Source organism: Isoptericola halotolerans, assembly GCF_003003075.1.
In the GTDB taxonomy this organism is placed as follows: domain Bacteria; phylum Actinomycetota; class Actinomycetes; order Actinomycetales; family Cellulomonadaceae; genus Isoptericola; species Isoptericola halotolerans_A.
Map to the genome: position 1 here is coordinate 57,466 of NZ_PVTX01000003.1, position 56,512 is coordinate 113,977.

The window sequence follows — 56,512 nt, forward strand, 5'->3', positions numbered from 1 at the left end:
GGGTACCGTCGTCGGGCCCGGCACCAGCGAGCCGGGCGACGCCCTGGCGCTGCTGCACGACGCGCTGCGCGACGGACGCACCGTCCTGGTCGAGATGGTGGGCGGCTCCGGCACCCTCGTGCGGCGGGAGCTCAAGCCGATGCGGCTCGAGGGCGGGCGCCTGCGCGCGCTGGACCCGGTCCGCGAGGCCGAGCTCACCGTCGCCGTCCACCGTATCGCCTCCGTGGAGCCGCTCGACTGACGCGGCGGCCGCCCGCGGAACAGGCGCGGACCCCGCGGCGTTGCCACCCTGGACACTCTTACCGGAAGGACCCGCATGCCCGACGGCCCCCTCATCGTCCAGAGCGACAAGTCGATCCTGCTGGAGGTCGACCACCCGCAGTCCGGCGACGCACGCCGCGCCATCGCGCCGTTCGCGGAGCTGGAGCGCGCCCCGGAGCACGTGCACACCTACCGGCTGACCAACCTCGGACTGTGGAACGCGCGCGCCGCCGGCCACGACGCCGAGCAGGTCGTCGACACCCTCATGGCGTACTCGCGCTACCCCGTGCCCCACGCGCTGCTGGTGGACGTCGCCGAGACGATGGGCCGCTACGGGCGCCTCACCCTGGCCTCCCACCCCGTGCACGGGCTCGTGCTGGAGTCCACCGACGCCGCCGTGCTCGCCGAGGTGCTCAAGTCCAAGCGCAGCGCCGGGCTCGTGGGCGAACGCATCGACGACACCACCGTGGCGGTGCACCCCTCCCAGCGCGGCAACCTCAAGCAGGCGCTGGTCAAGCTCGGCTGGCCGGCCGAGGACCTCGCCGGGTACGTCGACGGCGAGAAGCACGCCATCACGCTGTCCCCCACGACCAAGCCCGTCTACCCGGGCGAGGACGCCGCCGCGTGGGAGCCGCGGCCGTACCAGGCGCAGGCCGTCGACGGGTTCTGGCACGGCGGCTCCGGCGTCGTGGTGCTGCCGTGCGGCGCCGGCAAGACCATCGTCGGCGCGGGCGCCATGGCGAAGTCCGGGACCACCACCCTGATCCTGGTGACCAACACCGTCAGCGCGCGGCAGTGGCGCGACGAGCTGATCCGCCGTACCTCGCTCACCGAGGACGAGATCGGCGAGTACTCGGGCTCCCGCAAGGAGATCCGCCCCGTCACCATCGCGACCTACCAGGTGCTCACCACCAAGCGGAAGGGCGTGTACACCCACCTCGAGCTGCTCGACGCCCGCGACTGGGGGCTCGTCGTGTACGACGAGGTGCACCTGCTGCCCGCACCGATCTTCCGCATGACGGCGGAGCTGCAGGCCCGCCGCCGGCTGGGCCTCACCGCCACGCTCGTGCGCGAGGACGGCCGCGAGGACGAGGTGTTCTCCCTCATCGGGCCCAAGCGGTACGACGCCCCGTGGAAGGACATCGAGGCGCAGGGCTACATCGCGCCGGCCGACTGCGTCGAGGTCCGCCTGACCCTGCCCCAGCACGAGCGGATGGTCTACGCGACCGCCGAGCCGGAGGACAAGTACCGGCTCGCGGCATGCGCCCCGGGCAAGAACCGCGTGGTCGAGCAGCTCGTCGCGCAGCACCCGGACGACCAGGTGCTCGTCATCGGGCAGTACATCGACCAGCTCGAGGAGCTCGCTGCGCACCTCGACGCACCCCTCATCACCGGTGCGACGACGGTCCGCGAGCGCCAGAAGCTGTTCGGCGCGTTCCGGTCGGGCGAGATCTCCCGGCTGGTGGTCTCCAAGGTCGCCAACTTCTCCATCGACCTGCCCGAGGCGTCCGTGGCGATCCAGGTCTCGGGGTCGTTCGGGTCCCGTCAGGAGGAGGCGCAGCGGCTCGGACGGGTGATGCGGCCGAAGCAGGACGGCCGCACGGCACACTTCTACGCCGTCGTCGCCCGCGACACCGTGGACCAGGACTTCGCGGCGCACCGCCAGCGGTTCCTGGCGGAGCAGGGGTACGCCTACCGCATCGTCGACGCCGAGGACCTGGACGTCGTGCAGTAGAGGGTGGGGGCCGAGGCACGAGGCACCCGCCCGGCACGGAACGACGGCCAGGCCCGACCATCGGACCCGAGGACCTGGACGTCGTGCAGTAGAGGGTGGGGGCCGAGGCACGAGGCACCCGCCCGGCACGTGCGGCAGCGGGTGAAGACCATCGCCCCTCGCGCCACGCTCCGTGCGGGCGCGTAGCGTGGCACGTGCGTCGTCGCGCCGGTGGCGCGCGGTGCGTCCAGGGTTGCCGCTGCACGGAGGCCGTCGATGTCGATCCAGGAGCAGCGCCCCGCTGAGGGCAGCGGTCACGTCGAGGTCGGCGCCGTCGTGCTGCGCCCCGCGACGTCGGGCGGCGGATCATGACGGTCTGGTCGACGGCGGCGATCCTGCTTGCGACGGCGGCCGTCGCGTTCGGGCTGTGCCTCCTGACCCGGCGCCTGGTGCGTGGGGTCGCGTTCGACACCGGCCCGTGGACCGCGACGCTCTCGTACGTGGCGACGGCCTACGGCATCGTCCTCGGTTTCTCGATCGTCTTCCTCTTCGGTGAGTTCTCCGCCGCACGCAACGCGATCGGGGACGAGGCGACGTCCATCGGGACCGCCTTCGACGAGGCGCAGCTGTTCCCGGACAGCCAGGCCGCCATCCAGCACTCCTTGATCTGCTACGCGCGGGCCGTCCCCGAGTACGACTGGCCCGCGCTGCAGGACGGCGGGTCGTCGCCCGTGGTGGACGCCGCCTACAGCGACCTGTTCGTGACGCTGGGCGAGTCGACCGAACCCACCGGCGGGACGTTCCAGCCGGCGACAGCGACGAACCTCCTGGCCCAGCTCGGCAACATCTCCACGGCCCGCGAGACCCGTCTCGTCGCGGCCGAGATCCAGACGCCTCCGTTGCTGTGGGTGCTGCTCATCTTCGGCGGAGCGCTCATCCTCGTGCTGCTGTTCATCGTGACCCTCCCGGCGCGCTCGGTCCCACAGGCTGTCCTGGTCGCGGTGTCGGCGGTGTTCACGCTGGTGATGCTGCTGATCGTCATCGCGCTGAGCACGCCGTTCAGCCCCGGAGCGGGACGGCTGTCCCCCACCTTGATCGAGCAGACGACGGACTCCATGGAAGCCACGGCCCCCGACCTGGCGGCACTGCCCTGCGGTACCGAGACCGACAGCTGACCGAACCAAGGAGACTCCGATGAGCGACGACCCCCACGGCCCGATCCACGGCACGGCTGCGTTCCGCGAGCATCTCGACCCGTTCGAGTTCCCGGCGTCGGGGATGGCGGCGGGGACGGCCTACGAGCTGCTGCACACCGGCCTGATGCTCGACGGCCGCGAGACGCTGAACCTGGCCTCGTTCGTGACGACGTGGATGGAACCCGAGGCGGAGCGCCTCATCCTGGGCTCCCTGCGCAAGAACCACATCGACCACGAGGAGTACCCGGCGTCGTCGCTGATGGAGGAGGCCTGCGTGCACATGCTCGGCGACCTGTTCAACGCGCCGGACCCGGCCGAGGTCGTGGGCGTCGGCACCATCGGCTCCTCCGAGGCGATCATGCTGGGGCTGCTGGCGCACAAGCGCAGCTGGCGCGACCGTCGTCGTGCCGAGGGTCTGCCGACGGACCGGCCGAACGTGGTCTACGGGGCCGAGACCCACGTGGTGTGGGACAAGTTCGCCAACTACTTCGACGTCGAGATGCGCAAGATCCCGATGAAGCCGGACCGGTACGTCATCAGCGCCGACGAGGTGGCCGAGCAGGTCGACGAGAACACGATCGCCGTCGGGGTCGTCCTCGGCACCACCCACATCGGCGAGTCGGACCCGATCGAGGAGATCAACGACCGGCTGGTGCAGATCAAGGAGCAGCAGGGGTGGGACGTCCCGATCCACGTCGACGGCGCCAGCGGCGCGTTCGTCGCGCCGTTCGCTGAGCCCGACCTGAAGTTCGACTTCCGGCTCGAGCAGGTGGCGTCGATCAACGCCTCGGGGCACAAGTACGGACTGGTCTACCCGGGCGTGGGCTGGCTGGTGTTCCGCGACCGGACCAAGCTTCCCCAGGACCTCGTGTTCAGCGTGAACTACCTCGGCGGCGCGCAGCCCACGTTCACGTTCAACTTCTCGCGAGGATCGGCGATGATCCAGGCGCAGCTGTACAACTTCCTGCGGCTCGGGCGCTCCGGGTACCAGGAGATCGTGGCGACGATGCTCGCCAACGCACGGCACCTCAACGACGAGCTGGCCGCGGGGCCCTGGTTCGAGATCCTCAACCCGGGGCTGAGCGAGCCGGTGGTGACGTTCCGGCTCCGGGACGACCCCGGGTTCGACGTCTACCACCTGTCCGCGCGGCTGCGGGAGCACGGGTGGATCGTCCCGGCGTACAGCCTCCCGCCCGACGCCGAGGACGTGCACCTGCTGCGCATCGTGGTGCGGATCGACCTGAGCCGGCAGATGGTCGACATGCTGCTGCGCGACCTGGAGGACGCCTGCACCCACCTGGCGCAGGAGAAGCCCGGGGCACGCAAGCGACCGGCGCCCGACGTGTGGACGGCGCCCGCCCTCATGGCGGCGCACCAGAAGGAGCGCACCGGGCAGCGGCGCCGGTCCTGACGTCCACGGGGTCGTGCGGCACCACCGCGAGGGGCCCCGCGTGCGGGCACCGCACATCCGCCGCACGGTGGTCGGGTGACCAGATTCGGATACACCCTGATGACCGAGCAGTCCGGTCCGCGGAGCCTCGTCGACTACGCGGTCCGGGCTGAGGACGCCGGCTTCGAGTTCGAGGTGATGAGCGACCACTACTTCCCCTGGCTCGACACCCAGGGCCACTCCCCGTACGCGTGGAGCGTGCTGGGGGCCGTCTCCCAGGCGACGCAGCGGGTCGGGCTCATGTCGTACGTGACATGCCCGACGCTGCGCTACCACCCCGCCGTCGTCGCCCAGAAGGCCGCCACCGTGGGTCTGCTGTCCGAGGGACGCTTCACGCTGGGCCTCGGCGCGGGCGAGAACCTCAACGAGCACGTCGTGGGCGCCGGCTGGCCGGCCGTCGACGAACGCCACGAGATGCTCTCCGAGGCGGTCCAGATCATCGCGGCGCTGTTCGAGGGCAACCTGCTCAGCTTCCGCGGCGACCACTTCCAGGTGGACTCGGCGCGGCTGTGGGACCTGCCGGACGACCCCGTGGAGATCGGTGTCGCCGTCTCCGGCGAGCAGTCGGTGGGGACCTTCGCCACTCTCGCGGACCACCTGATCTCGACCGAGCCGAAGCAGGGCCTGCTGCACCAGTGGGACTCCGCGCGCGCGGACGCGGACCTGCCGGCCTCGCGGAAGGTCGCGCAGATGCCGATCTCCTGGGACCCGGACCCCGATGCGGCCGTGCAGCGGGCCCACGAGCAGTTCCGCTGGTTCGGCCTGGGCTGGCCCGTGAACGCCAACCTGCCCACCACGGAGGCGTTCGACCACGCCAGCGCGTTCGTGCGGCCGGAGGACGTCGCGGAGTCGATCCCCTGCGGGCCGGACCTCGACGCGATCGTCGAGGCGGCGTCGGCCTTCTGGGAGGCCGGGTACACCGACCTGGCGCTGCACCAGATCGGCGATGCCAAGCAGGAGGAGTTCCTCGGCACGGCCGCCGGGCCGCTGCTCGAGAAGCTCCGTGCGGCCGCGCCCGAGGCCACGGACTGACCGACCGCGTCAGGGCGGAGCGACCGCTCCGCCCTGACGCACCGAGTTGATCTCGACCATCCGTTCCTCGCCCCAGTCCCCGAGCGGGCGCAGCGCCCGGTCCAGCGCGACGCCGTCGTCCGTGAGGCTGTAGACGACCTTGGGCGGCACCTGATCGTGCACCTCGCGGCGTACCACGCCGTCACGCTCCAGCTCACGGAGCTGCTGGACCAAGACCTTCTCGGAGACCCCGGTCAGCTCGCGACGCAGCTCACCGGTACGCCGCGGCCGCACCGACAGCGCCCACAGGATCAACGGCTTCCACTTGCCGCCGACGACGGCGACCGCCGCGTCGAGCCCGCACAGGAACTCTGCCATGCCGCTTCCTCTCGCCGGTGGACACGCACCTCGAGGTGGGTACGTACTTCAAAGTAGGTACTTCACCCCTGGGGCGGTTGCGCTCAGACTCACTGTATGACCACCGAGCGGGCAACACCCGCGAGCACCACCGCCGTCGTCGGCCTCGGCCCCATGGGGAGCGCGCTCGCGCGAGCCCTGCTGGCCGCCGGGCCGCCGCCCGTCGTCTGGAACCGGACGCGCTCGCGGGCGACGGACCTCGCCGCCGAGGGCGCCGTGTCCGCCTCCGACCTGTCTGACGCCGTGGCCTCGGCCGACCTGGTGATCAGCTGCCTGCGCGACCACGCGACGACGCGCTCCGTCCTGGCCACGGTGCCGCACGAGACGCTGCGCGGACGGACCGTCGTGATCCTCGCCTCGGCGACACCCGACGAGGCGCGCGCCACGCACGCCTGGGCGGTCGCCCGCGGCCTGACGGTGCTGGTCGGATCGATCATGGTGCCCGTCCCGCTGGTCGGCACGCCCGAGGCCCAGATCCTCTACGCGGGCGACCCTGCGCTCGTCGAGCGGCACCGCGACGTCCTCGAACGGTTGGCCGGCCGCACCGACCACGTCGGCGAGGACCCCGGGCACGCGTCCCTGCTGGACACCGCCATGCTCGAGGTCTACTTCGCCGGCATGACGGCGTTCCTGCACGGGGCCGCGATGGCCGCCCGCGAGGGGATCGACGCCACGACGTTCGCCGCCTACGCCCGCGACGTGCTGGCGTTGCTGCCGGACACGGTGGACGGGCTCGCGGCGGACGTCGACGCCGGGCGGCACCCGGGCCACGAGGACACCATCGCCATGGAGCTGGCCGCGCTGGAGCACATGGTCGCCACCAGCGAGGCGACCGGCGTCGACCCCTCGCTGCCGGTGCTCATGCGCCGGCTCGCCCACGACGCGGTGGCGGCCGGGCACGGCGGCGACTCCTGGTCCCGCGTGGTGGACGTGCTGCGCGGGACGGTCCGCACGCCGGCGGCGTAGCCAGGGCAGAACTCTCGGCGACGCCCTACGGTGCACTCATGCCCGATGACGGCGGTACGCCACCGCACGTGCCCGACGACGACGCCCCGGACGGCGGCACCCGCCCCGTGCTGCACGACTCCGCCCGCCCGCCGCGGTGGGTGCCCCGCGTCCTCGTGATGGGTGCGGTGGCCGTGTTCGTCGCGGCCTGGACGTGGACGGCCCTCGGCCAGCTCACCACCCTGTTCGTCTACCTGCTGATCGCGTTCTTTCTCACGCTGGCGCTGGAGCCGGTCGTCACCTGGCTGGTGCGGCACGGGTGGCGGCGCGGGCTCGCCGCGGGCACGGCGTTCTTCGGCTCGGTGATCGTGGCCCTCGTGGTGCTGGCCCTGTTCGGCAACCTGTTCATCCAGCAGCTCGTGCAGCTCGTCGGCGTCCTGCCGGAGCTGTACGTGGCGGCGAGCGGGAGGATCCAGGAGACCTTCGACGTCGAGCTGCCCGCGTCCGACGACCTGCTGGCCCAGCTCGTCACCGAGTACGGCACCGACGTCGCCACCGGGACGATCGCCGTGGGGACCACGGTGGTCGGGCTCGTCTTCGCGGCGCTGACGATCGGCCTGGTCACCTACTACCTCATGGCCGCCGGGCCCCAGTTCCGGGCCGCGGTGTGCCGGTGGCTCAGCCCCGGCCGCCAGACCGAGGTGCTGCGCCTGTGGGAGATCACCCAGGTCAAGGTGTCCGACTTCATCAGCTCGCGCATCGTGCTCGCCGCGCTCTCGGCCGCCTTCACCGCGGTGTTCCTGGTGATCGTGGGCACGCCGTACGCGCTGCCCCTGGCGCTGTTCACCGGCATCGTCTCGCAGTTCATCCCGACGATCGGCACCTACATCGGCGGTGCGCTGCCCGTGGCGGTCGCCCTGACGTCCCAGGGGGTGCCGCAGGCCGTCGCGGTGCTGGCGTTCATCATCGCCTACCAGCAGCTCGAGAACCTCTACTTCTCGCCGAAGGTCTCGGCCCGCGCGCTGGAGATGAACCCGGCGATGAGCTTCGTCGCGGTGCTCGCGTTCGGTGCCGTGTTCGGGGCGCTCGGAGCGTTCCTGGCCCTGCCGATCGCCGCCACGATCCAGGCGGTGGCGAACACCTACCTGCAGCGGCACGAGCTGATCGACTCCGAGCTGCTCCGCGACCCGGAACGTGCGCCGTCGCGCAAGGGCTCGCGCCGGGCGCGCAACGCGCGGGCCGCCCGGGAGGCGGCGAGGACCGTGGACCAGCGCCGCGCCGACGGTCTCGAGTGAACCCGCCGGACTGACCGACGCGGTCAACGTCACCCGGCGCGGGATTGCGCGGTGCCCGCACGCGCGGAACGATGCAGACCGTGATCCCGTCTACCCAGGCCACGCGGCGACGCGTGGCCCTCCTCGCCCCTCGGACGCTGCTGCTCACGGTCGCGCTGCCGGTGCTGCTCGCCCTCACGGCCACCACCGCGCACGCCGAGCCCCCGCTGCGCGAGCTGGACGGCGACGTGACGGACGTCGCCGGGGTGCTCAGCGAGGACGAGGTCGCCGAGGTGCAGGACGCCCTCGACACCCTCGCGGAGGACAGCTCGTACCAGCTCTTCGTCGTCTACGCGGAGAGCTTCGACGGCACCGACGGGCGCAGCTGGGCGGACGCCACCGCGACCAACGCCCAGCTCGGCCCCGACGACTTGCTGCTCGCCGTCGCCACCGAGGACCGCCTCTACGGGCTGAGCTGGGACAACAACATCGACCTGTCGGACGAGCAGCTCGACGCCGTCCGCGACGCCACGGTCGACGAGCTGCGCGACGACGACTGGGCCGGCGCCACGGTCGCCGCCGTCGACGCCACGCTGGCGGTCACCGGCTCCGGCGACGCCTCCACCACCGGTGTCGCGGACGACGGCGACTCCTCCGGCGGGCTCCCGGTGCCCGGGCCGCTGCTGGTCGGCGGGATCGCCGTCGTCGCCGCCGGCGGCGTCTTCCTGTGGTCCCGCTCGCGGCGGGACAAGGACCTGACCCGTCGCGGCGCCGCCGCGGCCGCCGCCCGCACGGGGGCCGGCGGCCCGGACCCCGACCCGCTCGCCAACATCACCACCACCGAGCTCGCCCAGCGTGCCGGCAGCGCCCTGGTCGCCGTCGACGACGCGATCAAGACGTCCGAGCAGGAGCTCGGCTTCGCGCAGGCGGAGTTCGGGCTCGAGGCGACCCGGGAGTTCACCGCGGCGCTGGAGGAGGCCCGCGCGGACGTCGCCGAGGCCTTCCGGCTGCGCCAGGGGCTCGAGGACAGCGTCCCGCCGGGTGGTTCCCTCGGCGACGCGCCGCCGTCGGACGCCGCCCGGCAGCGCGCCGTGCTGGCCGACGTCATCCGGCGCTGCGAGGCCGCGGCGGCCACCCTCGACGCCCAGGCCGACTCCTTCGACGACCTGCGCCGCCTGCAGTCCCGCGCGCCGCAGGTGCTCGACGAGACCGAGCAGCGCGCCGGTGAGATCGAGGCGCGGATCGAGGTCGCCCGCAGCACCCTCGCCGGGCTGACCGCCACCTACCCCGCGTCGGCGCTGGCGTCCGTGCGCGACAACCCGGACCAGGTGGCAGCGCTCGTCACCAACGCCCGCGAGGCGGTCGCGGCCGGGCGGACCGCCGTCCAGAAGCGCAAGAAGGCGGTCGCAGTCGCCGAGGCCCGGGCGGCGCAGAACGCGCTCGGGCAAGCTGTCACCCTGCTCGACGAGGTCGCGAGCGCCGGCGACGACCTCGCGTCCGCCGCGACCAACCTCGACAAGGGCATCGCGTCGATCACGCAGGACATCGTCGACGCCGAGCGCCTCGCGTCCGGCGACCTGGCCGCGCAGGGCGCCGCCGCCGAGGCGCGGTCCGCTGCCGAGCAGGCCCGCAGCGCCCGCGACGGCGGCGACCCGCTGGCCGCGCTCGCCCGCCTGACCTCCGCGGAGGCCGCCCTCGACGCCGCCCTCGCACCCGCCCGGCAGCAGGCCGAGTCCGACGCCCGCGCCAAGGCGCTGCTGCGCGACGTCCTCGGTCGTGTCGAGTCCCAGCTCCGCGCGACGCAGAGCTTCGTCACCACCCGTCGCGGCGCCGTCGGCCCCGACGCCCGCACCCGGCTGGCCGAGGCCGAGCGCCTCGCCGCCGAGGCCCGGTCGCTGCAGGCCACCGACCCGCACGCGGCGCTCGCGACGGCGCAGCAGGCCGAGCGCTACGTCCAGCAGGCGACCCAGATGGCGCAGACCGACACCTCCGGCTGGGACATGCGGCAGGGAGGGTTCGCCGGTCCCGGTCGCCGCTCCTCCGACGTGGGCGGCATGATCCTCGGAGGGATCGTCCTCGACTCGGTCCTGCGCGGCTCCGGGCGCGGCCGACGGCGGGGCCGCGGCTACGGCGGCGGGTTCGGCGGGGGCTTCGGTGGCGGGTTCGGCGGCGGTTCCCGCGGCGGTTTCGGGGGTGGTTTCGGCGGGGGAGGCGGCCGGGGCGGCGCCGGTGGCCGCTTCTGACGTCGACGCGCCGGGAACCACGGAGCCTCCGCCGTCGTCCTAGTCATCAACACCAACCAGCGGGAATCACGGACCAGGAAGGCACGTCATGACGCAGAAGCAGAGCATCCTCGGGCGCATCAGCCAGCTCGCGAAGGCCAACATCAACGCGATGCTGGACCGTGCCGAGGACCCGGCCAAGATGATCGACCAGCTGATCCGTGACTACACGAACAACATCGCGGAGGCCGAGCAGGCGATCGCCCAGACGATCGGCAACCTGCGGCTGGCCGAGCAGGACTACCACGAGGACGTGCAGTCCGTGCAGGAGTGGGGCGCCAAGGCGCTGGCCGCCTCCCGCAAGGCCGACGAGCGACGCAGCGCGGGCGACACCGTCAACGCCGACAAGTTCGACCAGCTCGCCAAGGTGGCGCTGCGCAAGCAGCTCGACGCCGAGAACGAGGTCACGACGTCCCGGCCGATGATCGAGCAGCAGCAGGTCACGGTCGAGAAGCTGAAGACCGGTCTGGCCCAGATGAAGGACCGGCTCGTCGAGCTGAAGTCGAAGCGCGACCAGCTCGTCGCCCGGCAGAAGGCCGCCGAGGCGCAGCAGACCGTGCAGGGCGCGATCAGCTCCATCAACATCATGGACCCGACCAGCGAGCTCTCGCGGTTCGAAGAGGCGGTGCGCCGCGAGGAGGCGCAGGCCATGGGTCAGGCGGAGATCGCGGCGTCCTCCCTGGAGTCGCAGTTCTCCGAGCTCGAGGGGTCGATGGAGGACCTCGAGCTGGAGGCCCGCCTCGCCGCGCTCAAGGCGGGCACCCCGCAGAACCAGATCGAGTCCTGACGAGGTAGGGGCGCCGAGGCCGAGGTAGTAGCGGCGTCGCCGAGGTAGTAGCGCTGGCGCGCTACCTCGGCCGGCGCGCTACTACCTCGGCGAGGCCCGCACTACCTCGGGGTGCTAGCCGGCTGCGGCGAGCGCGACCTCGTCCGGGCCGTCGACGGCGCCGCGCACCTGCTCGAGGAACGCCTGGGCGAGCAGGTCGCCCGTCCGCGCCAGACCGTCGTCGTGCGCGGTCACCTGGGCATGGACGGCGGCCGTGTCGACGTCGACCTCCCCGAGCGCCCAGCGCACCGCCAGGGACGGGCTCGCCTCCGGGTGGAACTGCACACCCAGCGCGGAGCCCCAGCGGAACGCCTGGTACGGGTACATGTCGGACCAGCCGAGCCACTGGGCGCCCGCGGGCAGCTCGATGATCGCGTCGGAGTGCATCGAGACCACCGGGGTCACGCAGCCAGGCGTCTCGACGTCGTCGGAACACGTCGCGCCGGCGGACCGGACGAGCGGTGCGAGGACCGGGTCCTCCAGCGCCTCGGCACGCCAGTGCACGTCGACGACGCCGGCCTCCCGCCCGGGCGGGGCGGCCACCTGCACCGCTCCCCCGCCGGCGACGGCGAGCAGCTGGGCACCGAGACAGATGCCGAGCGTGGGCAGCCCGTCGACGGCGGCGCGCGCCAGGAGCGAGCGCACCGCGGGGAGCCAGGGGGCGTCGTCGTCCGCGTAGGCGTGCATCTGCCCGCCGAGGACGATCAGGCCGTCACCGCACTCCTCGAGCGACGGCACCGGGTCCCCGGCGAAGGGTCGGACGACGCGGGCTCCCGGGAACGTCCGGGCGTACCGGTCGAGCGGCACGTCGGAGCCGTGCTGCAGGACGGTCACCTGCGGGTGGTCGGAGCGTGTGAAGTCGGGCACGGCCGCTGAGATTACTCCGACCTGTCGCCGCGGTCCATGCTCGACCGCCGGAGCGACGACGGCCCGCGTACCCTGGGCGCATGGTCTCCCCCTTCTCCGCGCCGATCACCTCGCCTGCGCCGTCGCCGAGCCCGGCGTCGCCGAACGAGCCGACCCGCACCACGTACCTCCTGGTCGACGGCGAGAACATCGACGCCACGCTCGGCATGAACGTGCTGAACCGCCGCCCCAACCCCGAGGAGCGGCCGCGCTGGGACCGGATCACCAAGTTCGCGAGCAAGGTGTGGGGCTCCGACGTCGTCCCGCTGTTCTTCCTCAACGCGACCAGCGGCCAGATGCCGATGTCGTTCGTGCAGGCGCTGCTCGCGATGGGCTACCGGCCCATCCCGCTGGCGGCGAACGGTGACGAGAAGGTCGTCGACCTCGGTATCCAGCGCACCCTGGAGGCCATCGCCGGGCGCGAGGGCGACGTCCTGCTCGCGAGCCACGACGGCGACTTCCTGCCCCAGATCGAGCGCCTCCTGGCCGACGACGGCCGGCGGGTCGGGCTGCTGGCCTTCCGCGAGTTCGTCAACGGCCAGCTCACCTCGCTGACCGAGGAGGGGCTGGAGATCTTCGACCTGGAGGGCGACGTCGACGCCTTCACCAGCCCGCTGCCGCGCGTGCGGATCATCCCGATCGACGAGTTCGACCCGCTGCGCTACCTCTGACGCTCAGGGGGTGGGGGTGGGCGTCGAGCGACGCCCACCCGGCACGTCGGCGATGCGCTGCGCCACCGAGATGCCCACCAGGCTGCCCACGAGCGCCAGCGACACGAGCACCAGGGCGACCCAGCTGAACCCGGTGACCACGACGACCAGCACGGACAGGCCGACCGCCACGAACCGCAGGGCGTCGGCGTGCTCGGCGACCCGCCGTGGCAACCTGCCGTCCTGGCCGCTCACCGTGCCGACCCAGGGCCACCGGTCCGCGGCGCGTCCGAGCCAGGCCGGACGTCCCAGCAGCAGCGCGACGACGGCGGCCACGACGGCGATGATCCCGATCAGCCACAGGATCTCGTGCAGCCCTCCGGACACCGCGTCGAACAGCACGCCGGCGACCCGCTCGCCGTCCGGGGTGCGGGCGGCCTCCACGACGAGGCCTCGCAGCTGCGCGACGAGGGCGGCCGCGATCACCAGGCCGGCAGCCACGCCGATCGCGAGCTGGATCGCACCACGCCGGCGGTCGGGCGCCACGAGGACGGTCGCGACGATGAGCAGCACGGTGACCACCACCAGCGCCCACACGACGCGGTCCACGGTCCTGACGGTCCCCTGCACCATGTCGAACGTCTCGCGGTCGAGGAGGGCCACCTGGCCGAAGTCGTCCGGCAGCCGCGCACCGAGCGCCTCGCCGAGCTGGGCGCGCGCCTGCGGCGCGTTCTCCGTGACGGCGTCGGGCAGCGTCACACCGGGCAGCATGTCACCGACGCTCCCGAGCGCCTCGCGGAGCGCCTCGGCGATCAGCGGCGTCGTGTCGAGCATGACGGCGTCGTCGGTCAGGTAGACGTTCGGGTGGTCCTCGACGTCGGCGCGCGCGAGCGCGATCGCCCCGGTGTGCGCTCGTTCGACCAGCCGGGGCAGCCGCTCCCGGAACGCCTCGGACGTCACGAGGCGGTCCACGACCTTCTCCACCCGCTCCTCGAGGCGGTCGACCACCACGGGCGTCAGCGCGGCGAGCGTCGGCCGGTCGACGCGGGTGCCGAGCGCCTCCAGCAACGGCCCCGGCTCGACCTCGAGCCGCTCGACGAGGGCGAGCGCCAGCACCTCGTCGAGCTCGGTGAGCCGGGCGGAGACGCGGGTGTCGAGGTCCAGGGCCAGCAGCGTCTGCTCGGTCACGTTGTCCGCGAGGGCGTCGTAGAACGCCGGGTCGTCCAGCACCGGCCCGACGGTGTCCATGAAGTCGTCGGTGTCGAACACCGTGCGGTGCGCCCACACCGCCACCGACGACGCGACGACGAGCAGGGTGGTCACGACCACCAGGACGGCGGCGACCCACCGGCGCACGGCGTCACCACGAGAGCGGAGGGGGACGGTCTCGGCGGAGGTCACACACCGCATCCTGGGTGCTGGGAGGAGTCCGCGCGACTCGTACGCCGCACGTTCAGGAAACCTTCAGGGATGCGGCGCACACTGGACCCATGGCCGCATCCACCGACGCCCCCGAAGCACGGCTCGTCGTCGTCGACGACGAGCCGAACATCCGCGAGCTGCTCTCCACGTCCCTGCGCTTCGCCGGCTTCGAGGTGCACGCCGCGGCCGACGGCACGAGCGCGCTGCAGCTCGTGCGCGACACGGAGCCGGACCTCGTGGTGCTCGACGTGATGCTGCCCGACATGGACGGCTTCACCGTCACCCGCCGGATGCGTGCCACCGGCCGGCACACGCCGGTGCTCTTCCTGACCGCTCGTGACGACACCCAGGACAAGATCCAGGGCCTCACGGTGGGCGGCGACGACTACGTCACCAAGCCGTTCAGCCTCGAGGAGGTCGTGGCCCGGATCCGTGCCGTGCTGCGGCGCACCGCCGGCGGCGAGCCCGAGGACGACGCCGTGGTGCGCGTCGGCGACCTCGCCCTGGACGAGGACAGCCACGAGGTGCACCGCGCCGGCGTCGAGATCGAGCTCTCCCCCACCGAGTTCAAGCTGCTGCGCTACCTCATGCTCAACGCAGGCCGCGTCCTGTCCAAGGCGCAGATCCTCGACCACGTGTGGCAGTACGACTGGGGCGGCGACGCGAACATCGTGGAGTCCTACATCTCCTACCTGCGCCGCAAGATCGACCACGTGACGGTCCCCGGGCCGGACGGCGCGGACGTCGAGCTCCCGCCGCTCATCCACACCAAGCGCGGTGTCGGCTACCTCCTGCGGGCACCGCAGCGATGACCCCCCGCGACCGCCCCGACGGCATCGAGCCGACCTTCGCCGCACCGGAGGCTCCCGGAGCGGCGAGCGCGGCCGAGGCACCGCCGTCGGGCACGGACGCACCCGGGCCGACGGCGGAACCCGCCCCGAGCACGCCGGGCGAGCGGCGCTGGAGCTGGCTCAGCCGGGTGCCGCTGCGCGTGCGCCTGGTCGCGATCATCGTGCTGCTGCTGGGGGCGGGCATGGTCTTCGCGGGGATCGCGACCCGCACCGTGGTCTCGAACTACCTCGTGGACCAGCTCGACTCGCAGCTCAAGCAGTCGGCGCAGAACGTCGCGGAGATGACGGTCCGGGGCCCGGACGAGACCGGGCCCCGCATCCCCAGCGACTACTCCGTCGCGCTGGTCAGCTGCAACGGCTACGACGAAGCGCCGATCGGCTGGCCCCAGACGCTCGACACGTTCGGCGAACCGGCGATCCCCGACGAGTCCCTGACGAGCGTGGTCGAGCGGGGCCTCGAGCCCTTCACCGTGGACTCCACGGGCGGCTCGGCCCCGTCCCAGTGGCGCGTCGTGTCCATCCCCTGCAGCCCCGACCACGGGAACACCCTCGACGGCGCCGCCTACGTCGCGCTGCCCCTGGCCGCCGTCGACAAGACGACCGCCTACCTGTCGAGCTCCCTGCTGTGGTCGGGCATCGGGATCGTCCTGCTCGGCGGCGCGCTCGCGTTCTGGCTGGTGCAGCACTCCCTGCGGCCGCTGCGCCGCATCGAGGCCACCGCTGCCGCCATCGCGGAGGGCGACCTGTCCCAGCGCGTGCCCGAGCAGCCCTCCTCGACGGAGGTCGGCTCGCTGTCGCGCTCGCTCAACGTGATGCTCACGCAGATCGAGTCGGCGTTCGCCGTCCAGGAGGCCTCCGAGCAGCGCATGCGCCGGTTCGTCTCCGACGCGAGCCACGAGCTGCGCACGCCGCTCGCCACGGTGCGCGGGTACGGCGAGCTGTACCGGATGGGCGCGCTGGACACGGACGAGAAGGTCGACGACACGATGGTCCGCATCGAGGACTCGGCCCGCCGGATGGGCACGCTCGTCAACGACCTGCTCGTCCTCGCCCGCCTCGACGAGGGCCGCCCCATGCGGCACGAGGTCGTCGACCTCGCGGCGCTCGCCCACGACACCGCTCAGGACCTGCACGCCCTCGACCCGACGCGCGCCGTCGCGGTCACAGGGCTGCGGCCCGGCGAGGCGCCGCCGGCCGCCCTGCACACCGTCGGTGACGCCGACCGGCTGCGGCAGGTCCTGACCAACCTCGTGGGGAACGTCGCCCGGCACACGCCGGCGGGGTCGCCCGCCGAGCTCGCCCTCGGGACGGTGGCCGAGGGCGTCGTCGTCGAGGTGCGCGACCACGGACCCGGCGTCTCGGACGAGCAGGCCGGGCGGATCTTCGAGCGTTTCTACCGCGCCGACTCCTCGCGCAACCGGGAGTCCGGCGGATCCGGCCTGGGTCTGGCGATCGTCGCGGCGATCCTGGGGGCGCACGGCGGCTCCGCAGCTGTGGCGCAGACGCCCGGCGGTGGACTGACCGTGCGGGTTCTCCTCCCGCCCGCGGGCCGCTACGCTGCGTGACGGCCCCGTCGGCGCAGACGGCCGCACCGATCACGATTGTCGGTCGGCGGTCGTAGGCTGGCAGGGAGACAGAGAACGATCTCCGAGCGAAGGTCTTGATAGCGATGGGCGTCCTGAGCGCCAGCGCGCCGCAGTGGTTCCTCTCGGCGTTCGTCCGCACCTGTCGAGGGGCGGGCGCCACGAAGCCCGAGGACTCGATCCGCTCGGTGGGTGAAGAGCTCATCGAGCGCTGGTCCGGGCCGGGCCGCCACTTCCACAACCTGCGTCACCTGGCCGCCGTCCTGCACCGGGTCGACGAGCTCGCTCACGAGACCCACGAGCCCGATCTCGTCCGGCTCGCCGCCTGGTACCACGGAGCGGTCTTCGACGCGGACCGCAAGGTCGCCTACGCGACCCGCGGCGGGGAGCAGACCACGCTCAGCGCGGAGCTCGCGCGCACGCAGCTTGTCGAGCTCGGCGTGCCCGTCGATTCGGCGGACCGGGTCGGCGAGCTCGTCGACACGCTCGCCCGGCACAAGGCGGCGGCCGGCGACTTCGACTCGGCGGTGCTCAACGACGCGGACCTGGGCATGCTCGCCGCGGAGCCGCAGCGCTACAAGGAGTACGTCGCGGAGATCCGGGCCGAGTACGCCCACATCCCGCTGTCCGACTACCTCGACGCGCGGATCAAGGTCCTGACCAAGCTGCTGGGCCGCTCGAGGCTCTACGTGAGCCCGCTCGGCGCCACGTGGGAGGAGCCCGCCCGGCAGAACCTCGACGCCGAGCTCCACCGGCTCGTCAAGGAGCGCCGCAAGCTCGGCCTGGAGGCGACGGCGGGCCCGGCCCGCCAGTAGCCCACCCCCCCGCCGAGGTAGTGGCCCACCCGCCGAGGTAGCGCCCCGCCCGCCGAGGTAGCGCCCCGCCCGGCGAGGTAGGGCCTCGCCCGCCGAGGTAGTGGCCCACCCGGCGAGGTAGGGCCTCGCCCGCCGAGGTAGTGGCCCACCCGGCGAGGTAGACGGTCGTCCACAGGTTGTGGACGACGGCGGCGCGCGCCTCTCGCTGAGCCCTACCGTCGTGCTCAGCCCGGTCCACCGGGACGACGACGGAGGAGACAGCATGCGGTACGAGGTCGACAGCGAGCGGGTGGCGCAGGCGAGCGCCGCCGTGAACGGTTCCGTGGGAGCCATCCGGGCCGAGGTCGGCGCGATGATGCGCCACCTGCACGATCTGCAGTCGAGCTGGCACGGCAGCGCCGCGACGTCGTTCGCGGGGGTCATGACGCAGTGGCAGTCGGCGCAGACGCAGGTCGAGGCTGCCCTCGACTCCGTGACGGCGGCGCTGCAGTCCGCCTCGACCACCTATGCGGACGCGGAGAGCCAGGCCGCCCGCCTCTTCGCCCGCTGACCCGGTAGGCGTTGTGGGCGCGATTTCTGGGCTCGATTGATGCCCATACCGGGCAATACGGGCCAGAAATCGCGCCCACAACCACGAATGCAGTGCAAGACGGCGGCCGGTCGCCCCGGGGACTTCCCAGGACGACCGGCCGCCGTCGTGCGTGGCGCGGGCTACCGCGCCGAGCGGACGTGGATCAGAAGCCCATGCCGCCCATGTCACCCATGCCGCCACCGTCGCCGGCCGAGGCCCCGGCGGGCTCCGGCTTGTCCGCGACGACAGCCTCGGTGGTGAGGAACAGCGCGGCGATCGACGCAGCGTTCTGCAGCGCGGAGCGCGTGACCTTGACCGGGTCGTTGACGCCCGCGGCCAGCAGGTCCTCGTACACGCCGGTCGCGGCGTTGAGGCCGTGACCCGGGGTGAGACCGCGGACCTTCTCCGCCACGACGCCGCCCTCGAGGCCGGCGTTGATGGCGATCTGCTTCAGCGGGGCCGAGATCGCCGCGTTGACGATCTGCGCACCGGTCGCCTCGTCGCCCTCGAGCTCGAGCTTGGCGAACGCAGCGGCACCGGCCTGGATGAGCGCGACGCCACCACCGGCGACGATGCCCTCCTCGACGGCAGCCTTGGCGTTGCGCACGGCGTCCTCGATGCGGTGCTTGCGCTCCTTGAGCTCCACCTCGGTGGCCGCGCCGGCCTTGATGACGGCGACGCCGCCGGCCAGCTTGGCGAGGCGCTCCTGCAGCTTCTCGCGGTCGTAGTCCGAGTCGGACTTCTCGATCTCGGAGCGGATCTGCTGCACGCGACCGGCGATGAGGTCGGCGTCGCCGGTGCCCTCGACGATCGTGGTCTCGTCCTTGGTGACGACGACCTTGCGGGCCTGGCCGAGCTCCTCGAGCGTGGCGTTCTCCAGCTTGAGGCCCACCGTCTCGGTGATGACCTGGCCGCCGGTGAGCACCGCGATGTCCTGCAGCATGGCCTTGCGGCGGTCGCCGAAGCCCGGAGCCTTGACGGCGACGGACTTGAAGGTGCCGCGGATCTTGTTCAGCACCAGGGTCGCCAGGGCCTCGCCCTCGACGTCCTCGGCGATGATCAGCAGCGAACGACCCGACTTCATGACCTGGTCGAGCAGCGGCAGCATGTCCTTGACGTTCGAGATCTTCGACTCGACGATCAGGACGTACGGGTCCTCGAGGACGGCCTCCTGGCGCTCCGGGTCCGTCTCGAAGTAGCGGGCGAGGAAGCCCTTGTCGAAGCGCATACCCTCGGTGAGCTCGAGCTCGAGGCCGAACGTGTTCGACTCCTCGACGGTGATGACGCCTTCCTTGCCCACCTTGTCGAGGGCCTCGGCGATGAGCTCGCCGATGGCGAGGTCGCCGGCGGAGATCGCGGCCGTGGCAGCGATCTGCTCCTTGGTCTCGACGTCGACCGCGGCGTTGAGCAGCTGCTCGGTCACGGCCTCGACGGCCTTCTCGATGCCGCGCTTGACGGCGATCGGGTTGGCGCCGGCGGCGACGACGCGCAGGCCCTCGCGCACGAGCGCCTGGGCGAGCACGGTCGCGGTGGTGGTGCCGTCACCCGCGACGTCGTCGGTCTTCTTGGCGACCTCCTTGACGAGCTCGGCGCCGATCTTCTCGAACGCGTCCTCGAGCTCGATCTCCTTGGCGATGGAGACACCGTCGTTGGTGATCGTGGGGGCGCCCCACTTCTTGTCCAGGACGACGTTGCGGCCCTTGGGGCCGAGCGTGACCTTGACGGTGTCGGCGAGCTGGTTGAGCCCGCGCTCCATGCTCCGACGAGCTTCCTCGTCGAACGCGATGATCTTGGCCATGGGGACTGATCCTCCGCTGTGGCTGGTGGATGGTCGGCCGGTGCCCGCGACGGACGACGCGCCCCCGCACCGTTCACATCACGGGCGTGGGCGTGCCTCACCTTTCGACCAAGGTTGTTCACCCCGGCTGTCACTCGACGGCCGAGAGTGCTAACCCATTATTGGCACTCTCCCCCCGAGAGTGCAAGACGTTCCGCCGCCAGCGCACCGTGGCGCTCCAGTGGCGCCCGGTCCGGCCAGGTCAGCGCCCGACGGCGGGACCCGGACACGACGAAGGCCGGCGCCCCCGACGCATCGATGCGCCGTCGGACGCCGGCCCTCGCCGACGCTGCACGTCTAGGTCAGCACGATCAGAGCGGGCGGACCTGCTCCGCCTGCGGGCCCTTCTGGCCCTGGCCGACCTCGAACTCCACCTGCTGCCCCTCGTCGAGGGTGCGGTACCCGTCTGCCTGGATCGAGCTGAAGTGGACGAACAGGTCCTGTCCGCCGTCGGCCGGCGTGACGAAGCCGTACCCCTTCTCGGCGTTGAACCACTTGACGGTGCCCTGGGCCATCTACTTCTCCTCATCGTTCTGGCACACGGGGCCGGCGCCCCGCAGTGGACAGGAGACTAGTGGCGGAGGTCACTCGAAGGGAAGCATCCGAATCCAGGGTGTCGCGATCCCCGCGGACCGCGCCGGTTCAGCCGACGGGCTCCTTGATGATCACCCAGACGGCATCGGTCGGGCTGTTCGTGAGGTCGTCGGACAGCTGCACGTTCGCCGGGGCGGCGCCCACCGCCTCCGCGACCGCGGTCGCCGTGTCCGCTCGCCCGTCGGCGAACAGGACCGTGGTCTCGTCGTAGACGCCCGCGAGCGTGACCGGCGCCGCCGGTGCATCGAGAGCGCCGACGTCGGCGAATCCGGCACCCGTGACGAGATCGGCCGTCGCACCGGCCTGCCCGGCGGCCTCCGCCCCCGAGATGTCGTTCCAGACCACGACGCGCGCCGACAGGTCAGCCGCCGCCGGGTCGCCCGGCATCTCGGCGGCATCGTCGCTCGGCTCCTCGGACGGCTCCTCGGTCTCGTCGCCCTCGGCGCCCTCGCCCTCGTCACCCTCGTCGCCCGAGCCGTCGGTGGGCTCCTCGCCGGACCCTTCGCCCTCGGAGCCCCCGCCCTCGCCCTCGCCCTCGCCAGAACCCTCTGCGGAGGCGGACTGCTCGGACGCCACGGGCGGGTTGTCCGTGGGCGTGTCGCCGCCGTCGGACAGGAAGGAGATGATCCCGACGCCCAGGCCGGCGAAGACCACGGCGACGAGCAGGAACGGCCAGACCGAGCTCCACCCGCTCCGGGGCTCGCGGTGGACACCCACCGGCGCGCCCTCCGGACCGCGGACGTCGAACTCGTCGGGCGGGAACGGGTACTGGCTCTTGGTCACGCCGGACAGGGTAGCGGTTCCCCGCGCCGAGACCTACAGCCCTTGTTCAGTATCGCGCCACCGCAGGTCAGCCGGTCGTGCCGTCGAGTCGGCGAGCCGTGCGCGCCCGCTGCCGGGTGGCCCGCATCCGGCGGAGGCGCTTGACCAGCATCGGGTCGTGCTCGAGCGCCGCGGGCGTGTCGAGCAGCGCGTTGAGCACCTGGTAGTACCGGGTGGCCGACATGTCGAAGAGCTCGCGCACGGCCTGCTCCTTCGAGCCGGCGTACTTCCACCACTGCTTCTCGAAGGCGAGGATCTCGCGCTCCCGGTCGGTCAGCGCACCGGCTCCGGTGGCCGACGACGGCGCCTCCGTCGTGGTGTCGATGTCCTGGACCAGCATCTCGCTCATAGCGGCCAGTATGGGGCACCTCGGGCGCTGTCCCGGGCATCCTGGGCCGCGCGTCGCGAGTGCGCTAGCGTCGCGTGCGTGGACTCCCCGACGACGACGCGCCCCGCCCTGGACACCGTGATGGCACCGGACTGGGCGGCGGCGCTCGCCGACGTCGAGCCCCAGATCCACGCGATGGGCGACTTCCTGCGCGCCGAGGTGGCGGCCGGGCGCACGTACCTGCCGGCACCGGGCGACGTCTTCGCCGCGTTCCGCCGTCCGCTGGCCGACGTGCGCGTCCTAGTGGTCGGCCAGGACCCGTACCCGACGCCGGGTCACCCGATGGGCCTGTCCTTCTCCGTCCAGCCGGACGTCCGCCCGGTCCCCAAGTCCCTGGCGAACATCTACACGGAGCTGGCCGACGACGTCGGCGCGCCCCCGCCGTCGTCGGGCGACCTGAGCCCGTGGGCGGACCAGGGCGTGATGATGCTCAACCGGGTCCTCACGGTGCGGCCGGGGGAACCGGCGTCGCACCGCGGCAAGGGCTGGGAGCAGGTGACGGAGGCCGCGATCAAGACGCTCGTGGCCCGCGGCGGGCCGCTCGTCGCGATCCTGTGGGGGCGCGACGCCGCCTCGCTGACGCCGTGGCTGGGCGCGACCCCCACGGTGGAGTCCGCGCACCCGAGCCCGTTGGCCGCCTACCGGGGGTTCTTCGGCTCCAAGCCGTTCTCCCGCGTCAACGCGCTGCTGGAGGCACAGGGGGCCGCACCCGTGGACTGGCGCTTGCCCTGAGCGACGGGTGCAAGATGGGGGCGTGACATCGCCCTCGACACCCACCCCGCGCTGGTCCCGCTACGTCGCGATCGGCGACTCGTTCTCCGAAGGCCTGTGGGACCCGTACCCGCACACCGACGGCACCCCCGTGGCGGCCGGCACCGCGTCCGACGGCGTGCAGCGCGGCTGGACCGACCGGCTCGCCGACCACCTCGCCGAGCGCCGCGGGGACGCGCCGTTCGAGTACGCGAACCTGGCGATCCGGGGGCGCAAGCTGCGCCAGATCATCGCCGCCCAGGTGCCCGAGGCCCTCGCCATGGAACCGGACCTGGTGTCGCTGGTGGGTGGGGGCAACGACATCCTGCGCCCTCAGGTGGACCCGCACGGGCTCTCGGCCGTGCTCGAGCGCGCGGTGGTGCAGATCCGCTCCACCGGGGCGGACGTCCTGCTGGCCACCGGGTTCCGCACGGCGGGCGCCCTGAACTGGACGCAGGGTCGGGTCGGCATCTACAACGCGAACATCTGGTCGATCGCACGGCGGCACGGCGCGTTCGTGCTGGACACCTGGGGTCTGCACGGGCTGCAGGACTGGCGGATGTGGTCCGACGACCGCATCCACCTCACCGACGAGGGGCACCGCCGGGTCGCGAACGCCGCGCTGGTCGGCCTGGGGCTCGAGCCGGACGACCCGGCGTTCGACGCGCCGCTGGACGCCGCGCCGTCGCCGCGGTTGCGGCAACGGCTCCAGGCGGACGCGCAGTGGGCGCGGGTGCACGTGGCCCCCTGGGTCCGACGGCGCATCACCGGCACGTCCAGCGGTGACGGCCGGCTGGCGAAGTGGGCCGAGCCGACGGTCTGGCCGCCGTCGGAGCGCTGACCGAGCCGGACGCCGACCCGACCCAGCCGCGGCGCGAACGTTGTGGGCGCGATTTCTGGGCTCGATATCGTCCCGAAGGGGACGAATCGGGCCAGAAATCGCGCCCACAACCGGCGACAGGTGGAGCCGCCTGTCGGATTCGAACCGACGACCTTCCGTTTACAAGACGGGAGCTCTACCAGCTGAGCTAAGGCGGCGGGAGCGGGGACCAGCCTACCGCGCAGCGGCAGCCGGCCCCCGCCGGGGCGTCAGCCCTCCGAGGACTCCTCCTCGGCCGAGTCCTCCTCGGCCGCGGGGGCGCCGCCCTGCACGGCCGCGAGCAGCGCACCGGGCTGGTTCCAGCCCTCGAAGCGCTCGCCGTCGACGACGATCGTCGGCGTGCCGAAGCCGCCGTCGGCGTTCACCAGCGCCTCGTTCGCCGTGGCCTCGTTGGTCAGGGAGTACACGTACTGACCGAAGGTCTCCCGAGCGGTACCGTCCGCGATGCCGGCCGCGACGTCCGCCGGCGCTCCGGCACCCTCCGCGAGGTCGGCGATCGCCTCGTCGTCGAGGCCCTCCGTCCCCTCCTCCGGCTGGTTCGCGAACAGCGCCTCGTTGAAGTCGAAGAACGCCTCGGGAGCACGGTCGGCCACCCAGTAGGCCGCCGAGGCCGCGCGGGTCGAGTACTCCTCACCGTTCGAGGCGCGGTCCAGGATCGACACCGGGTGGAAGACGACGGTGGCGTCACCGGACGTGAGCATCGTCTCGACGTCGGCGCCGTTGATCTGCTCGAACTGACCGCACACGGGGCACATGTAGTCGAGGTACTCGTCGACCACGGGCGCACCCTCGTTCTCGGTGCCGGCGACCAGGTCGGCGCCCACGGGGATGCCGCCACCCTCCGTCGCCGTCGAGGGCACGTCGGTGACCTCGGCCAGCGGGATGTCCTCGACGTTCTTCTTGGCGCCCTCGTTGACGAGGATGAACGCGGCGACGGCGACCAGCGCGGCGATCGCGACGCCGAGCCCCCCGAAGACGAGGATGCGGTTGCGCTTGTCGCGCTGCGCCTGCTTCTTCTGCCGCGCGAGCGCCTCCTGGCGCGCCTCCTCGCGGAGCTGGGCCTTGTTCTTGTTCGACATCTCGGTAGAGGTCCTTCGGGTCGTGGGTTCCGGGCGGCAGATCCGCGCGCCAGCCTACCGGCGCGGACACCTCCGCCCGCGTGAACCTATCGACGAAGCCTGAGCGCTACCTGTGAGCGCTCAGAAGAACGACGGCGGCCCACCCATGGGCCACCACTCGATCGGGTGCGGGTCGCCGCTGAGCTGCGTGTACAGGATCCACGACCCGACGAGGCACACCGCCACCACGATCACCGCGCCGAGCAGGCCTGGCGCGAGGTTCGCGAGGATCGTCCGCGCACCGTCGCGCGCCGTGCGACCCGCCGGCCCGAACCAGGTCGCCAGCACCACCGCGACCATCGCCCCGGCCAGCACGAGCCCGAAGACGACCGGCGCGTTGCGGCCGCCGACCGACCGGGAGGCGACGTCCTCCAGCGGCATGACGATGAGGTTGCCGTCGCCGAACAGCCAGTAGCCGCCCATGACCGCCAGGAGTCCCACGCACCCGCCGACCAGCGCGGCGGGCACGATCCCGAGCGCACCGACGACGGCGTGGTACGGGAAGAGGAGGGTCGCCACCAGCCCGTCGGACCGGTTCACGCCCTTGCGCTCGCGCCGCTCGTGGAAGCGCTGACCCGAGGTCCCGACGATGCGGCACAGCACGGTGAGGCCGCAGAGCACGCCGAACGCGATCAGCGGGTAGAACGCGGCCAGCACGACGACCGGCAGGCCCAGCGCCAGCACGCTCCCCCACCGGCGCGGGTGCACGGGTGCCACGTACGGGCCCGCGGGCTGCTCAGGTTCCGGGTCCGGGTCGGGCGTCGCGTCCGCCAGCTCCTCGTAGCTGCGGTACCGGACGTCCCCGACCGGCAGGATCTGGGTGCCGCCGTCCTGCGCCATCGCCCGCTCGCGCTCGTCGGCGGGCATCGCACGCCGGGCGTCCTGCGGGGGCGGCGGGGGTACGGGCGGCCCGACGACGGCGGTCTCGTCCCCGGCGCGCGCCGCGGCCACCTCCCGGGTCGCCCCGCCCGGGGCCGTGCCGTCACCACCCGTCTCCGCGCCGGGTGCCGTGCCGTCGTCGTCCGCCGACTCCCCGGAGACCGCGGTGTCGGCGCCGGCCCGGCCCGCGGCGGACGCTCCCGCGAGCGCCGCCGTCGCCGCACCCGCGGCGACCACGATGCGCTGGGTGGCCTGCGGGTCGTCCGGGACGCCGACGACGTCGCTCGCCCCCGCCTCCAGGTCGCGGCGGACGGCGCGCACCACGTCGGTGGGGCCCCAGCGCCGGGCGGGGTCGGCGTGCAGCGCGCCCGCGAGCGCCCGCCCGGTGCGGGCCGGGACGCCGACCAGGTCGGCCCGGCCCTCCCGCGACCGGCGGAGCACGAGGTCGGTCGGGCGCACGCCGAACGGCGACCGCCCGGTCGCGGCGAAGGCCAGCAGCGCGGCCCAGCTCCACCAGTCGGTCTCGGGCACCGGGTCGCCGCCGTCCAGCAGCTCGGGCGCGATGTACCCGGGGGTGCCCATCACGAACCCGGTCATGGTGGTGCGGGCGTCCTCGGTGCTCTGCGCGATCCCGAAGTCGATCAGCGAGGGCCCGGCGCCGGTGACCATGACGTTGGAGGGCTTGAGGTCCCGGTGCACCACCCCGGCGGCGTGCACGGACTCCAGGGCGTCGGCGAGCTGGTCGGCCAGCGAGAAGAGGTCGGCGACGTCGAGGGGGCCGCGCGCGTCGACCTCCTCCTCGAGCGTGAGTCCCTCGATCAGCTCGGTGACGACGAACGCCTGGGGACCCTCGAACTCCGCGTCGAGCACCTGCGCGACGGCGGGGTGGCGCAGGCGCTGCAGGGCCGCGACCTCGCGGCGCAGCCGCTGCCGGCCGGCAGGGTTCGCGTCCACGTGCGCGTGCAGCACCTTGAGCGCGACGCGCTGCCCACCGCCGTCGACCGCCTCGTAGACGGCGCCCATCGCGCCGCGGCCGAGCAGGGACACGACGGAGTAGCCCCCGATGTCGGACCCCGCAGGCAACGTCCCGTCGGCTCCGGACGCCGGGGCACCCGCCGTCATCACCTGTGCCTCGTCGCCCTCTCCCATGGGCCACACCGTAGCGCCGGGGCGGGGGTCCGCGCGCTCGCACCGCGCGGGCACGCGTCCCGCGACACCGGTGGCCGAGCAGCCAGGGGCCCCGCTCGGTAAGGTTCGCCGTGGGCGTCTGGCTACCCTGTCAAGTCAGTGCGGGGGGCCACCAACCTGGGGAGAGAACAACCTTTGAACGGATCGGCAAGCAGCTCCGAGGGCACCGGCGGGTACGACCTCGTCGTCGTGGCGAACCGGCTCCCGGTCGACTTCTCCGTCGACGACGACGGCGAGGTGGACTGGCAGCGGTCGCCCGGAGGCCTGGTCTCGGCGCTGGAGCCCGTCATGCAGGAGAACGACGGGGCCTGGGTCGGCTGGTCCGGCGCACCGGACCTGGCGCACGAGCCCTTCGAGGCCGACGGCATGATGCTGGTCCCGGTCACGCTGTCCGCGAGCGAGATCAGCAAGTACTACGAGGGTTTCTCCAACGACACGCTGTGGCCGCTGTACCACGACGTGATCGCCCCGCCCACCTACCACCGGCAGTGGTGGGAGGCCTACCGGCGGGTCAACCAGCGGTTCGCGGAGGCGGCGGCGGCGCAGGCCGCCCGCGGCGGCGTCGTGTGGGTGCACGACTACCAGCTCCAGCTCGTGCCCAAGATGCTGCGCGACCTGCGCCCGGACCTGCGCATCGGGTTCTTCGACCACATCCCCTTCCCCCCGGTCGAGCTGTTCCAGCAGCTCCCCTGGCGACGCAGCATCCTCGAGGGGCTGCTCGGTGCCGACCTCGTCGGGTTCCAGCGCGGCGGTGACGCCTCGAACTTCGTGCGGGCCGTACGGCGTCTCACCGACCACCCGACCCGCGGTTCCGTCGTCTCCATGGAGGCCGACGACGGCACGCCGGGCCGGCGCGTGCGGGCGGCAGCGTTCCCCATCTCCATCGACACCAGCAAGTTCGACCGGCTGGCGCGCAGCACCGAGGTCCAGGCCCGGGCCAAGGAGATCCGTGCCGACCTGGGCGACCCGGACGTCGTCATGCTCGGCGTCGACCGCCTCGACTACACCAAGGGCATCCGGCACCGGATCAAGGCGTACGGCGAGATCCTGCAGGACGGCCGCATCGACGCCGAGCACACCACGCTCGTGCAGGTCGCCAGCCCGTCGCGGGAGAACGTCGGCGCCTACCAGGAGCTCCGCGAGCACGTCGAGGGCCTGGTGGGGCGCCTCAACGGCGAGTTCGGCGAGATCGGGCACTCCGCGATCCACTACCTGCACCACTCCTACCCGCCGGAGGAGATGGCGGCCCTCTACCTCGCGGCGGACGTCATGCTCGTGACGTCCCTGCGCGACGGCATGAACCTGGTGGCCAAGGAGTACATCGCGGCCCGCTCGGACCTGGGCGGCGTGCTGGTGCTGTCCGAGTTCACCGGCGCGGCCGACGAGCTCGCCCCCGGGCCGCTGCTCGTCAACCCGCACGACATCGACGGGATGAAGGACATCATCGTCACCGCAGCCCACATGGACCCCAAGGAGAAGCGCCGCCGCATGCGCCGCCTGCGCCGCAAGGTCATGGGCGACGACGTCGCGAAGTGGTCCAAGACGTTCCTCGGCGTCCTGACCGCCATGCCCTCCCGGGACACCCATGTCTGAGGCGATCGCCCCCTCCCTCGCCACCGCCCTGGAGCAGCTCGTGGCCGACGACGGCGCCGCGGTGCTCGTCGCGCTCGACTTCGACGGGGTGCTCGCCCCGCTCGTGGACGACCCGACCGCGTCCCGCATGACGGCGGCCACCCGCGCGGCCGTGGACCGGCTGGGGGCGCACGTGCGCGGCGACGGGCCCGCGGACGCCGGGGCCGCGGCCGGGCGTGCCCGGCTCGCCTTCGTCTCCGGCCGTGACCTCGAGGACCTGGCGCAGCGCTCCGTCCCGCCGGTCGGCGCGTACCTGGTGGGCAGCCACGGCGCGCAGACCGGCCACGCGACCACCGCGGGGCTCGACGCGGTGCCGTTCGAGCTCACCGCCGAGCAGGCCGACGTCCTGGCCGAGCTCACGGCGGCGCTCGACGCCGCCGTCGTGGGCCGGGACGGGGCGTGGGTGCAGCGCAAGCCGAGCGCCGCCGTCCTGCACACGCGCACGGCCGGGCCCGCGGACACGGCCGCCGCCGTCGAGGCGGCCGACGCCGCGGCGGCACGGCTCGGGCTGGACGCGATGCACGGCAAGGACGTGGTCGAGATCGCCGTGCTGCACACGACCAAGGGCGAGGCGCTCGAACGGCTGCGCACCGTCGTCGCGCAGGATGCCGGCGCCTCGGCCACGCGCGTCCTGTACGCGGGCGACGACACCACGGACGAGAAGGCCTTCGCCGTGCTCGGCGCGGGCGACGTGACCATCAAGGTGGGGCCCGGCGAGACCCTGGCCGCGCACCGCGTCGCGGACAGCGACGCCGTGGCCGCCGTCCTCGACCGGATCACGGACCTCCTCGCCGTGTGAGGCGGACCGCTGCACGAACGTGACCAGGGACATGGCGTGATCCCGGTCACGGCCATGTACTATCGAGCAGCGCCAATCCCCGGGACGGACCGGGGCCGGGCGCGTCGAACAACAGAATGTGTCACCGCTGACACGCCAGTCGTGAACGCAAGACACCCGACCACAACGGATCGTCCGGCACGTACCTGCCGGTGGAGGGAATCACCATGGCTTCGGTCACCTACGACCACGCGACGCGGATCTACCCGGGCAGCGAGCGCCCGGCCGTGGACCAGCTCAACCTCGAGGTGGAGGACGGCGAGTTCCTCGTCCTCGTCGGCCCCTCGGGCTGCGGAAAGTCCACGTCGCTGCGCATGCTGGCAGGCCTCGAGGACGTCAACGGCGGGCACATCTACATCGGTGACCGCGACGTCACCGACGTGCAGCCCAAGGACCGCGACATCGCGATGGTCTTCCAGAACTACGCGCTCTACCCCCACATGTCCGTCGCGGACAACATGGGCTTCGCGCTGAAGATCTCCGGCACGCCGAAGGCGGAGATCCGCCAGCGCGTCGAGGAGGCCGCGAAGATCCTCGACCTCACCGAGTACCTCGACCGCAAGCCGAAGGCGCTCTCCGGTGGTCAGCGTCAGCGTGTCGCCATGGGCCGCGCCATCGTGCGTCAGCCGCAGGTGTTCCTCATGGACGAGCCGCTGTCGAACCTCGACGCCAAGCTGCGTGTCCAGACGCGTACGCAGATCGCGTCCCTGCAGCGCCGCCTCGGCGTCACGACGGTCTACGTCACGCACGACCAGACCGAGGCCCTCACGATGGGTGACCGCATCGCGGTCCTCAAGGACGGTCTGCTGCAGCAGGTCGGCACCCCGCGCGAGATGTACGACACCCCGGCGAACGTGTTCGTCGCGGGCTTCATCGGCTCCCCCGCCATGAACGTCGGCACCTTCGACGTCAAGGACGGCAAGGCCGTCGTCGGCCACGCGGCCGTGCCGATCGACCGCGACGCCCTCGGCCAGCTCACGGACGCCGACGGCGGCAAGATCACCGTCGGGTTCCGTCCCGAGGCGCTGGAGATCGTCTCCGCCGGCAGCCCCGACGCCCTGCAGGTCGAGGTCAACCTCGTCGAGGAGCTCGGCTCGGACGCGTTCGTCTACGGCTCGCTCAAGAGCGAGGGCGTGGCGGGCGACCTGCACTCCGGTTCGTCGGACCAGGTCATCGTGCGCATCGACCCGCGCGACGTCCCGATGAAGGGTGACACCATCCACGTCACCATCGAGCCGGGCAAGTCGCACGTGTTCGCTCCCTCCACCGGCGCGCGTCTCTGAACCACGCCTAGCGTCTGACGGGCGGGTCCGGCTTCGGCCGGGCCCGCCCGTCGTCGTCTACGCTGACACCCGATGGAACAGCTGCAGATCACCTCGGCGACGCCGAACTCGGCGCTGCTCGACCTGCCCTGGCGGCAACCGCTCGCCGAGTGGCCGGCCGACGTGCTGGCCGCCCTGCCCCGCGGTATCTCCCGGCACGTGGTGCGGTTCGTGCGCCTCGACGGCCGCGTGCTCGCGATCAAGGAGATCAGCGAGTCGATCGCGTTCCGCGAGTACGAGATGCTGCGCCAGCTGCGCAAGCTCGAGGTGCCCGCCGTGAAGCCGGTCGGCGTCGTCACGGGCCGCCGGTCCGACGCGGGCGAGCCGCTCGAGGCCGCGCTCGTCACCGAGCACCTCGCGTTCTCGCTGCCGTACCGCTCCGTGTTCAGCCAGGCGCTGCGCGACGAGACGGTGAACCGGCTCATCGACGCCCTCACCGTGCTCCTGGTCCGCCTGCACCTGACCGGGTTCTTCTGGGGCGACGTGTCGCTGTCCAACACGCTGTTCCGCCGCGACGCCGAGCAGTTCGCCGCGTACCTCGTCGACGCGGAGACCGGCGCCCTGCACCGCGAGCTCACCCGCGGACAGCGGGAGTACGACGTCGACCTGGCGCGCACCAACATCATCGGTGAGCTGATGGACCTCACCGCCGGCGAGCTCCTCGACGAGGAGATCGACGAGATCGCGATCGGCGACTCGCTCGTCGAGCGGTACACGGAGCTCTGGCAGGCGCTCACCGGCGTCGAGGCCTTCCACGCCGACGAGCGCTGGCGTGTCGCCGCGCGCATCGAGCGTCTCAACGAGCTCGGCTTCGACGTCGGCGAGCTGTCCATCACCACCGACATCGACGGCACCACCGTGCAGATCCAGCCCCAGGTGGTGGACGCGGGGCACCACTCGCGGCGGCTGCTCAAGCTCACCGGCCTGGACGTGCAGGACAACCAGGCCCGCCGACTGCTCAACGACCTCGACTCCTACCAGGCGGCGACGGAGCGCCAGGAGGAGGACGAGCAGCTCGTGGCGCACGACTGGCTGCAGAACGTCTTCCGGCCGACGATCCGCGCCGTGCCCCGCGAGCTCCGGCGCAAGCTCGAGCCCGCGCAGCTCTACCACGAGATCCTCGACCACCGGTGGTTCATCTCCGAGCAGGCGCAGCGCGACGTGCCGATGCCCGAGACCGTGGCGTCCTACGTGGAGAACGTGCTCCAGCACCGTCCCGACGAGAAGGCCATCCTCGGCCTCGCCCCCGGGGAGGCGCCTGAAGAGGGCCCCGAGTCGGACTACTTCCACTACGCGTCGGCGGACGGCTGAGCCCCACCGTCCGCCCGCCCCCCGCCGAGGTAGTGGCGGTCCCGCCGAGGTAGTAGAGGTTCCGGCCGAGGTAGTAGCGATTGCCGCGAGGTAGCACAGTTCTCGCTGAGGTAGCCCGACGCCGCGAGGAGACGCCGGGGCGGCGAGCGTCGGAGCCGGGTGGCGGAGGCCCGTGGACGCGCGTCACTCCGGACGGCGACCCGCCGGACGCCCCTCTACCCGCCGCCGTCGGCCACTACCTCGGCGCGAGCGCTACTACCTCGGCCGGAACCTCTACTACCTCGGCGTATGTGCCACTACCTCGGCCGAGCCGCTACTACCTCGGCGGAGATGTGCCTACCTCGCGGTCAGGCAGTGGCGGCGGCTCGGGCCTGAGCCACCTCGTACAGCGAGATGCCCGCGGCGACACCGGCGTTGAGCGACTCCACCGACGAGGCGATGGGGATCGACGCCACCGCGTCGCAGGTCTCGCGGACCAGCCGCGAGAGCCCCTTGCCCTCGGAGCCGACCACGATGACGAGCGGGTCGGTCGCGAACGGCAGGTCCCGGATCGCGGTGTCCCCGCCGGCGTCGAGCCCGACGACGAACACGCCCGACTTCTTCAGCTCGGTCAGCGTGCGCGCCAGGTTGGTCTCCTTGGCGACCGGCACCCGCGCCGCGGCACCGGCCGAGACCTTCCACGCCGACGCCGTCACGGAGGCCGAGCGCCGGGAGGGCACAAGCACGCCGTGCGCGCCGAACGCGCCGGCCGACCGGAGCACGGCGCCCAGGTTGCGGGGGTCGGTGACCGAGTCGAGCGCGACGATGAGCGGCGGCTCCCCGGCGTCCGCCGCGGCGTCGAGCAGGTCCTCGACGTCCTTGTACTCGTAGGGCGGCACCTCGAGGGCCACGCCCTGGTGCACGGAGCCCTCGGTGAGCTGGTCCAGCGCCCCGCGCGACGACTCGAGCAGGCGCGCCCCGCGCATCGAGGCGAGCTCGAGGATCTCGCGGGTGCGGTCGTCGTGGTCGATGCGCTCGGCGATGTGCACGGCCGTGACCGGGGCCTGCGTGCGCAGCGCCTCCAGCACCGCGTTGCGGCCGGCCACCACCTCGGCACCGCCGGTCGCCTTGCGCGTGCCGCGGGAGACGCCCTTGCGCGCTCCCTGCGCGCTCTGCGACTCCTGGCGCTTCTCGGCGGCCACCTTCTTCTTGTGCGCCGGGTGGTAGGTGCGGTCCTCCGCGCGCGGCGTCGGCCCCTTGCCCTGCAGCGCCTTGCGGCTGTGGCCGCCGGTGCCGACCTGTGCGCCCTTCTTGGTGCTTCCCTTGCGCTTCGCGCCGGGTCGCTGCGAGTTGCCCGCCATCAGCTGTTCTCCTCCGTGGTGGACAACGCCCAACGGGCGCCGTCCGGTGAGTCCTGCACGACGACGCCGGCCGCGGCGAGGCGGTCCCGGATCGCGTCGCTGGTGGCCCAGTCCTTCGCGGCACGGGCAGCGGCCCGCGCCTCGAGCTCCGCGCGCACGACGGCGTCCAGCGCGTCGGCCACCTTGGTGTCTGCTTCCGCGGCCCAGAGCGGGTCGGCGGGGTCGAGGCCGAGCACGTCGAGCATGCCCCGCAGCGCGACCAGCGCCCGGCGGGCGCCGTCGTCGTCGGCCGCGGCGAGCGCCGTGTTCCCGGACCGCAAGGTCTCGTGCACGACGGCGAGGGCGGCCGGGACGTTGAGGTCGTCGTCCATCGCGGCCTCGAAGGCCGGCGGCAGCGCCGAGGTGGCGACCTCCGCCCGGGAGACGTCGCCGACGCGCTCGGTGGCGCGTGCCACGAACCCGACGAGGCGCTCCCAGGTGTTGCGGGCCTCGTCGAGCGTGTCCGGGCCCCACTCGAGCATCGAGCGGTACTGGACCGCTGCCAGGGCGTAGCGCACGACCGGCGCTGGCGCCTTGGCGAGGACCTCGCTCATGAGCAGCCCGTTGCCGAGCGACTTGCTCATCTTCACGCCCTGCTGGGTCACCCAGGCGGAGTGCATCCACCGGTCGGCGAACCCGTAGCCCGCGGCACGGGACTGGGCCTGCTCGTTCTCGTGGTGCGGGAACCGCAGGTCGAGGCCGCCGCCGTGGATGTCGAAGGACTCGCCCAGGTACCGGTGCGCCATCGCCGAGCACTCGAGGTGCCAGCCAGGCCGGCCGCGGCCGAACGGGGTGTCCCACGCGGCGGTCTCCGGCTCACCGGGTCGCGACGCCTTCCACAGCGCGAAGTCGTGCGGGTCGCGCTTCTCGGTCGTAGCGGCGTCGTCCGTCGACTCGGGGTTGAGGTCCTCGAGCCGCTGCGTGGTCAGCTCGCCGTAGGCGGGCCAGGACCGGACGTCGAACCAGACGTTGCCGGGGCCGGTGGCATAGGCGTGCCCCGACTCGACGAGACGTTCCATCAGATCGATCATCTGCGGCACGTGGCCGGTGGCACGCGGCTCGTAGGTGGGCGGCAGGACGCCCAGCGCGTCGTACGCGGCGGTGAACTCCCGCTCGTGCACAGCGGCGTGCGCCCACCACTCGACCCCGGCCGCGGCGGCCTTGGTGAGGATCTTGTCGTCGATGTCCGTGACGTTGCGGATCAGCGTCACGTCCAGCCCCTTGCGCCGCAGCCAGCGGCGCAGCACGTCGAACGCGACGGCGGGTCGCAGGTGGCCGACGTGCGGCGAGGACTGCACGGTGGCGCCACAGAGGTAGATGCCGACCTTGCCCGGGGTGCGTGGGACGAGCTCGCGCACGGTGCGCGTGGCGGTGTCATACAGGTGCAAGGTCACCGGTCCAGGGTACCGGCCTGGTCGCCGCCGGTCGGCGCGGCCGGCCTGCGCTCGCCGGTGGCCTCCGCGTCGGCGTCGAGCATCGCCGTCAGGCGCCGGTGGCCGCCCGTCTCGTGGACGACCACGGTCACGGCCGGGGCGAGCATCACGAGCAGCAGCGCCACCGGCGTCGTGCCGCCCGCGGCGACGACCGCGACCGCTGCCGCCAGGAGGGCCACCGCGGCTCCGAGCAGCAGCAGGCGCACCGGGTCGGCACGCCCCACGAGGTAGACGTGCAGGACGACGTCCGTCACCAGGAAGACCAGCACGGGCACGGCGACGGCGAGCAGCGCACCGACGTCGGACAGGTGGGCCTCTCCTTCCAGCCAGTAGGCCACCACGTGCAGCCCGGCACCCACCGCGGCGAGGGACCCGAACACGACCAGGTGGCCGTAGCCCCACCCGAACGAGCGGCCCCGGTGCCGGGCCAGGAGATCGCCGGCCGGGGTGAGGAAGTACGTCCACCACAGGCCGAACGTGAGGGCGACGCCGGCGACGCAGACGAGGACGGCGTCCACGCTCCAACCGGAGTGCTCGACGACGGCGGACAACGAGGCCACCGTGCCGATCACACCCTCGCCGAGGGTGATGATGACCAGCAGCCCGTACCGCTCGGCCACGTGGTGCGGGTGCCAGGGGGTGCCGCGCCGCCCGGACGCGTCGGCGACCGGCCTGCGCTCCCCGATCACCGGCCCGGCGGTCTCGACGAGCACCATGCCGGCCCCGAGGAGGAAGAACTGGCCCACGGACACGGGCAGCACCGCCAGGAGCACCCAGCCGAGCTGCGCGACCACCAGCGCGGTGGCGTAGACGAGCGCGACGGGCCGGTAGGTCGGCGACTGCCGGGCGACCCGCAGCCACTGGGCCAGCATCGCGAGGCGCATCACCACGTACCCGGCGACCATGACCTCGTTGTCCACCTGCTGGCCGCCGTCGATCGAGCGGAACATCTCCGGCAGGCCGAGGGCCAGGACGACGACGCCGATCATCTGGACCATCGTGGTCAGGCGGTAGAGCCAGTCGTCGGTGTCGAACGCGGAAGCGAACCAGGTGAAGTTGATCCACGCCCACACGATCGCGAAGACCGCGAAGGCGAAGCCGATCACGCCGGCGGGCACGTGGCCCTCGGCGATCAGGTGCGCCGCCTGCTCACCCGCGACGGCGAACGCCACCACGAACACCAGGTCGAAGAGCAGCTCCAGCGGTGTCGCGGCGCGGTGCGTCTGGGCGGGGTCGCGACCGAACATCCGGCGCAGTCGGTCGTGGCTCATGCGGCCAGCGAACCAGACGTCAGCCGAAAGTGCGACCCTCCCCGCGGTAGGTGGGCACCGTGCCGACCACCTCGTCGCCGCGCACGAGGTGCACGGCGGCGAACCGCTCCATCAGCTCGCCCGCCTTGGCGTGGCGGAACCACACCCTGTCCCCCACGTGCAGGGGTCGCCCGCCGCGCAGCCGGAGCGGGGTCTGCACCTCGCCCGCGGCCTCCTGCCGGGTGAGCGACCAGCCGGGCGTGACCAGCCGCGGCAGCCGGGACGCGCCGGCGGGCCCGGACGCGACGTACCCGCCGCCGAACGCCGTCGCCCAGCCGGGGCCGGGGTTCCGCACCACGTCGAGCCCGAAGAACGCCGACGGACGCTGCGTCACGGTGCGCATCCCGTCGAAGGTGCCGGGGACGAACAGCCCGGAGCCCGAGGTCACCTCGGTCACGCCGGACCCGGCCGCGGACGTCTCCAGCGACCCGGTGCCACCGGCGTTGACCAGCTCGACCTCGTGCCCGACGGCGGCACGGACGGCCGCGAGGATGCCGCGGCGGCGCCGGTCGACGTCCGGCACGGACAGCGCCTTGACCACCCGGACCGCCGGGGTGTCGGGCAGGCCCGCGACCTGCGCCTCGTAGAACATCAGCCCGCGCAGCCGCAGGCCGTCGGCACGGTCCACCTCGGCAGCCAGCGCGGCCACCTGCTCGGGGCTGCGCAGCGGCGACCGGCGCGTGCCGAGGTGCAGACGGAGCGGACCCACACCCACCCGGAGCGAGGAGTCCACGTCGAGGCACACCGCGACCTCCGGGAGCGCGGCCTCCTCCCCCGGCGCGGCGTGCCCGGCGAGGGCGGACCGCACGAGCGCGAGCTGGGCGACGTCGTCGACCATGAGGGTGATCTCGCGCCGGGCGACCCGGTCGCCGGCGAGGCGGTCGAGCGCCCCCGCGTCGACCGTGGGGTACCCGACGAGCACGTCGCGCACTCCCGTCCCGACCAGCCACAGGGCCTCTTCGAGGGAGTACGCCATGACGCCCGCGAACCCGGCGTCCAGGGCACGCTCGACGAGGGAGCGCACCCGCACGGACTTCGCGGCGACCCGGACCGGGGTGCCGCCGGCCCGGCGGAGCAGGCTCGCGGCGTTGGCGTCGAACACGTCGAGGTCGACGACGGCGAGCGGCGCGGGCAGACCGGTCGTCGCCCTGGTCAGCCGCTCGGTCACGCCCATGCAGGCACGGTACACCGGCGCCCCGGCGTGGCAGAGTGTCCGCCGTGACGTTCACCACCTGGGGGCGGACCTTCACCGCCGAGCCCGCACAGCAGGCGACACCCCGCGACGAGGCGGCGCTCCGGGCGCTGGTCGCCCGCGCCGCGAGCGACGGGCTGCGGGTGCGTGCCGTCGGTGCGGGGCACTCGTTCACCGACGCCGCCGTGACCGACGGGCTGCTCCTCAGCCTGGACCACCTGCGCGGGCTGGAGTCCGTGCAGCGGCTGCCCTCCGGCAGCGCCCGGGTCACGGTCGGGGCCGGCACCCGGCTGCACGAGCTGAACCGGACCCTGGCGTCGCACGGCCTGGCGATGCGCAACCTCGGCGACATCGACCGGCAGTCGGTCGCCGGGGCGATCTCCACCGGTACGCACGGCACCGGTGCGCGGCTCGGCGGGCTGGCGACGCAGGTTCGCGGGGTGCGGCTGGTGCTGGCCGACGGCTCGGTGCGGACGGTCACCGACGACGACCCGCCCGGCTCGCCGGAGCGGGTGCTGTTCGAGGTGGCACGCCTCGGCCTGGGCACCGTGGGCGTGCTCGCCGCGGTGACCCTCGAGGTCGTGCCGGCCTACCTGCTCCGCTCGACGGAGACCGTGCGGCCTTGGCGTGAGGTCGTGGACGGCTACGACGCGCTGGTCGACCGGCACGAGCGGGTCGACGCCTACTGGTTCCCCGGCACGGACCGCATGCTCACGTGGTGCAACGACCCCCTCGACCGCGACGAGGCAGTCGCCCACGCCGAGCGGCAGGAGGGCCTGCCCGGCGCCCTGCGTCGCCTCGGCGCCGGCGCCCGCACCGTGCTCGACGAGGAGGTCCTGGCCAACGGCGTCCTCGGCGCCGCCATGCACGTGGCGGCCGCGACCCCCCGCTGGGTGCCGCGGATCAACCGGATGAGCGCGGCCGCGCTCGGTGACCGCACGTACGTGGCGCCGTCGGACCAGGTCCTGGTGACACGGCGGCGGGTGCGCTTCGCGGAGATGGAGTACGCGGTGCCCCGCGACGCCCTGCGCGAGGTGCTGACCGACCTGGCAGCCTGGCTGCGGACGTCCGGCGAGCCGGTGCCGTTCCCCGTGGAGGTGCGCTGCGCGGCGGCGGACGACGTGTGGCTGTCCACGGCACGCGACCGGGACACGGCGTACGTGGCCGTGCACCAGTACCACCGGATGCCTCGCGAGCGGTACTTCGCCGCGGCGGAGGAGATCTTCGTCGCGGCCGGAGGACGGCCGCACTGGGGCAAGCTGCACACCCGTACGGCCGACGACCTGGCCGAGCACTACCCGCTCGACGACGTCGCGAGCGTGCGTGCCGTCGTCGACCCCGGTGGCACCTTCCGGAACGCCTACACGGACCGGGTCCTCGGCACCCCGTAGACGTCGGGGCGGTTCGGGGAGCGGGTCGAGGCCGGAGCTACCGGGCGGTCGGGGCGACCAGGGCCGTGGCGATCGCCGCGACGCCCTCGCCGCGACCCGTGAGCCCCAGGCCGTCGGACGTCGTCGCGCTCAGCGAGACCGGGGCGCCGGCCGCCTCCGACAGCGCCGCCTCGGCCTCCGCCCGGCGCGGCCCGACCTTGGGCCGGTTCCCGATCACCTGGACCGCGACGTTGCCGATCTCGAAGCCCGCCGAGCGCACGCGGCGCGCTGCCTCGGCGAGCAGGGTGACGCCGCTCGCTCCGGCCCACTCGGGCTGTCCGGTGCCGAAGTGCGACCCGAGGTCGCCGATGCCCGCCGCCGAGAACAGCGCGTCGGCCGCGGCGTGCGCCGCGACGTCCGCGTCCGAGTGGCCGGCGAGCCCGCGCTCCCCCGGCCAGCGCAGGCCACCGAGCCACAGCTCGCGGTCCGACCCCTCGGGAGCGAACGCGTGGACGTCCACGCCGACGCCGGTCCGCGGCAGGGCGCTCATCGTTCCTCCAGCAGCAGGGTGGCGACGGCGAGGTCGCGCTCGGTGGTGATCTTCAGGGCCGCGGCGTCGCCCGCGACCACGTGCACCGGCTCGCCGAGCGCCTCGACCAGGCCCGCGTCGTCGGTGGCGGCCAGGTGCTCGGCGGCCGCCCGGGACGCACCCTCGGCGTGCGCCCGGACCAGCAGCTCGCGCTCGAAGCCCTGCGGGGTCTGCACGGCCCGCAGGGTGCTGCGGTCGGGGGTCTCGACCACGCGCTCGACCACGGGCGCGCCGGCGGCGGACCGCTCGACCGGGGCGCCGTCGTCGGGCGCCACCCGTTTGATGGTGTCGGTGACCGGCAGCCCGGGGACGACGGCGGGGTGCCCGCTGCGCACGGCCGCCACGACACGCCGGACCAGCGCGGGCGGGGTGAGCGGCCGGGCGGCGTCGTGCACGAGGACGACGTCGGTGCCGGGCTCGGCGCGGGCGAGCCCGGCCGCGACCGACGCCTGGCGCGTGACGCCGCCGTCGACGACCTGCAGCTCGAGGTCCAGGGGGCCGACGGCGGCACGCATCTCCGCGCTACGACCTGGTGGCGCGGTGATGACGAGGAGGTCCACCACGCCGGAGTCCGCCAGAGCCCGTGCGGCATGGGCGATCATCGGCAGGCCGCCGACGTCGACCAACGCCTTGGGGACATCCCGCCCGAGCCGCATGCCGGAACCGGCCGCGGTGAGGATCGCGAGCGTCGTCAGGAGGCGAGCACCTCGTCGATGATGGCGCCGGCCTTCTCCTCGTCGACACCCTCGGCGAGGGCGACCTCGGACTCGAGGATCTGACGGGCCTTGGCCAGCATGCGCTTCTCGCCCGCGCTCAGGCCACGGTCCGCGTCACGGCGGGAGAGGTCGCGCACGACCTCGCCGACCTTGATCACGTCGCCGGACGCGAGCTTCTCGAGGTTCGCCTTGTAACGCCGCGACCAGTTGGTCGGCTCCTCGGTGTACGGGGCGCGCAACACGTCGAAGACCCTGTCGAGGCCTTCCTGGTCGACCACGTCTCGCACGCCGACGAGGTCGACGTTCTCGGCCGGGACCTCGATCGTCAGGTCGCCCTGGGCGACCTTGAGCTTGAGGTACATCTTCTCTTCACCACGGATCTTGCGCGTCTTGACCTCTTCGATCAGCGCGGCCCCGTGATGCGGGTAGACAACCGTCTCGCCTACTGTGAACGTCATCTGTAGATGTCCCCTTTCCCAGTGGCCGAGTCTATCACGGGCAAGGGCTTCCTCCCCGTGCCCGCACGGCTTCCCAGCAGGCCTCGACAGGGCATCGCCGCAGGTCAGAGGCCTGCGCGGTGCCTCGGTGGATGTAGGTCGCCGGACCCCACTAGGATGGCGCCGGGCGCACTGCGTCCTCCCATCCAGTGACACAACGCGTGCACAAGACCTGCCGTCGGCACGCACGCTCCAGCCGAAGGAGAGCACGTGGCCCGCTCCGCCCGTCCTGCCCGAACCACCCTCGCCGTCGCGGGCGCCGCCGTCGGAGCGCTGCTGCTGGGCGCGTGCGCGCCGGTCACCACACAGCTGCCCTACGCCCCCTCGGACGGCACGCGCGTGGACTTCGCCGACGCCCAGGTGCGCGGGCTCAACCTGGTGGTCATCGCGGCCGAGGAGAACGCGCCGGGGAACCTGCTCGGCGCGCTGGCGAACAACTCGGACGAGGACGTCGTCTTCGAGCTCGAGACGCCGGGGGCGGCCCCGGTGTCGGTGCCCGTGGCCGCCGGCGAGACGGCCTACCTGGGCGCCGACGGCACGGAGACGCTCATCGACAACGTCGCCGCCATCCCCGGCGCCAACCTCGAGGCGACGCTCTCCGCGGCCGGCGAGACCGAGGAGTTCTTCCTGCCCGTGCTCGACGGCACGCTGCCGGAGTACGCCGACTACCTGCCCTGACCCACCGCCGAGGTAGCGCTGGCCCGGCCGAGGTAGTGGCTCATCCGCCGAGGTAGCGCTGGCCCGGCCGAGGTAGTGGCTCATCCGCCGAGGTAGCGCTGGCCCGGCCGAGGTAGCAGCGAAAGGCCCCTCCCGCTCGAGCGGGAGGGGCCTTTCGTCGCGGTGCGCGCTACTACCTCGGCGTCTGCACCACTACCTCGGCGTCTGCGTTTCTACCTCGGCGGGTGAGCCACTACCTCGGCGGGCGCGGCACTACCTCGGCAACGTCGCGCGGGGGGATCAGCCGAAGCGGCCCGAGACGTAGTCCTCGGTGGACTTCTCCGACGGCGACGAGAAGATCGTCGAGGTCTCGTCCATCTCGATCAGCTTGCCCGGCTTGCCGGTGCCCGCGATGTTGAAGAACGCCGTGCGGTCGCTCACGCGCGCTGCCTGCTGCATGTTGTGCGTGACGATCACGATCGTGTACTCGCTCTTGAGCTCACCGATCAGGTCCTCGATCGCGATCGTCGAGATCGGGTCGAGGGCCGAGCACGGCTCGTCCATGAGCAGGACCTGCGGCTTCACCGCGATGGCGCGGGCGATGCAGAGCCGCTGCTGCTGACCGCCCGACAGGCCCGACCCCGGCTTCTCCAGGCGGTCCTTCACCTCGTTCCAGAGGTTGGCGCCGTGCAGCGAGGACTCGACCATGTCGTCCGCGTCGGCCTTGGAGATCCGCTTGTTGTTGAGCTTGACGCCCGCCAGCACGTTGTCACGGATCGACATCGTCGGGAACGGGTTCGGCCGCTGGAACACCATGCCCACGTTGCGGCGCACGGCGACCGGGTCGACGTCCGAGCCGTAGAGGTCGACGCCCTCCATCTCGACGGTGCCCTCGACACGGGCGTTGGGAATGACCTCGTGCATGCGGTTCAGGGTGCGCAGGAACGTCGACTTGCCGCAGCCGGACGGCCCGATGAGGGCGGTCACCGACTTCGGCTCGATCGTCATCGTGATGTCCTGCACGGCGAGGAAGTCGCCGTAGTAGATGTTGAGATCCTTCACATCGATGCGCTGAGCCATCGTTGTCTCCTTCGTATGAGCTGCGTGTGCAGAAGCGGTTCTGCGCGTCAGCGCAGCTTCGGGGAGAACCAGCGGTTCACCAGCCGACCGATGATGTTGAGCAAGAGCACCAGCACGATGAGCACGAGCGCCGCACCCCACGCGTTCTGGAGCGCGATGTCCGGGATGCACGTCGCCGACTCGCCGCCCGGGCACGTGGCCAGGCCCTGGCTGTACTGCCGGTAGGCGAACACCGGCAGTGTCATCATGCGCCCCTCGAACGGGTTCGTGTTGATCGAGTCCGTGACACCCACGGCGACCAGCAGCGGGGCGGTCTCGCCGATGACGCGGGCGATCGCCAGCAGCACGCCCGTCGTGAGGCCCGCCACGGAGGTGCGCAGCACGACCTTGACGATCGTCAGCCACTTCGGGACGCCGAGCGCGTAGGCCGCCTCGCGCAGCTCGTTCGGCACCAGCTTGAGCATCTCCTCGCAGGAGCGCACGACCACGGGGATCATCAGCACCGACAGCGCGACCGCGCCGATCAGGCCGAACCGTGCGGCCGGCCCGAGGATGAGCGTGAACAGCGCCACGGCGAACAGACCGGCCACGATCGAGGGGATGCCCGTCATGACGTCGACGAAGAACGTCACGGACCGGGCCAGTGCGCCGCGGCCGTACTCGACGAGGTAGATCGCGGTCAGCACGCCGATCGGCACCGAGATCAGCGTGGCCAGGCCGGTGATGATGAGCGTGCCCATGATGGCGTGGTAGATGCCACCGGTCGGGTCGCCGCCGAAGATGTTGCGCATCGACAGCGTCAGGAAGTCCATGCTGATCCGCCCGATGCCGTTGGACGTGACGGTCCACAGCAGGGAGATCAGCGGCACCATGGCGAGCGCGAAGGCTCCCCAGACCAGCACCGTCATCGTGCGGTCGACGCGCTTGCGGCCCGGGTGGGCCGCCGTCAGCATGCTGCGCACGCGTTCGGTGCTCTCGGCCGTCGGCGGGTGTGCGGTGGTCGCGCTCATCAGTTGGCCCCCGAGAATTCCTTGCGCCGCGCCACGATCGCGCGCGCTCCCATGTTGACGGCCAGCGTGATGACGAACAGCACGAGGCCGGTGGCGATCAGCGTGTTGACCGCCAGCCCGCTGGCTTCCGGGAAGTCGAGGGCGATGTAGGCGGCGATGGTCTGGTGCTGGGCGCTGTCGAGGATGTGGAACGAGTAGAGGAACCCGGGCGAGAGGATCATCAGGACCGCCATGGTCTCGCCGAGCGCGCGACCCAGCCCCAGCATCGCCGCGGAGATGATGCCCGAGCGACCGAACGGCAGCACGGCGGTCCGTACCAGCTCCCAGCGCGTGGCGCCGAGGGCGAGCGCGGCCTCCTCGTGCAGCTTCGGCGTCTGGAGGAAGACCTCGCGCGAGACGGCGGTGATGATCGGCAGGATCATCACCGCGAGCACGATGGCGACGGTCGCGAGCACGCGGCCCGTCGGCGAGGCCTCGCCGGCGAACAGCGGGAACCAGCCGAGGTACTCGTTGAGCCACGACCAGATCGGCACGACGAACGGGGCGAGGACGAAGAAGCCCCACAGGCCGTAGATCACCGACGGCACCGCGGCGAGCAGGTCCACCAGGTAGCCGAGCACCTGGGACAGCCGGCGGGGCGCGTAGTGCGAGATGAACAGCGCGATGCCGATCGCGAGCGGCGTGGCGATCGCCAGCGCCAGGATCGCGGCGAGCAGCGTGCCGAAGACCAGCGGGCCGACGTACGCGACGAACGACGTGTCCTCCGGGTAGCGCGGCACGGCGGTGGCGAGCTCGTCGCTCCCTGCGGTGAGCGCCGGCCACGCCTGCCACAGGAGGAACAGCGCGACGGCGGCCAGGACCGCCAGGATCAGGACGCCCGAGCCCACGGCGATCCAGCGGAAGACGCGGTTGAAACCGCGGTCGGACCCGCGACGGCGGGTCGCTCGGGCTCTGGCCCGGGGCGGACTGTCGGTCATGCTCACTTCGATTCCTCGTTCGTGCTTGGGCACTGCGGCCGCCTCTGCTTCAAGAGGCCGACGCCGGGCCCGGTGGCCGGGTGCACCCCCTCGGGGCGCTGCACCCGGCCACCGGGCCGACGTCGACCTGCGGGTGAGTCGGTCAGCCCGCGGAGATCGACTCGATGCCCGGCATGACGGCCTGGCGGATCGTGTCGGAGAGCGGGGCGGAACCGGCGGCGTCGGCCGCAGCCTGCTGACCCTCCTCGCTGGCGAGGTAGGTCAGGAAGCCCTTGACGAGACCGGCGGTCTCCTCGTCGGCGTAGGTCGTGCAGGCGAGGGAGTAGGAGACCAGGACGATCGGGTAGGTGCCCGCGATGTCGCGCTCCAGGTCGATCGTGTAGACGTACTCGCTGGTGCCCTCGGTGCGCGGGGACTGGGCCACGACCTCGGCGGCGGCCTCGGCCGAGTACGGGACGAACTCGTCACCGACGCCGACGGCGACGGTGCCCAGGTCGGCGATCTGGGAGGCGTCGGCGTACGTGATGGTGCCCTCACCGGCCTGCGCGGCCCCGACGACGCCGGAGGTGCCCTGCGCGGACTCCTGGCCCTCGACCGGCCACACGCCGGACGGCTCCTCCGTCCAGATGTCGGGGGCCACCGAGTAGAGGTACTCCTCGAAGTTCTCCGTGGTGCCCGACTCGTCGGAACGGTGCACCACGGTGATCGCGGTGTCGGGGAGCTCGGCGTCGGGGTTGTCCGCCGCGATCGCCTCGTCGTTCCACTGGGTGATCTCGCCGAGGAAGATGCTGGCGATGGTCTCCGGCTGGAGGTTCAGCGAGTCGACGCCCTCGAGGTTGAAGGCCACCGCGACCGGGCTGACGTAGCCGGGGAACTCGATGACGCCACCCGGGCCGCACTGGGCCTCGGCCGCGGCGAGCTCCTCCTCGTCCAGGGCGGCGTCGGAGCCCGCGAAGGCGTACGAGCCGTCGCCGAAGCCGGTCCGACCGCCACCCGAGCCGACGGGGTCGTAGTTCACGGTCGCGTCCGGGTTCATCTGCTGGAACCCGGCGCGCCAGGCGTTCATCGCCGCCTCCTGCGAGGAGGCGCCGCCGCCGGAGAGCTGCCCGGAGAGCGACTCCATGTCCTCGGCGGAGCCGGTCTCCGTCGAGTCCGCGGTGTCGTCACCCGCCGCGGTGTCCGCGGGCTCCGGGTCCGAGCCGCACGCGGCGAGGCTCAGAGCGAGCACGCCGACGGCGACGGCAGATCCTGCACGAGTGAATCGGCTGAGGTTCACGAGTCGTCCATCCTTCACGCATGTGGTGGCACCGGCGGCCGCCGGCGTTCGACTGGAACGCTAGGGAGGCCAGGTGGCCCGGCAGCCAGGAGCAGGTGAACGACGCATGAACAACCGACGGCCTGTTGGCGCGCCGGCCTCTCAGGACTCGTCGTCGGCCAGCTTGTACCCCAGTCCGCGCACCGTCAGGAGGAGGGCCGGCGACCCGGGATCGGCCTCGATCTTGGAGCGGATGCGCTTCACGTGGACGTCCAGCGTCTTGGTGTCACCGACGTAGTCCGCGCCCCACACGCGGTCGATCAGCTGCCCGCGGGTGAGCACGCGTCCGGCGTTGCGCAGCAGCAGCTCGAGCAGGTCGAACTCCTTGAGGGGCAGCGAGACCGTCTCGCCGCCCACGGCCACCGTGTGCCGCTCCACGTCCATGCGCACCGGACCGACCTCGAGGACGGACTCGCCGTCGTCGTCGTGCCCGTTGGCGCCGCTGTCGGCGCCGGCCGCACCGCGCCGGCGCATCACCGCGCGCATGCGCGCCAGCAGCTCGCGGAAGGAGTACGGCTTGGTGACGTAGTCGTCGGCCCCGAGCTCCAGCCCCACCACCTTGTCGATCTCCGAGTCCTTGGCGGTGAGCATGATGATGGGCACGTCCCCCCGCTGCCGCAGCTCCCGGCACACCTCCGTGCCGCTGAGGCCCGGGAGCATGAGGTCGAGCAGCACGAGGTCCGCACCGCCGTCGTCGTACCTGTCCAGCGCGTCGTTGCCGTTCGACGTCGCCACGACCTCGTAACCCTCGCGGGTCAGCTGGTACGTCAGCGGGTCGCGGTAGGACTCCTCGTCCTCGACCACCAGGATGCGCGTCACGCGCCTACCTCCTCGTTCGTCGGGCCTTCCGGCCCGTGCTCATGGTCACCGCCGCGTCCCGCCCTCGGGGACGCGTGCGAGTCGTGGGTCACGCCGTCGGTCTCGTCGTCGGGGCTGCCCGACGACCCGGTCGTCAGCTCGCCGGCCGGCAGGTCCGCGGCAGGTATCCGCAGGGTGAACGTCGAGCCCTTGCCCGGCTCGGACCACACCCGCACGTCCCCGCCGTGGTCGGCGGCGACGTGCTTGACGATGCTCAGTCCGAGGCCGGTGCCGCCGGTGTCCCGCGATCGCGCGGGGTCCACCCGGTAGAAGCGCTCGAACACCCGCTCCTGCACCTCCGCGGAGATGCCGATGCCCTGGTCGACGACGTCGATCTCGACCAGCCCGCCGCGCTCGTGCACGCCGACGCCCACCCGGGTGTTCTCCCCCGAGTAGGACACGGCGTTGTCCAGCAGGTTGCGCACCGCCGTGACGAGCAGGTTGTGGTCACCGAAGACGACGCAGTCCGCCGAGCCGCCCACCGTGATGGTGATGTTCTTGCCCTGCGCCGTCGTCCGGGCACGGTCGACGGCCTCGTCGACGACGTCGCGGACCGGGACCGGACGGACCTTCTGCAGCGCGCCCGCCACCTGGAGGCGGGAGAGCTCGATGATCTCGTGCACCAGGGCGGACAACCGGTGCGCCTCGGACTGCATCCGTTCGGTGAACCGGCGCACGGCCACCGGGTCGTCCGCGGCGTCCTGCACCGTCTCCGCGAGGAGGGCGAGCGCGCCGACCGGCGTCTTCAGCTCGTGCGAGACGTTGACGACGAAGTCGCGGCGGATGGCCTCGACCCGCCGCGCCTCGGTGCGGTCCTCGGCCAGCACGAGGAGGTTGTCGAGCCCCAGCGCGGCGACGCGCACCTGCAGCAGCACGGTGCCGGAGCCGATCGGGCCGCGCGGCAGCTCCAGCTCCTCCTCGCGGATGACGCCGTCACGACGCACACCGTGCACCATGTCCACGATCGCCGGGTGCACCAGCGCGTCGTTGCGCACGATGCCCAGGGCGTAGGCGGGCGGGGACGCGCGGATGACCTCGTCGTCGTCCCCGATCACGACCGCTGCGGAGCGCAGCACCGACAGCACGCGCACCAGACCGCCGTCGAGCTCCGACGTCCCGGCGTCCGCGTCACGGCGCTGGTTGCGGTCCGAGAAGCGGAAGGCGAGGGCAGCGACCAGCCCGACGACGACGCCGAGCACGCCGGCGACGACGGCGGTCGCACCCTGGATGATTCCCTCCACGCCCTCAGCCTAGGTCGCGGCGACGCCCTCGCCGTGCCGGTGCGCCGTCTGCTTCCTGACGTGTCGTCCACTGTTCACCTGTGGACCTCGTGACGTTCACCTGGGAGTCTGGGCCGGCTGCGAGAGTTGCTCAGCACCAGAATCGAGAGGACACCCATGCGAGAGATCTTCGACGCCGAGCTGCAGCAGATCGGTGAGGGACTGGTCGAGATGAGCCGGCTGGTCGAGTCCGCGATCACGCGGGCCGGCGCCGCGCTGCTCGACGGCGAGCACCAGCTCGCACAGGACGTCATCGCCGCCGATCACGAGATCGACCGGCTCGAGAAGGACCTGGACGAACGCTGCGTCCACCTGCTCGCCCAGCAGGCCCCCGTGGCGACGGACCTGCGGATCGTCATCAGCGCCCTGCGCATCAGCGCCACGCTGGAGCGGATGGGCGACCTCGCCCAGCACGTCGCCGAGGTGGCCCGCGGGCGGTACCCGGCGCCGGCCGTTCCGGACCTGGCGCGAGAGACGTTCGTGGGCATGAACGAGGCCGCGACGCTCGTGGCCCGCCGCACCACCGAGCTCCTGGCGACCCGCGACATCGCGCTGGCCGTGGAGATCGAGCAGGGTGACGACGCCCTCGACCAGCTGCACCAGGACACGTTCGCCGCCACCCTCTCCCCGGGCTGGACGGGCACCGCGCAGGAGACCGTGGACGTCACGCTGCTGGGTCGCTACTACGAGCGGTTCGGCGACCACGGCGTCTCCGTGGCACGGCGCATCACGTTCCTCGTGACGGGCGACTTCGACGCGGAGCGCCCCGCCGTCACCGAGGCCTGAGCAGCGCAGCACCGCTGCCGGCCCGCAGGTTCACGCCGAACCTGCGGGCCGCAGTGCGTTCGAGGCGCGCACGCGGCGCTGCGGGTCCGTGAGGACGTCGACATCGGGGACAGGACCGACGACGACGGCGACGCGCCCGCCGTGGGGTGCGTCGCCGTCGTCCGGGTCGTCCGGGTGGTGCCGGTGTGCCGGCCTACTTGCCCTGGTTGGCCACGGCCGCGATGGCGTCCTTCGCGGCCTCCGGGTCGAGGTAGGTGCCGCCCGGGTTGGTCGGCTCGAGCGTCTCCTCGTCGAGCTCGTAGAGCAGCGGGATGCCCGTCGGGACGTTGAGCCCGGCGATGGTCTCGTCGTCGACGCCGTCGAGGTGCTTGATGATCGCGCGCAGCGAGTTGCCGTGCGCGGCCACCAGGACCGTCTTGCCGGCCTGCAGGTCGGGGACGATCTCGCCGTCCCAGTAGGGCAGGGCCCGCTCCAGCACCTGCTTGAGCGCCTCGCTGCGCGGGATCGGCTCGCCCGCGTAGCGGACGTCGGAGTCCTGCGAGAACTCCGAGCCGAGCTCGATCTCGGGCGGCGGCACGTCGTACGAGCGACGCCAGAGCATGAACTGCTCCTCGCCGTACTGGTCGCGGACCTGCTTCTTGTCCTTGCCCTGGAGGTCGCCGTAGTGGCGCTCGTTGAGGCGCCAGCTGCGCTTGACCGGGATCCAGTGGCGGTCCGCGGCGTCGAGGGCGTAGTTCGCCGTCATGATGGCGCGGCGCAGCAGGGAGGTGTGCAGCACGTCGGGCGTGACGCCCGCCTCCTTCAGGAGGGTGCCGCCGCGCTTCGCCTCCCCGATGCCCTTGTCCGACAGCGGGACGTCGACCCAGCCGGTGAAGAGGTTCTTGGCGTTCCACTCGCTCTCGCCGTGGCGGAGCAGCACGAGGGTGTAGGTCATGCCTCCATCCTGCCCTGCCCCCCGGGCCGGACGCACCATCCGGCCGGATCGCGGACGCCGACCGTCCGTCGTCCCGCCGTCGGGCCACCCGCCGTCAGGCGTCCGCGCGCTCCAGGACGAAGACGGGGATCTCGCGGTCCGTCTTCTGCTGGTACTCGGCGTAGTCGGGCCAGGCCTCGACCGCGCGCTCCCACCACGCCGACTTCTCCTCGCCGGTGACCTCACGGGCGACGTAGTCGTGCTTCTCGGTGCCGTCCTGCAGCTCGACCTGCGGGTTCGCCACGATGTTGAAGTACCAGACGGGGTGCTTCGGCGCACCGCCGAGCGAGGCGACGACGGCGTAGGCGCCGTCGTGCTCCACGCGCATCAGCGGGGTCTTGCGCACCTTGCCGCTCTTGGCGCCGATCGTCGTCAGGATGACGACCGGCTTGCCCCGCAGCGTGGTGGCCTCGGTGCCGCCCGAGGACTCGTACTTGTCGACCTGGTCGGCGGCCCAGGTGGACGGGCTGGGAACGTACTCTCCGGTGATAGGCATGTCCGCGGCAACGCCGTCGTGCGGGTCGGGCATTCCCGGCGCCCTACCTCGGCGCGGGCGGCACTACCTCGCGCGGCGGACCTTGCCGGCCTGCTCGTACACGTCGAGCATCGCCGCGGCGGCACGGTCCCAGGAGAACCGCTCGCTCGCCCGGCGCGCACCGGCCGCGAGCCGGGTGAGCCGTGGCTCGTCCGCGAGCAGCGCGGTCAGCTCCCGCGCCCACGTCCACGGGCTGTGGTCGCCCACCAGCACCCCCGAGACGTCGTCGACCACCACGGTCTGCAGCCCGCCCACCGCCGCGGCCACGACGGGCGTCCCGCAGGCCTGTGCCTCCGCCGCCACCAGGCCGAAGGACTCGTTGTGCGACGGCACCGCGACGACGTCGGCCGCCCGGTACCAGTCGGCGAGCTCGTCGCGCGGCACCGGCGGGCGCACGTCCACGTGCTCGGTGACCCCTACCTGGTGGGCCAGGGCCTCGAGCTCGCGCACCGCCGTCGGGCGCCCGCTCGCACCGCCCAGCACCACGAGGCACGGCAGCGCGCCGTCGTCTCGTGCGCCCGCCGGGTCCGCATGGTCCGCCATGACCCCGAGCGCGCGCACCAGGACGTCCGGGCCCTTGAGCAGCTGTACCCGCCCGGCGAAGAGCACCACCGGCCGGTCCGTGGGCAGGCCGAGCCGCTCGCGCAGCGCGCGCCGGGCCTGCGCCGTCGTCCCCGCGGCGGGCGCCGACGGCGCGAACTCCTCCAGGTCGACGCCCGGGGCCACCACGTGCACCCGGTCCGGGTCCGCGCCGCAGTAGCGGACCAGGTCGTCGGCCTCCTCCCGCGTCGACGCGACGAGCGCGTCCGAGGCCTCGACCACCTGCTCCTCACCGATGACCCGCCCCTGCGGCTCCGGGACGTCGCCCGGCGCGAGCGCCGCGTTCTTCACGTGCGCCATCGTGTGCATGGTGTGCACCAGCGGGACGTCCCACCGCTCGGCGGCCAGCCACCCGACCTGCCCCGAGAGCCAGTAGTGCGAGTGCACGACGTCGTACCAGTCGGCCGGGCGGTGCGCCTCGGCCCGCAGCACCCCGGCCGTGAACGCGCAGAGCTGCCCGGGCAGGTCGTTCTTGTCGAGCCCCTCGTACGGCCCCGCCGCGACGTGCACCACCCGGATGCCCGGCTCCACCTCGACCACCTTCGGCTGGGCCGACGTCGTCGCACGGGTGTAGATCTCCACCTCGGCCCCGCGTCGGGCCAGCGCCCGCGACAGCTCCAGGACGTAGACGTTCATCCCGCCCGCGTCCCCCGCACCCGGCTGGTCCAGCGGCGAGGTGTGGACCGAGAGCATCGCGACGCGCGGACCGGGCCGGGCCGGGGTGGTCATCGTGCCACCACGACGCATGCCGGCGGCGTCGCCCACGGCACGCGGGAGACGACCTCGCCCGCACCGGAACCGGCGTCCAGCCGCACCGCGGCCAGCTCGCTGGACCCCTGCAGCGCCACGACCACCAGCTCGGTGCCGTCCTCGGCCAGGACCTCGTGGTGCCGGGGCCAGCCGCCGTCCCCGAGCGGGGTGTCCGCGAGGTGCGTGAGCTCCGGTGCGGCGCCGTCGGCCACCGCGTGGACCGCGAGGACGTCGGGCCCCCGCACCCCCAGGTGCAGCCGCGTCCCGTCCGCGCTCAGCGTCAGGTGCCCGCCGAACTCCTCGCCGGCGACGGCGCCCGGCCGGACCGGCACGGCACCCGCGTGCTCCCAGCCGTCACCCGACGGGACCAGCACGTGGAGGCGCGCGTCGAGCTCACCGACCACCACCAGCGCACCGCTCGGCAGGACGACGAGGTGGCGAGGACCGGTGCCAGCGGGGAGTCGGGCGGCCACGTCGTCCTCCGCCGGGGTGCGGCCCGGGTCGGCATCGACCGGGTAGCGCCGGATCAGGTCGGCGCCGAGATCGGTGACCAGCACGTGGTCGCCCACGGCCGTGACCTGGTGGGCGTGCGGCCCCGCCTGCCGGTCCGCGACCGGGCCGGTGCCCTCGCCGACGTGGACCGCACGGTGGTCCGCCGCCGGGGCGCCGTCGTCGGCCACCGCGACCGCTGCTGCGGCGCCGTCGCCGTAGTTGGCGACCCACACGGTGCGGGGCGTCGCCACGACGTGGCACGGGTCGTCGCCGCCGGAGGCCAGGCCCCCGAGCGGTGCGAGGCCGTCGTCGCCGGACACCTGCAGGGCCGTCAGGCGGCCGGGCGCCGTCTCCGAGACGGCGTAGAGCGCCGGCACCTGCGGGTGCAGCGCGAGGAACGAGGGCGCTGCGACCTCGGCGGCGAGCGTCGGGGTGCCGAAGGCTCCGGTGCCCGGGTCGACGTCGATCCGCCACACGCCCTCGCCGGTGCCCGGCGTGCTGCCGGCGGGATAGGTGCCGATCCACAGGTTCCGGGAGCTCGAGGAGATCATGGGTCAAGCGTAGGCTCCGGCGGCAGCGCCGGCGGGCCGGGGACGACGCCGGCCGACGGCGGCGGGGCCCGGACAGCACCGCGCCCCGGCGGGGCTGATCCGACCGGGGCGCAGGCTGGTTGTGGTGCGGGTCAGTGCGCGGCCTCGTAGGCCTCCAGGACGCGACCCGGGATGCGGCCACGGTCGTTGACCGTGTGGCCGTTGTCGCGAGCCCACTCGCGGATCTTCTGCAGCTGCTCGCGGTCGGTGCGACCGCGGCGCGAGGATGTCGCGGCGCGGGGGGCGGTCTTCGCCGCCGTCTTGCGTCCGTGCCCGATCCACTGGGACAGGGACTCGCGGAGCTCGGCAGCGTGCGCTGCAGAGAGGTCGATCTCGTACGACACGCCGTCCAGCGCAAAGGTGACCGTCTCGTCACCCTCGCTGCCGTCGATGTCGTCGATCAGCACGACCTGTGTCTTCTGAACCACGCTGTCACCCTCCGGTGCCTCGAATTGATTGAGCGATTCGAGCATGCACGAGCAGGGAATGAAAAGTCAACTCAACACGACGAGTCCCGACTTCTTCATTGCCGCGGCCGAGTCATTCCCGGAATTGCTTCTCCGCCGCAGCCCGCGCCTCGGCATCATGGAGCTCGAGTGCCGCGCGCTCGTTCCGGTCGGCCCGCACGATCTTTCGCATCACCAACCAGAAGAGCAAGCCGACCCCCACGGAGGGGACGAGTCCTGCGAGCACCGCCCAGAACGTATCCATGGCCTGCCTTCTCAGTGCGTCGGCTTGACGAGCGGGAACAGAATGGTCTCGCGGATTCCCGCACCGGTGAGTGCCATGAGCAACCGATCGATACCCATCCCCATTCCTCCGGCCGGGGGCATCGCAAACTCCATCGCCATCAGGAAGTCGTCGTCGAGACGCATGGCCTCGTCGTCGCCGGCCGCCGCCAGCCGCGCCTGCGCCTCGAAGCGCTGCCGCTGGATCACCGGGTCGACGAGCTCAGAATAGGCCGTGGCGAGCTCGAACCCGCGCACGTAGAGGTCCCACTTCTCGACCTGCCCCGGCACGCTGCGGTGGTCGCGAGTGAGCGGGGACGTCTCGACAGGAAAGTCCCGCACGAAGGTCGGTGCGTGGAGATGGTCACCGACGTGGTGCTCCCACAGCTCTTCGACGAGCTTTCCGTGATTGGCCTTCTTCGGGTCGACCGCGATCTCGACCTTGTCGGCGAGAGCCGTGAGGTGCTCCACCGACGTCTCGGGCGTGATCTCCTCACCCACGGCGGCCGAGAGGGAGTCGTACATCTTGATGTCCGCCCACTCGCCACCGAGGTCGTACTCCTCGCCGTCGGCCAGCGTGACCAGCGTGGTACCGAGGACGTCCTCGGCAGCCTGTTGCACGAGATTCTTGGTGAGCGCGGCCATGGTGTCGTAGTCACCGTAGGACTCGTACGCCTCGACCATCGCGAACTCGGGCGAGTGCGAGGAGTCCGCGCCCTCGTTGCGGAAGTTGCGATTGATCTCGAAGACGCGCTCGACGCCGCCGACCACGGCCTTCTTGAGGAACAGCTCCGGCGCGATCCGCAGGAACAGCTCCATGTCGTAGGCGTTCATGTGCGTCTCGAACGGCCGCGCGGTGGCGCCCGAGGCGACCGTCTGCAGCATCGGCGTCTCGACCTCGAGAAAGTCGCGCCGGTGGAAGTTCTCGCGCAGCGAGCGCACGACGCCCGCGCGGACCCGCACCATGTCACGCGCCGCGGGGCGCGCGATGAGGTCCACGTACCGCTGGCGGACGCGCGCCTCCTCCGACAGCTCCTTGTGCAGCACCGGCAGCGGGCGCAGCGCCTTCGCCGCCATCTTCCACTCGTCCGCGAAGATGCTCAGCTCGCCCCGGCGGGACGCCCCGACACGCCCGTGGACGAACAGGTGGTCACCGAGGTCGACGTCGGCCTTGAACGCCGCCAGCGACTCCTCGCCGACGACCTTCTGGCTGAGCATCGCCTGGAGCCGGTTCCCCTCGCCGTCCTGCAGCGAGACGAAGCAGAGCTTGCCCGTGTTGCGCAGGAACACGACGCGACCCGCGACCCCGACGAGGTCGTCCGTCTCGACACCGGGCTCGAGGTGGCCGTAGCCGTCGCGGACCGCGGCGATCGTGGTGGTGATCGGCAGGCTGACGGGATACGCCTCGCCGCCCTCGGCGATGATGCGGTCGCGCTTCTCGAGGCGCACTCGCAGCTGCTCGGGGAGGTCGTCGGGCAGGTCGTCGGGCACAGGTGAGCCGGGATTCGCGGGGGTCGTCACCGTTCGATTCTACGGCCCGACCGAACCTCTCCCCCCACGTTGTGGGTGCACGACACGCCGTCGGCAGGATCAGTCGAGCGGCGTGTCGTGCACCCACAGCGGGGTGGGGGGCGGGGCGACGGCGGCGGTACCGTTCGGGTGTGACCACGCCCGACAGCACCCCGGACCACGCCCCCGCCGCCGTCACGCCCGGCCTCGACGCCGCATGGATCGCGCGCACGGTCGAGACGGCGCTCGACGAGGACCTCGGCCCCGCGCCCGGCCGGGACGTCACCACCCAGGCCACGGTGCCGCCGTCGGCCACCGGGACCGCCGACCTGGTCGCCCGCGAGGAAGGCACCGTCGCCGGGCTGGTGACGGTGACCGAGACGCTCCGCCAGACGGCCCGCCGGCTCGGCCTGCCCGAACCCGAGGTGACCTTCCACGCCCAGGACGGCTCCGCCGTCGTGCCCGGGCAGGTGCTGGCCACCCTGACCGGCAGCACGCAGGTGCTGCTCGTCGCGGAGCGGACCCTGCTCAACCTGGCCTCTCGTGCCTCCGGCGTGGCCAGCGCGGCCGCCGCGTTCAGCCGCGAGCTCGCCGGGACCGGCGCCCAGGTGCTCGACACCCGCAAGACCACGCCGGGGCTGCGGGCGCTGGACAAGTACGCGGTGCGCGCGGGCGGCGGGACCAACAAGCGCATGGGGCTGTACGACGTCGCGATGGTCAAGGACAACCACGTGGTCGCCGCCGGCGGGGTGGGCGCCGCGATCCGGGCCGTGCGCGCCACGTTCCCCGACGTGCTCGTGCAGGTGGAGGCCGACACGACCGCCCAGGCCATGGAGGCGCTCGACGCGGGCGCCGACTTCCTGCTCCTGGACAACATGCCCACCGCGGTGCTCGCCGCGACCGTCGCCGCCGTCCGCGAGCGCCAGGGGCGCGACGGCGTGGCGGAGCACGTCGAGCTGGAGGCTACGGGCAACCTCACCCTCGACCGGGCGCGGGAGGTGGCCTCGACCGGGGTGGACTACCTGTCGGTCGGGGCGCTCACGCACTCCGCGCCGATCCTCGACCTCGCCCTCGACCTGCGGGCCTAGCCACTACCTCAGCGCGAGCCGCACTACCTCGGCGCGCCGGGCACTACCTCGGCGCGCCGGGCACTACCTCGGCGCGCCGGGCACTACCTCGGCGCGAGCCGTACTACCTCGGCGCGCGGGGCACTACCTCGGCACGCGGGGCACTACCTCGCGAGGAGGGTGCCGTCGGCGTCGAGCGAGACGGTGACCCGCCGTTCCCAGGCCGGGTCGCGGTCCGGGAAGTCCGTGCGGAAGTGCCCGCCACGGCTCTCGGCCCGCACCCACGCCGCGCGCATCAGCGCCCGCGCGACCTGGTGGACGTTCGTGGTCTCCCACTCCGCGGTCTGCGGCGCCGCCACCACGTCCGCCTCCCGGTGGGCCGACGTCGTCACACCGGCCAGGGCGGCGTCCGCGCGTTCCAGCGACGCGGCAGAACGGACCGGGCCCGCGCCGTCGGACGCCGCCCGCTGTACCCGCGAGCGGGCCGCCGCCGCGACGAGCGCCGCGTCGCCCGGACGGTCGACCACCTCCGGCGCGTCGCGCAGCTCGCCCGCCTCGAACCGCCGCACCACGTCGGCCGCGGCGCGGTGCGCGAACACCAGGCCCTCGAGCAGCGAGTTGGACGCGAGCCGGTTGGCACCGTGCACGCCGGTGCACGCCACCTCGCCGACGGCGTACAGCCCCGGCACCGACGTGCGGCCGTGCAGGTCGGTGACGACGCCGCCGGAGTGGTAGTGCTGGGCCGGGGCGACGGGCACCGGCTCCTCGGTCCAGTCGATCCCGGCCTCCAGCAGGCGGGCGGTGATGCCCGGGAACCGGCGGCGCAGGAAGTCGGCACCCAGCGCGCGGGCGTCCAGCAGCACGTGGTCGGCGGAGGTCGCCGCCATCTGCCGCACGATGGCGTGCGCCACGACGTCGCGCGGGGCGAGCTCCGCCATCGGGTGCGCGTCCGGCATGAACCGCTGCCCCGCGACGTCGAGCAGCAGCGCACCCTCGCCGCGGACGGCCTCGCTGATGAGCGGCAGCTGGCCGCGCGCCCCGGCGCCGAGCCACAGCACCGTGGGGTGGAACTGCACGAACTCCAGG

54 protein-coding genes and 1 tRNA gene (2 of these 55 running past the window's edge) are annotated in these 56,512 nt (G+C 72.7%); 24 read left to right on the plus strand and 31 right to left on the minus strand.

Features of this window, described 5'->3' with window-relative positions; genetic code table 11:
* From BCL65_RS05700 to BCL65_RS05720, 5 genes are all read left to right on the plus strand, one after another.
* Positions 1-241: the end of a helicase-associated domain-containing protein gene (locus BCL65_RS05700; protein WP_106266059.1), read on the plus strand. Its footprint begins 2,081 nt before the window's first position; the window shows 241 of its 2,322 coding nt (coding positions 2,082-2,322); the start codon falls outside the window, past its left edge; its stop codon occupies positions 239-241.
* A gap of 75 nt (positions 242-316) precedes the next feature.
* Positions 317-1,996: a DNA repair helicase XPB gene (locus BCL65_RS05705; protein WP_106266060.1), complete on the plus strand. Its 1,680-nt coding sequence runs from the start codon at positions 317-319 to the stop codon at positions 1,994-1,996.
* A gap of 347 nt (positions 1,997-2,343) precedes the next feature.
* On the plus strand, positions 2,344-3,150 hold the full coding sequence (locus BCL65_RS05710) for a bestrophin-like domain (RefSeq protein ID WP_106266062.1): 807 nt from the start codon (positions 2,344-2,346) through the stop codon (positions 3,148-3,150).
* A 19-nt stretch (positions 3,151-3,169) separates the two neighbouring features.
* Complete coding sequence (locus BCL65_RS05715) at positions 3,170-4,582, plus strand: glutamate decarboxylase (protein WP_106266063.1); 1,413 nt, start codon at positions 3,170-3,172, stop codon at positions 4,580-4,582.
* Positions 4,583-4,657: 75 nt separating this feature from the next.
* Positions 4,658-5,653: a TIGR03557 family F420-dependent LLM class oxidoreductase gene (locus BCL65_RS05720; protein WP_106266065.1), complete on the plus strand. Its 996-nt coding sequence runs from the start codon at positions 4,658-4,660 to the stop codon at positions 5,651-5,653.
* 9 nt (positions 5,654-5,662) lie between these two features.
* Here the strand turns inward: BCL65_RS05720 and BCL65_RS05725 are convergent, their stop codons facing one another.
* A complete protein-coding gene (locus BCL65_RS05725; RefSeq protein WP_106266067.1) occupies positions 5,663-6,010 on the minus strand; it encodes a winged helix-turn-helix transcriptional regulator in 348 nt (115 codons plus the stop codon).
* Between the two features lie 96 nt (positions 6,011-6,106).
* Here BCL65_RS05725 and BCL65_RS05730 point away from each other — a divergent pair, with 96 nt between their 5' ends.
* The 4 genes from BCL65_RS05730 (at position 6,107) to BCL65_RS05745 (ending at position 11,337) form a co-directional block, all read left to right on the plus strand.
* Positions 6,107-7,015 (plus strand): NAD(P)-dependent oxidoreductase, encoded by a 909-nt coding sequence (locus BCL65_RS05730; RefSeq protein ID WP_106266068.1) that lies wholly within the window; start codon positions 6,107-6,109, stop codon positions 7,013-7,015.
* A 38-nt stretch (positions 7,016-7,053) separates the two neighbouring features.
* Positions 7,054-8,289, plus strand: coding sequence for an AI-2E family transporter (locus BCL65_RS05735; RefSeq protein WP_243400826.1), 1,236 nt, complete (start codon positions 7,054-7,056; stop codon positions 8,287-8,289).
* A gap of 71 nt (positions 8,290-8,360) precedes the next feature.
* Positions 8,361-10,511, plus strand: a complete 2,151-nt coding sequence (locus BCL65_RS05740; RefSeq protein WP_106266070.1) for a TPM domain-containing protein — start codon at positions 8,361-8,363, stop codon at positions 10,509-10,511.
* An 88-nt stretch (positions 10,512-10,599) separates the two neighbouring features.
* Positions 10,600-11,337 carry a PspA/IM30 family protein gene (locus BCL65_RS05745; protein WP_106266072.1) on the plus strand — a complete coding sequence of 246 codons (738 nt, stop codon included), beginning with the start codon at positions 10,600-10,602 and terminating at the stop codon, positions 11,335-11,337.
* A 114-nt stretch (positions 11,338-11,451) separates the two neighbouring features.
* Here BCL65_RS05745 and BCL65_RS05750 read toward each other — a convergent pair whose 3' ends face one another.
* On the minus strand, positions 11,452-12,243 hold the full coding sequence (locus BCL65_RS05750) for a type 1 glutamine amidotransferase (protein ID WP_243400828.1): 792 nt from the start codon (positions 12,241-12,243) through the stop codon (positions 11,452-11,454).
* A gap of 80 nt (positions 12,244-12,323) precedes the next feature.
* On the opposite strand from BCL65_RS05750, the gene BCL65_RS05755 reads away from it, so the two are divergent.
* Positions 12,324-12,953 (plus strand): NYN domain-containing protein, encoded by a 630-nt coding sequence (locus tag BCL65_RS05755; protein ID WP_106266074.1) that lies wholly within the window; start codon positions 12,324-12,326, stop codon positions 12,951-12,953.
* A 3-nt stretch (positions 12,954-12,956) separates the two neighbouring features.
* Here BCL65_RS05755 and BCL65_RS05760 read toward each other — a convergent pair whose 3' ends face one another.
* Complete coding sequence (locus tag BCL65_RS05760; RefSeq protein WP_106266075.1) at positions 12,957-14,333, minus strand: hypothetical protein; 1,377 nt, start codon at positions 14,331-14,333, stop codon at positions 12,957-12,959.
* Positions 14,334-14,422: 89 nt separating this feature from the next.
* Between BCL65_RS05760 and BCL65_RS05765 the strand changes: the two genes are divergently transcribed.
* The 4 genes from BCL65_RS05765 to BCL65_RS05780 all read left to right on the plus strand — a co-directional run bounded on the left by BCL65_RS05765 (position 14,423) and on the right by BCL65_RS05780 (position 18,153).
* Positions 14,423-15,166 (plus strand): response regulator transcription factor, encoded by a 744-nt coding sequence (locus tag BCL65_RS05765; RefSeq protein ID WP_106266077.1) that lies wholly within the window; start codon positions 14,423-14,425, stop codon positions 15,164-15,166.
* Positions 15,163-16,770 carry a sensor histidine kinase gene (locus BCL65_RS05770; protein ID WP_106266079.1) on the plus strand — a complete coding sequence of 536 codons (1,608 nt, stop codon included), beginning with the start codon at positions 15,163-15,165 and terminating at the stop codon, positions 16,768-16,770. Before BCL65_RS05765 ends, BCL65_RS05770 begins: the two co-directional genes overlap by 4 nt.
* 104 nt (positions 16,771-16,874) lie before the next feature.
* Complete coding sequence (locus tag BCL65_RS05775) at positions 16,875-17,603, plus strand: HD domain-containing protein (protein ID WP_106266081.1); 729 nt, start codon at positions 16,875-16,877, stop codon at positions 17,601-17,603.
* A gap of 262 nt (positions 17,604-17,865) precedes the next feature.
* Entirely contained in the window at positions 17,866-18,153 is a 288-nt protein-coding gene (locus BCL65_RS05780; protein ID WP_106266452.1) for a WXG100 family type VII secretion target, read from the plus strand.
* A 184-nt stretch (positions 18,154-18,337) separates the two neighbouring features.
* Here BCL65_RS05780 and groL read toward each other — a convergent pair whose 3' ends face one another.
* From groL to BCL65_RS05800, 4 genes are all read right to left on the minus strand, one after another.
* A complete protein-coding gene (gene groL / locus BCL65_RS05785; RefSeq protein WP_106266083.1) occupies positions 18,338-19,972 on the minus strand; it encodes a chaperonin GroEL in 1,635 nt (544 codons plus the stop codon).
* Between the two features lie 350 nt (positions 19,973-20,322).
* Positions 20,323-20,526, minus strand: a complete 204-nt coding sequence (gene cspE, locus BCL65_RS05790) for a transcription antiterminator/RNA stability regulator CspE (protein ID WP_106266085.1) — start codon at positions 20,524-20,526, stop codon at positions 20,323-20,325.
* A 127-nt stretch (positions 20,527-20,653) separates the two neighbouring features.
* Complete coding sequence (locus tag BCL65_RS05795) at positions 20,654-21,388, minus strand: LytR C-terminal domain-containing protein (protein WP_106266087.1); 735 nt, start codon at positions 21,386-21,388, stop codon at positions 20,654-20,656.
* Between the two features lie 67 nt (positions 21,389-21,455).
* Positions 21,456-21,767 carry a DUF3263 domain-containing protein gene (locus tag BCL65_RS05800; protein ID WP_374108524.1) on the minus strand — a complete coding sequence of 104 codons (312 nt, stop codon included), beginning with the start codon at positions 21,765-21,767 and terminating at the stop codon, positions 21,456-21,458.
* 87 nt (positions 21,768-21,854) lie between these two features.
* Between BCL65_RS05800 and BCL65_RS05805 the strand changes: the two genes are divergently transcribed.
* Positions 21,855-22,547 (plus strand): uracil-DNA glycosylase, encoded by a 693-nt coding sequence (locus BCL65_RS05805; protein ID WP_258176895.1) that lies wholly within the window; start codon positions 21,855-21,857, stop codon positions 22,545-22,547.
* Between the two features lie 22 nt (positions 22,548-22,569).
* Entirely contained in the window at positions 22,570-23,406 is an 837-nt protein-coding gene (locus BCL65_RS05810) for an SGNH/GDSL hydrolase family protein (protein ID WP_243400829.1), read from the plus strand.
* A 121-nt stretch (positions 23,407-23,527) separates the two neighbouring features.
* Here the strand turns inward: BCL65_RS05810 and BCL65_RS05815 are convergent.
* From BCL65_RS05815 to BCL65_RS05825, 3 genes are all read right to left on the minus strand, one after another.
* Positions 23,528-23,603, minus strand: a tRNA-Thr gene (locus BCL65_RS05815).
* Between the two features lie 51 nt (positions 23,604-23,654).
* The gene (locus BCL65_RS05820; protein ID WP_106266090.1) at positions 23,655-24,524 is read right to left on the minus strand and encodes a DsbA family protein; all 870 of its coding nucleotides are present in this window, start codon (positions 24,522-24,524) and stop codon (positions 23,655-23,657) included.
* Positions 24,525-24,644: 120 nt separating this feature from the next.
* Entirely contained in the window at positions 24,645-26,591 is a 1,947-nt protein-coding gene (locus BCL65_RS05825) for a serine/threonine-protein kinase (protein ID WP_243400830.1), read from the minus strand.
* A gap of 174 nt (positions 26,592-26,765) precedes the next feature.
* Here BCL65_RS05825 and BCL65_RS05830 point away from each other — a divergent pair, with 174 nt between their 5' ends.
* From BCL65_RS05830 to BCL65_RS05845, 4 genes are all read left to right on the plus strand, one after another.
* A complete protein-coding gene (locus BCL65_RS05830; RefSeq protein WP_106266092.1) occupies positions 26,766-28,223 on the plus strand; it encodes an alpha,alpha-trehalose-phosphate synthase (UDP-forming) in 1,458 nt (485 codons plus the stop codon).
* Positions 28,216-29,061, plus strand: a complete 846-nt coding sequence (otsB, locus tag BCL65_RS05835; RefSeq protein WP_106266094.1) for a trehalose-phosphatase — start codon at positions 28,216-28,218, stop codon at positions 29,059-29,061. The genes BCL65_RS05830 and otsB overlap by 8 nt, the downstream gene beginning before the upstream one ends.
* A 206-nt stretch (positions 29,062-29,267) precedes the next feature.
* Positions 29,268-30,383, plus strand: a complete 1,116-nt coding sequence (locus BCL65_RS05840; RefSeq protein WP_106266095.1) for an ABC transporter ATP-binding protein — start codon at positions 29,268-29,270, stop codon at positions 30,381-30,383.
* A 72-nt stretch (positions 30,384-30,455) separates the two neighbouring features.
* Positions 30,456-31,733 (plus strand): DUF4032 domain-containing protein, encoded by a 1,278-nt coding sequence (locus BCL65_RS05845; protein WP_106266097.1) that lies wholly within the window; start codon positions 30,456-30,458, stop codon positions 31,731-31,733.
* Positions 31,734-32,080: 347 nt separating this feature from the next.
* Here the strand turns inward: BCL65_RS05845 and rlmB are convergent, their stop codons facing one another.
* The 4 genes from rlmB to BCL65_RS05865 are packed head-to-tail and all read right to left on the minus strand — an operon-like array spanning position 32,081 to position 37,029.
* Entirely contained in the window at positions 32,081-33,073 is a 993-nt protein-coding gene (rlmB, locus tag BCL65_RS05850; protein ID WP_106266099.1) for a 23S rRNA (guanosine(2251)-2'-O)-methyltransferase RlmB, read from the minus strand.
* Positions 33,073-34,506 carry a cysteine--tRNA ligase gene (cysS, locus tag BCL65_RS05855; RefSeq protein ID WP_106266100.1) on the minus strand — a complete coding sequence of 478 codons (1,434 nt, stop codon included), beginning with the start codon at positions 34,504-34,506 and terminating at the stop codon, positions 33,073-33,075. Before cysS ends, rlmB begins: the two co-directional genes overlap by 1 nt.
* On the minus strand, positions 34,503-35,816 hold the full coding sequence (locus BCL65_RS05860; protein WP_243400831.1) for a low temperature requirement protein A: 1,314 nt from the start codon (positions 35,814-35,816) through the stop codon (positions 34,503-34,505). Before BCL65_RS05860 ends, cysS begins: the two co-directional genes overlap by 4 nt.
* A gap of 19 nt (positions 35,817-35,835) precedes the next feature.
* Entirely contained in the window at positions 35,836-37,029 is a 1,194-nt protein-coding gene (locus BCL65_RS05865; RefSeq protein ID WP_106266104.1) for an alanine racemase, read from the minus strand.
* A 44-nt stretch (positions 37,030-37,073) separates the two neighbouring features.
* Between BCL65_RS05865 and BCL65_RS05870 the strand changes: the two genes are divergently transcribed.
* A complete protein-coding gene (locus BCL65_RS05870) occupies positions 37,074-38,438 on the plus strand; it encodes a D-arabinono-1,4-lactone oxidase (RefSeq protein WP_106266460.1) in 1,365 nt (454 codons plus the stop codon).
* 37 nt (positions 38,439-38,475) lie between these two features.
* Here BCL65_RS05870 and ispF read toward each other — a convergent pair whose 3' ends face one another.
* The 3 genes from ispF to BCL65_RS05885 are packed head-to-tail and all read right to left on the minus strand — an operon-like array spanning position 38,476 to position 40,180.
* The gene (gene ispF / locus BCL65_RS05875; RefSeq protein ID WP_106266106.1) at positions 38,476-38,967 is read right to left on the minus strand and encodes a 2-C-methyl-D-erythritol 2,4-cyclodiphosphate synthase; all 492 of its coding nucleotides are present in this window, start codon (positions 38,965-38,967) and stop codon (positions 38,476-38,478) included.
* Positions 38,964-39,662 carry a 2-C-methyl-D-erythritol 4-phosphate cytidylyltransferase gene (gene ispD / locus BCL65_RS05880; RefSeq protein WP_243400832.1) on the minus strand — a complete coding sequence of 233 codons (699 nt, stop codon included), beginning with the start codon at positions 39,660-39,662 and terminating at the stop codon, positions 38,964-38,966. The genes ispF and ispD overlap by 4 nt, the downstream gene beginning before the upstream one ends.
* 35 nt (positions 39,663-39,697) lie before the next feature.
* Entirely contained in the window at positions 39,698-40,180 is a 483-nt protein-coding gene (locus tag BCL65_RS05885) for a CarD family transcriptional regulator (protein WP_098464588.1), read from the minus strand.
* A gap of 249 nt (positions 40,181-40,429) precedes the next feature.
* Here BCL65_RS05885 and BCL65_RS05890 point away from each other — a divergent pair, with 249 nt between their 5' ends.
* On the plus strand, positions 40,430-40,897 hold the full coding sequence (locus BCL65_RS05890; protein ID WP_106266109.1) for a hypothetical protein: 468 nt from the start codon (positions 40,430-40,432) through the stop codon (positions 40,895-40,897).
* Between the two features lie 279 nt (positions 40,898-41,176).
* Here BCL65_RS05890 and pstB read toward each other — a convergent pair whose 3' ends face one another.
* The 6 genes from pstB to BCL65_RS05920 all read right to left on the minus strand — a co-directional run bounded on the left by pstB (position 41,177) and on the right by BCL65_RS05920 (position 47,357).
* Positions 41,177-41,956: a phosphate ABC transporter ATP-binding protein PstB gene (pstB, locus tag BCL65_RS05895; protein ID WP_106266111.1), complete on the minus strand. Its 780-nt coding sequence runs from the start codon at positions 41,954-41,956 to the stop codon at positions 41,177-41,179.
* A gap of 47 nt (positions 41,957-42,003) precedes the next feature.
* A complete protein-coding gene (pstA, locus tag BCL65_RS05900; RefSeq protein ID WP_106266112.1) occupies positions 42,004-42,966 on the minus strand; it encodes a phosphate ABC transporter permease PstA in 963 nt (320 codons plus the stop codon).
* On the minus strand, positions 42,966-43,943 hold the full coding sequence (gene pstC / locus BCL65_RS05905) for a phosphate ABC transporter permease subunit PstC (RefSeq protein ID WP_106266114.1): 978 nt from the start codon (positions 43,941-43,943) through the stop codon (positions 42,966-42,968). Before pstC ends, pstA begins: the two co-directional genes overlap by 1 nt.
* A gap of 142 nt (positions 43,944-44,085) precedes the next feature.
* Positions 44,086-45,219: a phosphate ABC transporter substrate-binding protein PstS gene (gene pstS, locus BCL65_RS05910; RefSeq protein WP_207767678.1), complete on the minus strand. Its 1,134-nt coding sequence runs from the start codon at positions 45,217-45,219 to the stop codon at positions 44,086-44,088.
* A gap of 141 nt (positions 45,220-45,360) precedes the next feature.
* Positions 45,361-46,077: a response regulator transcription factor gene (locus BCL65_RS05915; protein ID WP_106266116.1), complete on the minus strand. Its 717-nt coding sequence runs from the start codon at positions 46,075-46,077 to the stop codon at positions 45,361-45,363.
* Positions 46,074-47,357: a sensor histidine kinase gene (locus BCL65_RS05920; RefSeq protein ID WP_106266118.1), complete on the minus strand. Its 1,284-nt coding sequence runs from the start codon at positions 47,355-47,357 to the stop codon at positions 46,074-46,076. The genes BCL65_RS05915 and BCL65_RS05920 overlap by 4 nt, the downstream gene beginning before the upstream one ends.
* A gap of 156 nt (positions 47,358-47,513) precedes the next feature.
* On the opposite strand from BCL65_RS05920, the gene phoU reads away from it, so the two are divergent.
* Entirely contained in the window at positions 47,514-48,182 is a 669-nt protein-coding gene (gene phoU / locus BCL65_RS05925; RefSeq protein WP_106266120.1) for a phosphate signaling complex protein PhoU, read from the plus strand.
* A gap of 193 nt (positions 48,183-48,375) precedes the next feature.
* Here phoU and BCL65_RS05930 read toward each other — a convergent pair whose 3' ends face one another.
* The 7 genes from BCL65_RS05930 to lysS all read right to left on the minus strand — a co-directional run bounded on the left by BCL65_RS05930 (position 48,376) and on the right by lysS (position 54,371).
* The gene (locus BCL65_RS05930; protein WP_106266122.1) at positions 48,376-49,116 is read right to left on the minus strand and encodes a phosphoglyceromutase; all 741 of its coding nucleotides are present in this window, start codon (positions 49,114-49,116) and stop codon (positions 48,376-48,378) included.
* 94 nt (positions 49,117-49,210) lie between these two features.
* On the minus strand, positions 49,211-49,651 hold the full coding sequence (locus BCL65_RS05935; protein ID WP_106266464.1) for a nitroreductase family deazaflavin-dependent oxidoreductase: 441 nt from the start codon (positions 49,649-49,651) through the stop codon (positions 49,211-49,213).
* 63 nt (positions 49,652-49,714) lie between these two features.
* A complete protein-coding gene (gene mshA, locus BCL65_RS05940) occupies positions 49,715-51,019 on the minus strand; it encodes a D-inositol-3-phosphate glycosyltransferase (RefSeq protein WP_181340718.1) in 1,305 nt (434 codons plus the stop codon).
* A complete protein-coding gene (locus tag BCL65_RS05945; protein ID WP_106266123.1) occupies positions 51,016-52,083 on the minus strand; it encodes a lactonase family protein in 1,068 nt (355 codons plus the stop codon). The genes mshA and BCL65_RS05945 overlap by 4 nt, the downstream gene beginning before the upstream one ends.
* 131 nt (positions 52,084-52,214) lie before the next feature.
* Complete coding sequence (locus BCL65_RS05950) at positions 52,215-52,550, minus strand: histone-like nucleoid-structuring protein Lsr2 (RefSeq protein WP_106266125.1); 336 nt, start codon at positions 52,548-52,550, stop codon at positions 52,215-52,217.
* Positions 52,551-52,662: 112 nt separating this feature from the next.
* Positions 52,663-52,833, minus strand: a complete 171-nt coding sequence (locus BCL65_RS17950) for a hypothetical protein (protein WP_165799953.1) — start codon at positions 52,831-52,833, stop codon at positions 52,663-52,665.
* A gap of 11 nt (positions 52,834-52,844) precedes the next feature.
* A complete protein-coding gene (lysS, locus tag BCL65_RS05955) occupies positions 52,845-54,371 on the minus strand; it encodes a lysine--tRNA ligase (protein ID WP_106266126.1) in 1,527 nt (508 codons plus the stop codon).
* A gap of 140 nt (positions 54,372-54,511) precedes the next feature.
* Here lysS and nadC point away from each other — a divergent pair, with 140 nt between their 5' ends.
* The gene (gene nadC, locus BCL65_RS05960) at positions 54,512-55,447 is read left to right on the plus strand and encodes a carboxylating nicotinate-nucleotide diphosphorylase (protein ID WP_106266128.1); all 936 of its coding nucleotides are present in this window, start codon (positions 54,512-54,514) and stop codon (positions 55,445-55,447) included.
* Positions 55,448-55,590: 143 nt separating this feature from the next.
* Here the strand turns inward: nadC and BCL65_RS05965 are convergent, their stop codons facing one another.
* On the minus strand, positions 55,591-56,512 hold the 3' portion of the coding sequence (locus BCL65_RS05965; protein ID WP_106266130.1) for an L-aspartate oxidase. 755 nt of this gene lie beyond the right edge of the window; only the last 922 of its 1,677 coding nucleotides appear in the window; the start codon falls outside the window, past its right edge; its stop codon occupies positions 55,591-55,593.

Bases quoted from the DNA above. Each gene is read 5' to 3' on its own strand.
- BCL65_RS05705 (WP_106266060.1), top strand. From the start codon at position 317: ATGCCCGACGGCCCCCTCATCGTCCAGAGCGACAAGTCGATCCTGCTG.
- BCL65_RS05710 (WP_106266062.1), top strand. From the start codon at position 2,344: ATGACGGTCTGGTCGACGGCGGCGATCCTGCTTGCGACGGCGGCCGTC.
- BCL65_RS05715 (WP_106266063.1), top strand. From the start codon at position 3,170: ATGAGCGACGACCCCCACGGCCCGATCCACGGCACGGCTGCGTTCCGC.
- BCL65_RS05725 (WP_106266067.1), bottom strand. From the start codon at position 6,010: ATGGCAGAGTTCCTGTGCGGGCTCGACGCGGCGGTCGCCGTCGTCGGC.
- BCL65_RS05730 (WP_106266068.1), top strand. From the start codon at position 6,107: ATGACCACCGAGCGGGCAACACCCGCGAGCACCACCGCCGTCGTCGGC.
- BCL65_RS05735 (WP_243400826.1), top strand. From the start codon at position 7,054: ATGCCCGATGACGGCGGTACGCCACCGCACGTGCCCGACGACGACGCC.
- BCL65_RS05740 (WP_106266070.1), top strand. From the start codon at position 8,361: ATGCAGACCGTGATCCCGTCTACCCAGGCCACGCGGCGACGCGTGGCC.
- BCL65_RS05745 (WP_106266072.1), top strand. From the start codon at position 10,600: ATGACGCAGAAGCAGAGCATCCTCGGGCGCATCAGCCAGCTCGCGAAG.
- BCL65_RS05755 (WP_106266074.1), top strand. From the start codon at position 12,324: ATGGTCTCCCCCTTCTCCGCGCCGATCACCTCGCCTGCGCCGTCGCCG.
- BCL65_RS05765 (WP_106266077.1), top strand. From the start codon at position 14,423: ATGGCCGCATCCACCGACGCCCCCGAAGCACGGCTCGTCGTCGTCGAC.
- BCL65_RS05770 (WP_106266079.1), top strand. From the start codon at position 15,163: ATGACCCCCCGCGACCGCCCCGACGGCATCGAGCCGACCTTCGCCGCA.
- BCL65_RS05775 (WP_106266081.1), top strand. From the start codon at position 16,875: ATGGGCGTCCTGAGCGCCAGCGCGCCGCAGTGGTTCCTCTCGGCGTTC.
- BCL65_RS05780 (WP_106266452.1), top strand. From the start codon at position 17,866: ATGCGGTACGAGGTCGACAGCGAGCGGGTGGCGCAGGCGAGCGCCGCC.
- groL (WP_106266083.1), bottom strand. From the start codon at position 19,972: ATGGCCAAGATCATCGCGTTCGACGAGGAAGCTCGTCGGAGCATGGAG.
- cspE (WP_106266085.1), bottom strand. From the start codon at position 20,526: ATGGCCCAGGGCACCGTCAAGTGGTTCAACGCCGAGAAGGGGTACGGC.
- BCL65_RS05800 (WP_374108524.1), bottom strand. From the start codon at position 21,767: ATGCTGGTCCAGGACATCGACACCACGACGGAGGCGCCGTCGTCGGCC.
- BCL65_RS05820 (WP_106266090.1), bottom strand. From the start codon at position 24,524: ATGTCGAACAAGAACAAGGCCCAGCTCCGCGAGGAGGCGCGCCAGGAG.
- BCL65_RS05825 (WP_243400830.1), bottom strand. From the start codon at position 26,591: ATGGGAGAGGGCGACGAGGCACAGGTGATGACGGCGGGTGCCCCGGCG.
- otsB (WP_106266094.1), top strand. From the start codon at position 28,216: ATGTCTGAGGCGATCGCCCCCTCCCTCGCCACCGCCCTGGAGCAGCTC.
- BCL65_RS05840 (WP_106266095.1), top strand. From the start codon at position 29,268: ATGGCTTCGGTCACCTACGACCACGCGACGCGGATCTACCCGGGCAGC.
- BCL65_RS05845 (WP_106266097.1), top strand. From the start codon at position 30,456: ATGGAACAGCTGCAGATCACCTCGGCGACGCCGAACTCGGCGCTGCTC.
- rlmB (WP_106266099.1), bottom strand. From the start codon at position 33,073: ATGGCGGGCAACTCGCAGCGACCCGGCGCGAAGCGCAAGGGAAGCACC.
- BCL65_RS05860 (WP_243400831.1), bottom strand. From the start codon at position 35,816: ATGAGCCACGACCGACTGCGCCGGATGTTCGGTCGCGACCCCGCCCAG.
- BCL65_RS05865 (WP_106266104.1), bottom strand. From the start codon at position 37,029: ATGGGCGTGACCGAGCGGCTGACCAGGGCGACGACCGGTCTGCCCGCG.
- ispF (WP_106266106.1), bottom strand. From the start codon at position 38,967: ATGAGCGCCCTGCCGCGGACCGGCGTCGGCGTGGACGTCCACGCGTTC.
- ispD (WP_243400832.1), bottom strand. From the start codon at position 39,662: ATGCGGCTCGGGCGGGATGTCCCCAAGGCGTTGGTCGACGTCGGCGGC.
- BCL65_RS05885 (WP_098464588.1), bottom strand. From the start codon at position 40,180: ATGACGTTCACAGTAGGCGAGACGGTTGTCTACCCGCATCACGGGGCC.
- pstB (WP_106266111.1), bottom strand. From the start codon at position 41,956: ATGGCTCAGCGCATCGATGTGAAGGATCTCAACATCTACTACGGCGAC.
- pstA (WP_106266112.1), bottom strand. From the start codon at position 42,966: ATGAGCGCGACCACCGCACACCCGCCGACGGCCGAGAGCACCGAACGC.
- pstC (WP_106266114.1), bottom strand. From the start codon at position 43,943: ATGACCGACAGTCCGCCCCGGGCCAGAGCCCGAGCGACCCGCCGTCGC.
- phoU (WP_106266120.1), top strand. From the start codon at position 47,514: ATGCGAGAGATCTTCGACGCCGAGCTGCAGCAGATCGGTGAGGGACTG.
- BCL65_RS05930 (WP_106266122.1), bottom strand. From the start codon at position 49,116: ATGACCTACACCCTCGTGCTGCTCCGCCACGGCGAGAGCGAGTGGAAC.
- BCL65_RS05935 (WP_106266464.1), bottom strand. From the start codon at position 49,651: ATGCCTATCACCGGAGAGTACGTTCCCAGCCCGTCCACCTGGGCCGCC.
- mshA (WP_181340718.1), bottom strand. From the start codon at position 51,019: ATGACCACCCCGGCCCGGCCCGGTCCGCGCGTCGCGATGCTCTCGGTC.
- BCL65_RS05945 (WP_106266123.1), bottom strand. From the start codon at position 52,083: ATGATCTCCTCGAGCTCCCGGAACCTGTGGATCGGCACCTATCCCGCC.
- BCL65_RS17950 (WP_165799953.1), bottom strand. From the start codon at position 52,833: ATGGATACGTTCTGGGCGGTGCTCGCAGGACTCGTCCCCTCCGTGGGG.